This window comes from Streptomyces sp. NPDC101225, from assembly GCF_044767585.1.
Taxonomy (GTDB): Bacteria; Actinomycetota; Actinomycetes; order Streptomycetales; family Streptomycetaceae; genus Streptomyces.
In genome coordinates this window covers 57,011-114,681 of the sequence record NZ_JBIWOE010000017.1, presented here as the reverse complement: position 1 = coordinate 114,681, position 57,671 = coordinate 57,011, and the positions used below count along the sequence as shown (strand labels likewise).

Here is a 57,671-nt window from a genome sequence, read left to right as displayed (position 1 = left end):
GACGAGCCCCTCTGAGCAGATGGAAGCGCATCGGGCACGGCTCGCCGATTACCAACGCCTGCAACTCCGGCTGCTCGACAAGGCCATGGACGATCCTCAACTGGCGGCCGTGATGGGCACCGTCGAGACGGAGTCGCCTGCACAACGGCGGCAGTACCTCTTCGCGAACGCGCTTTACGCCAACGCCCTCTTCGGCTATCGCATCGGCGTTGCGAGCCTGGAAGAGATGAGGGGGCACCTGCGCGTACTGGTCCGGAACCACGTCTTTCGTGCGTACTGGGAAGCGACACGCCACCATCGGGCCAGTCTGCAGGACGACTCGGAGGAAGGACGCATGGGCAGGATGGTGGACGCCCTGATCCACGATCTGGACGAGAGCGACACGGACGAATGGTGGGTAGTGGGTGAACCTCCTACCGACTGAGAAGACCGCAAACAAAGGGCAACAAGCTACCTCACAAGTCCAGTTGGCCTAAGCCTTCTGCCATCTGAGTGATAGGGTCTGCGCTATTGTCCGTTCTCTTGAGTCACAACCGACGCATGAGGACCGGATCCCCTTGAAAATCGTGCGCCGTATCGGCGCCTCTCCACGCGAGCGCGGCAGCATGTCCGGCGAGACCTGCCCGGACATCTTCGAACTCAGTGATGGCAACTTCGCGGTCATCGGAACTGAAGCCACCGCAGAGCTCGACCAGCTGCTCCCTTCCGACGCAGCTCGCGCAGACTACGAGCGGATCGTCATCGTGAGCCGAGAAACTCTGGTTCGCGCCAAAACTGACATCCCCGACGCCTGACATCCGCTTAGGGAACGAGTCACCCCTTCGTTCTCCGCCCCATCACCCGCCCCGCTGCGCCCATGAAGGAGCAGTAAGGCTCGTCCCGAGCAGCCCAACCCCGTCACTGCTCGTCTGTCATCGTCGGCCCGGCGCCAGAAGCACCGGGCCACACGTGCGTCTCAGCTCGCTACCGGCACCGCCACCGGCGCCCCCGGCCCCACATATCGGGCCACCGGTCGGATGATCTTCCGGTCCTCCGCCTGTTCCTGGATGTTCGCGCTCCAGCCCACCACCCGCGCCGCGGCGAAGGTCGGGGTGAACATCTCGCGGGGCAGACCGCAGAGTTCCATGACCACGCCCGCGTAGAACTCGACGTTCGTGTGGAGTTCCCGGCCCGGCTTCAGCTCGGCCAGGATCGCCTCCACATGGCGTTCGACCTCCACGGCGAAGTCCACCCGCGGACCCCCGAAGCGCTGCGCCACCTCACGGAGCATGCGGGAGCGCGGGTCCTCGGTGAGGTAGACGGCGTGGCCGAAGCCCATGATGCGGTCACCGGCGAGAACGCGTTCGCGGATCCAGGCGTCGATGCGGTCCGGCGCACCGATCGCGTCCAGCGTGTCCAGCGCACGGCTGGGCGCACCACCGTGCAACGGCCCGGACAGCGCCCCCACGGCCCCCACCAGACACGCGGCCACATCCGCCCCCGTCGACGCGATCACCCGCGCCGTGAAGGTTGACGCATTGAAGCCGTGATCAATGGTTGAGATCAAGTACTGCTCGATCGCCCGCGCCCGCGCGGCATCCGGCTCCGAACCGGTCAGCATGTAGAGGTAGTTGGCCGCGAAGGACAGATCCTCACGCGGCTCCACCGGATCGAGCCCGCGCCCCAGCCGGTACAGCGCCGTGAGCAACGTCGGTACGGCCGCGGCCGCCACCAGCGTGTCCCCGCGCCGCGCACCCGCGTCGATGTCGTACACCGGCCGGAACCCCCGCGCCGCACCGAGCAGCGACAGCGCCGTCCGCATCCCCGCCAGCGGCCCGGCCCCGGCACTCGCCGCCGCGATCGCCGGCAGTGCCGCCCCCACCTCGTCCGGCAGCCTCCGCAGAGCCGCCGTCTCTGCGACGAACCCCGCGCGCCGCCCCGCGTCCGGCAGTTCGCCGTGGACCAGGAGATGCCAGACGTCCTCGAAACAGCGGGTCTGCGCGAGCTCGACGGCCGAGTACTGCCGGTAGTGGTAGAAGCCCTCAAGTCCCCTGACGTCCCCGACCTCGGTGTCGGTGACGACGACACCGGCGAGCCCGCGCGGCACGTCGATCGTGATGGCTTCTGACCTGTTGACGGACATGATTCCTCCCTGGACTTGATTCGACTGTCCATGCTTGACTATTTCTCTGTCAATATTGATTGAATCAATCTCGTCAACAGAACCGATCCACTCATCGTCATGCCGATACGGTGACCCCCATGCGCGATCCAGAGCCCTCCCCCGGTCACGCCGAACGGCGGCTGACCACCAAGGAAGCCGCCGAACTGCTGGGCGTGAAGCCCGAGACCGTGTACGCGTACGTGAGCCGCGGCCAGCTCAGCAGCCGCAGGGTTCCCGGCGGCCGGGGCAGCACCTTCGACGCCGAGGAGGTGGAGAGGCTCGCGAAGCGCAACAGACGTGAGAGCAGCGGCAGTTCACCCTCGGGAGGCGAACTGTCCGTCCGGACCCGGATCACCCTCATCGAGCCGAACGCGTACTACTTCCGAGGCGTCGACGCCACCGAGCTGGCCACGCACCACACCTACGAAGAGGTCGCCGAGTGGCTGTGGACCGGCCGCCTGCGCCCCGGCCGCACGTTCGCCGCACCGGAGGCGTCCGTCACCGTGGCCCGCCGGGCCGTCGACGCACTGCCCGAACACACGGGCCCCACCGACCGGTTGCGGGTCGCGGCGATCGCCGCCGCGGTCGCCGACCCCCTGCGCTTCGACCTCTCCGAGGAAGCCGTACTCGGCACGGCGCGCACCCTCATCCCCACCCTGGTCGCCGCCCTGCCCCCGGCGTCCCGGCGCCGCCGCCTCGACGAGGGTCCGCTGGCCCGCCGCCTGTGGACATGCCTGAGCGGAAAGGAGGCCGACGCGGCCTCGCTGCGCGTGCTCGACACCGCGCTCGCCCTCCTCGTCGACCACGACCTCGCCGCCTCGACCCTCGCGGTGCGCGTCGCCGCCTCGGCCCGGGCGCACGCCTACGCCGCCGTCTCCGCCGGACTCGGCGTGCTCGAAGGGCCGCTCCACGGGGCGGCCAGCGGGCTCGCCCACCGCCTGCTGCTGGACGTGCTCGACGAGGGCGACGCGGCCCCGGTGATCGCGGACGAGCTGCGCGCGGGCCGCCGCATCCCAGGACTCGGCCACCGGCTCTACCCGGGCGAAGACCCGCGCGCGCGTGTGCTGTTCGAGCTCCTGGAGGAGCTCCCCCACGCCGCACCCGCCCTCGCCGCGGCCCGCGACATCGTGGCCACGACCGCCCGCCACACTCCGCTGCACGCCAACGTCGACCTGGCCCTGGCCGTGTTCACCGCGTCCAGCGGCATGCCGGCCACGGCGGGCGAGACGATCTTCGCCGTGGCACGAACGGCGGGCTGGATCGCCCACGCGCTGGAGGAGTACGGCGAACGTCCCCTGCGCATGCGGCCCAGCGGTCACTACGTCGGCCCGACGCCGCCTCAGCCCCTGCCCCGGTCGCTGCCGGAACCGGACACGGAGACCGCCGAAAAGCCGCTGAGCAACAACTCAGGTTAGGCTCACCTCCGTGAGTACGTGCTCAACCGTCTCCCGGGAGCTCGACGAGCCGATCGCGGGCACCGCGGCCACCGCGAGGACCTGGCTGCTGCTGGAGCAGCCGGGCCCCTGGGGCGCCAAGGCGCTCACCTCGAGCCATCTCGATCCGGCACTCGGCCGCGCGCTGGAGGCGGCCTCGGAGGGCACGGGTGTGCGCATCGCCCTGATCCGGCGCCCCGGCCGCCACGCCGACTGCGGCACGCCCGCCGCCCGGCAGGTCTACGCGGCCCACACCGCCCCTGGCAACGCGTGGCTGCGCTCCGCCGTGACCGACGATCCGCGCGCGCTGCTCGACCTCGACCTCGCCGCGCTCGGCAGGGGCGAGCACCGGTCCTTCGACACGGCGCTCGGGGCGCGTCCCCACACGGGTGACCCGCTCGCCCTCGTCTGCACCAACGGCAAGCGCGACCGCTGCTGTGCCCTGCTGGGCCGACCCCTCGCCTCCGAGCTCACCGCCTCCGGTGTGGAGGGCGTCTGGGAGGTCACTCATCTGGGTGGCCATCGCTTCTCGCCCACGCTGCTCGTGCTGCCGTACGGCTACGCCTACGGCCGCGCCCGGGCGCACGCCGTCAAGGAAGTCCTGAGCTGTGCCCGGGAGGGGCGAATCGTGGTGGAGGGGTGCCGCGGCAGCAGCGCCTGGGAGCGGCCCGCTCAGGCGGCCGAGCTCGCTGTGCGCTCGGCCGCGCACGAGTACGGCGCGGACGCCCTGCGGGTCGCGGCGACGAGCGGAACCGCACCGCGCTGGCGGGTGGTCGTCGCGCACGTGGACGGACGCCGGTGGTCCGTCGAGGTGGTCCAGGGCACGTCCCTCCCACCCCGCCCGGAGAGCTGCGGTACGGCGATCCTGGGATCGCCCGCCCGCATGGAGGTCGTGGCGGTGCATGAGCTGAGGACCCCCGCACTCGCCGGCTGAGGACCGCCGCACCGACCGTTTGACACGTTTGCCCTCGTCGATCAATGCGAATCGACGCCGATCAACGCTCCGACCCTGCGGCGCTCAGCATTGATCAAGAGATACATGCCACACCCTCTACGGCAGTTCCGGCCGCTCCACGTACCGTCGTGGCCATGAGCCCCTCTGCCCCCGCACGCCGGCTGCGTCTCGGTCTGCCCAAACGGGTGTTCTCGCAGGTACTGCTGATGCAGTTGGTGATCGCCGCGGGGGTCGCGGTGCTCGTGACGGGGCTGTTCCTCGCCCCGCTGAGCAAGCAGCTGGACCAGGAGGCGATGCGCCGCGCCCTGGCCATCGCGGAGACCACGGCCCAGAACCCGCAGATCGCCAAGGGCGTGCAGACCACCTCGCCGACGCGGAACGGCCCCGTGCAGAAGGAGGCCGAGCGGATCCGGCGAGCCACGCACGCCGAGTACATCGTGGTGCTGAACCGGAATTGGATCCGCTGGTCGCATCCCACCCTGAACGAGATCGGCCACCAGGTCTCCACCAGCCCCCGCGAGGCCCTGGACGGCAAGGAGGTCATGGAGATCGACCGGGGCACCCTGGGCCGCTCGGCCCGCGGCAAGGTGCCCCTCAGGGACTCCCACGGCCAGATCATCGGAGCGGTCTCGGTCGGGATCAAGTACGACAGCGTACGGGCCGAGTTCGTCGGCGCGATCCCGGAACTGCTCGCCTACGCCGGCGGCGCCCTGGCCGTCGGCGCACTGGCCGCCTGGCTGATCTCGCGACGGGTCCAGCGCCAGACACGTGACCTGGCCTTCTCGGACATATCGGCGCTGCTCGCGGAGCGCGAGGCGATGCTGCACGGCATCCGGGAGGGCGTCGTCGCCCTGGACCGCTCAGGCCGCGTCCGCCTCCTCAACGACGAGGCGCACCGCCTGCTGGGCATCGACGACGAGGCCGTCGGCCGATCCCCCGAGGAGGCACTCGGCGAGGGGAGGACGGCCGACATCCTGGGCGGCCGGGTGACGGGCACCGACCTGCTGACCGTCCGCGGTCAGCGCGTGCTCGTCGCCAACCGCATGCCCACGGACGACGGCGGCGCGGTGGCCACCCTGCGCGACCGCACCGAACTGGAGCAGCTGGGCCGGGAACTCGACTCCACGCGCGGCCTGATCGACGCCCTGCGCGCCCAGGACCACGAGCACGCCAACCGCATGCACACACTCCTCGGGCTGCTCGAACTTGAGATGTACGACGACGCCGTGGAGTTCGTCGGCGAGGTGGTCGGCGACCGCCGGACCACCGCGGAGCAGGTCACGGAGAAGATCCACGACCCGCTGCTCGCCGCCCTGTTGGTGGGCAAGGCGACGGTCGCGGCCGAACGGGGGGTCGCCCTGTGGGTGTCCGACCGGACCTGGCTCCCGAACCGGCTGATCGATCCCCGCGGGCTCGTCACCGTCGTCGGGAACCTGGTCGACAACGCGCTGGACGCCGTCGCGGGCACCCTCCACGCGCGCGTGGAGATCGAGTTGCGCGCCGAAGGGCATACGGCCGTCCTCAGGGTGCGCGACACCGGGCCCGGGATCCCGGCGGAACAACGCGAACTGGTCTTCACCGACGGATGGTCCACGAAGGAGCAGCCGGCCCACCGCAAGCGCGGCATCGGGCTCTCCCTGGTGCGCAGGCTCGCGGAGCGGCAGGGCGGCAGTGCCTCGGTCGGCGAGGCGAACGGCGGCGGAGCGGAGTTCACGGTGGTCCTGCCGGAGGCGCTCACCGACCGCGCGCCCGAACCGGCCCTGACCGCGCCTTTGGAGGCTTCCGCCGAGGAGGAGTCGCGATGATCGAGGTCCTGGTCGTGGACGACGACACGCGAGTCGCGGCCGTCAACGCCGCCTATGTCGAGAAGGTGGCGGGCTTCCACGTCGCCGGCGAGGCGCACAGCGCCGCCGAGGCGCTGCGTCAGCTGGAGACGCTGCCCCGTCTCGACCTGGTCCTCATGGACCACTACCTGCCGGACGAGACGGGACTGGCGGTGGTCCGGGAGATGCGCCGCCGCGGTCACCAGAACGATGTGATCATGGTGACGGCGGCCCGGGACATGGCGACCGTGCAGGCCGCGATGCGGCACGGCGCGCTCCAGTACCTGGTCAAGCCGTTCGGCTTCGGCGGGCTGCGCACCAAACTGGAGGCGTACGCGAAGCTGCGGCGCACGCTCGACGGCGGGGGTGAGGCCGAGCAGGCCGAGGTGGACCGCATCTTCGGCGCCCTGTCGGCCGCTTCGGAGCCGGGACTGCCCAAGGGCCACTCCCCCACCACCGCGGAGCTGGTGCGCCAGTCGCTGATGAGCGCCGACGGCCCGCTGTCGGCGCAGGACATCGCCGAGCGGACCGGGGTGAGCCGCCAGACCGCCCAGCGCTATCTGAAGCTCCTGGAGCGCACCGGACGGGCCCTGCTGACCCTGAAATACGGCGACGCGGGCCGCCCTGAACACCGTTACGTGTGGGCGGCCCGCGCCTGAGGGCACGGCCTGTGGGGGCGGGGGAAGGGGCCGTACCCCTTGGTGGATACGGATTCAGCCCTTGGTCTTCTCCACGAACTCGGTGGTGAACGTCTTGCTCAGGTCCACCTTGGCGTTCTTGATGTTGGGGTTGAACGCCTTGAGCACCTTCTCGACCGTCTCGGGGCCGTCCTCGGGCATGACGCCGTCCTTGGTGAACATCGGCAGGGTGCTCTCGATGGCGGCGGCGTAGAGGAGCTTGTTGCCCTGGGAGTAGTCGGCGGGCATCTTGGCCGCGATCTGCGACGAGCTGTGGGTGGACATCCACTTGAGCGTCTTGACGAATGCATTGGCCAACTTCTGGACGGTGTCCTTGTGGCTGTTGACCCAGTCCGTCTGCATGTACAGGCTTGACGACGGGTAGGGACCGCCGAGCGCCTCCTGGGAGCCCTCCGGGGTCCGCATGTCGAGCAGGACCTTGCCCGCCTTCTTGTCCAGGATCGTGGCGACGGTCGGGTCGGTCGTCATGCCGCCGTCGATGGAGCCCTTCTGGAGCGCCGAGATGAAGGTCGGGCCCGCTCCGACGGCGACCGGTGTGAACTCGTTGACGTTCACGCCGTTCTTGACGGCGAGGTACTTGGTGAGGAAGTCGGTCGACGACCCGAGACCGGTGATGCCGAGCTTCTTGCCCTTGAAGTCCTTGGGTGACGTGATGTCACCCTTCGCCTTGTCGGAGACGATCTCCACCTCGCCGGGCGCGTGCGAGAACTGCACCACGGACTCGACGGACTTGCCCTTGGTCTGCAGGTCCAGGGTGTGGTCGTAGAAGCCGACGGCCCCCTGGACCTGTCCGGAGACGAGCGCGGTCTCGGCCTGGACACCGGCCGGCTCGCTCAGCAGTTCCACGTCGAGGCCCTCGGCGTCGAAGTAGCCGAGTCGCTGGGTGAGCATCGCCGGCAGGTAGATGACCTTGTCCAGGCCGCCGACCATGATCTTGACCTTCGTGCCCTTGCCGTCCCCCTTGCTGCCGGAGCCGGCGGAGGCGGTGCTGGCCGCGTCGTTGGCACAGGCGGTGAGGGAGGAGACGGCGAGCAGGCCGGCGGCGGCCAGGGTGGCGTATCTGACGGACTTGCGCATGGCGGTTCACGTCCTTGTGAGAGGGCGGTGCGGAGAGAGAAGTGGGGGGGAATCGGGGGCCTGGGGGGCCGGTTCAGCTGTCGGAACTGGCCGGCTTCCAGCGGAAGATGCGGCGCTCGGCGAAGGTCAGCAGCCCCTCGGCGGCGAGTGCCACGACGGCGAGGATGACCATCGCCGCGTACACGCCGGCCGTGTTGAAGGTGCCCTGCGACTGCGCGATGAGCAGGCCGACACCCTTGGTCGCGCCGATGTACTCGCCGACGATGGCGCCGATCAGGGCGAAGCCGAAGCTGACGTGGAGGCTGGTGAAGATCCACGAGGTGGCGGAGGGGATGACCACCTGGAGCGTCACCCGCCGGTTGCTCGCGCCGAGGATCCGGGCGTTGGCGACAAGGTTGCGGTCGACCTCGCGGGCGCCCTGGAAGGCGTTGAAGAAGACCGGGAAGAAGACCAGGACGACGGCCGACGCGACCTTGGAGGCCGGGCCGAGCCCGAACCAGATCACGAAGATCGGCGCGAGGACGATCCTGGGTATCGAGTTGAGCACCTTGATGTATGGACCAAGGACATCGGCGAGGAAGGTGATCCGCCCGAGAACGATGCCGAACACGACACCGGCGATCACACCGAGCACCCAGCCGAGCAGCGCCTCGTAGAGCGTGTACCAGATCTGCTCGCCGAGGGAGCCGATGGCCGTCCCGTGCGTCAGCCAGGTCCAGATCTGGTCCCAGATCTTCGACGGCATCGAGAAGTTGAACGGGTCGATGACCTTGGCCCGGGAGAGGAGTTCCCACAGCCCGAGGACGGCGATCAGGAGCAGGACGCGGGCGGCCGTGACGACGATCTTGCGTTTACGGGCGGCACGCGCGCGTGTCTGTGAGCGGTCGGGTGCCTTGGCCGTGTCGACGACCGGCGTGCTGAGAACCTCAGGCGACATGGGCGGCACCCCTCTCACGGGTGATCCGGACCTCTTCGCCCAGGGACTCCCAGATCTCGCGGTAGATCTCGATGAAACGCGGTTCGAGGCGCACGGACTCGACCTTGCGCGGCCGCGGGAGGTCGATGTCGAAGACCTGCTTGACGGTGGCGGGACCGGCCGTCATCACGACGACCTTGTCGGCCAGCGCGATCGACTCCTCCAGGTCGTGCGTGACGAAGACGACGGAGGCGCCCGTGCCCGACCACAGTTCCAGCAGCTCGTCCGACATCAGGGCCCGGGTCTGCACGTCGAGCGCCGAGAACGGCTCGTCCATCAGCAGGATCTCGGGGTCGTTGACGAAGGTCGCGGCGAGCGCCACACGCTTGCGCTGGCCGCCGGAGAGCTGGTGCGGGTAGCGGTCCTCGAAGGCCGCGAGCCCGACCCGGGCCAGCCACTCGCGCGCCTTCTGCTTCGCCTCCGCCTTGGGCACACCGCGAAAACGCGGGCCCGCCATGACGTTGGACAGCACCGTGCGCCACGGGAAGGTGGCGTCCTGCTGGAAGACGAAACCGACCTTGTCGCCCACGCCCTCGACCGGCTGCCCGGCGACCAGCACGTCGCCCTCGGTCGGCTCCTCCAACCCGCTGACGAGGGTCAGCGTGGTCGACTTGCCGCATCCCGTGGGGCCGACGACCGCCACGAACTCGCCGCGCCCGACCGTGAGGTCCAGCTCCCTGACGGCCGTGTGCAGACCCCCCGACGGGGTCTTGAAGATCTTGCTCGCGCCCCGTAGCTGGATGGCGGGGCTGGTGTCTGCGCTCATGGCCGTGGACGGTAGATGTGGCCCGCACCACAGCAGCAGTCTTGTGGGCGCATGCAGTTCTTTTGCTTGCAACAGACTGTTGTGCTCATTTTGCTCGCGCTAGAACTGCGGAGCCGAAACACGGGCGAAACGTTCGCCAGGCCTTGACGGAAAGAGGCCCGATGATTGACGTCCTGGTCGTGGACGACGACTTCCGCGTCGCTGAGATAAACGCCAAGTACGTGGGAAAGGTTCCCGGCTTCCGGGTGGCCGACCGCGCACACAATGCTGGTCAGGCGCTTGCGAGCGTGCAGCGCGGAGGCATCGACCTGGTTCTGCTCGACCACTACCTGCCCGACCGGACGGGGCTCGAACTCGTCCACCGCATGCGGGAGCAGGGGCACGGCACGGACGTCATCATGATCACGGCGGCCAGCGACGTGGGCACCGTGCAGGCCGCGATGCGCCTCGGCGCCCTGCACTATCTGGTCAAGCCGTTCACCTTCGCCGCCCTGCGCACCCGTCTCGACTCCTACGCCGCCCTGCGCCGCACGGTCGACCGGGTCGGCGGGCGCGGTATCGCCGGCCAGGACCAGGTGGACCGGATCTTCGGCGCGCTGCGCACCGCTCCGGCCACGTCGTCACCGAGCCTGCCCAGCGGCCACACCGAACCGACAAGCGACCTGATCTGCCACGTCCTGCACCACGCCGACCACCCGCTCTCGGCGCACGAGGTGGCCGCGGAGACAGGGCTGAGCCGCTCCACGGCCCAGCGTTATCTCCGCCACCTCGAACAGGCCGGCCGCCTGCGCCTCTCCCTCAAGTACGGCGACACCGGCAGACCGGAGCACCTCTACGCCTGGGTGGCGCCGTAGCCCGGACGCCGCACGGCGCGCCGTACGAGGCCGAGGCATGCGCCGCGTACGGCGACGAGCCATGTCGTACGGCGACGAGCCGCGCCGTACGACGGCGACCCGTACCGCACGGCGGCGCCGAACAGTCCTTCCTACGCGGCCCCCGCCCCGGTCAGCGACCGCACCTCGGTCTCCGCGTGCTTGGCCTCGTCCGGGGTCTCGGAGGAGGTGACCGTTCCGAGCCAGCCCGCGAGGAAACCCGCCGGGATCGACACGAGGCCGGGGTTCTGGAGCGGGAAGTACTGGAAGTCGACGCCGGGGAACAGCGATGCGGGACTGCCGGAGACCACCGGCGACAGCACGACGAGGACCAGTGCGGGGATCAGCCCGCCGTAGACGGCCCACACCGCGCCGCGCGTGGTGAACCCGCGCCAGAACAGCGAGTAGAGCAGTGCGGGGAGGTTCGCCGACGCGGCGACCGCGAAGGCGAGGCCGACCAGGAAGGCGACGTTGAGGTCACGGGCCAGCAGGCTGAGGGCGATGGAGACCACGCCGATGCCCACCGAGGCGACGCGGGCGACGGCCACCTCGCTGCGCTGCTTCGCTCGGCGGCGCCGCAGGGACGCGTACAGGTCGTGGGCCACGGATGCCGAGGAGGCGAGCGTGATGCCGGCGACCACCGCGAGGATCGTGGCGAAGGCGACGGCGGCGACGACGGCGAACAGAACCGTTCCACCGGTGGAGTCGGCTCCGCCGCCCAGATCGAGCGCGAGGAGCGGGATGGCCGTGTTCCCCGCCGCGTTCGCCCCGCGGATCGCCTCGGGGCCGACGACCGCCGCCGCTCCGAAGCCGAGGACGAACGTCATCAGGTAGAAACCGCCGATGAGCCCGATCGCCCAGAGCACCGAACGCCGTGCCGCCCGGGCGGTGGGCACGGTGTAGAAGCGGGACAGGATGTGCGGCAGCCCGGCCGTGCCCAGCACCAGGGCGAGGCCGAGGCTGATGAAGTCGAAGCGGGAGGTCCAGTCACCGCCGTACCTCAGCCCCGGCGCGAGGAACGCGTCGCCATGGCCGCTGCGTTCGGCTGCCGTCAGCAGCAGCCGGTCGAGGTCGCCGTGGAACCGCAGCAGGACGAGCACGGTCAGCGCGACCGTACCGGCCAGCAGCAGGACCGCCTTGACGATCTGGATCCAGGTGGTGGCCCGCATCCCGCCCAGCGACACATAGATCACCATGAGCGCGCCGACTCCGATCACGGTCCAGGCCCGCGCCACCGGACTCGTCCCTCCGAGCAGGAGCGCGACCAGGCTCCCCGCCCCGACCATCTGCGCCACCAGGTAGAGAACGGAGACGGTGACCGAGGACGTTCCCGTCGCGATCCGCACGGGCCGCTCGCTCATCCGGGCCGCGACCACGTCCGCCAGGGTGAACCGGCCGCAGTTGCGCACCAGTTCGGCGACGAGGAAGAGCACGACGAGCCAGGCGACCTGGAATCCGACCGCGTACAGCAGACCGTCGTAACCGAACAGCGCGATGAGTCCCGTCAGGCCGAGGAAGGAGGCCGCCGACATGTAGTCACCCGCAATGGCAAAACCATTCTCCATGGGCGAGAAGAGACGCCCGCCCGCGTAGAACTCCTCCGCGGAACCCTGCCGGTTGCGACCGACCCAGGTGGTGATCGCCAACGTGACGGCGATGAAGGCGCTGAACAGGAACAATGCCAGTGTCTGATGATGGCCCGTCACGACATCCCGCCCTGCGTGCCGCGCGTCAGCTCCTGTGTGTCCCACCGCAGTTCGAGTGCGGCCCGGTCCCTGCGCAGGCGCGCGTGCCGGGCGTATGCCCAGGCGAACAGGAACGTAGTGAGGAACTGCCCGAGCCCCGCGAGCATCGCCACGTTCACGGAGCCGGCCACGGGGCGCGCCATCAGCCCGGGGGCGCTCGTGGCCGTCACGACGTACCCCACGTACCAGACGAAGAACACGGCGACGCCCGGCACCACGAACCTGCGGTAGGCGCCGCGCACCTCCTGGAACGCCGCGCTGCGCTGCACCTCGAGGTAGATGCCGGCCGCGGTCTCGCCCTCGCTCGGGCGGGACGCGGGAACGTCCTTCGGCCCCGGGGCCGGCCCGCCGGAGGCGTCCGACTCACCCCATCCGGAGGCGAGTGCGTCGTACCAGGGGTCGTCGTACCTCACGCCCCCGGACGCCTCGGCGGGCGAAGGGCCGGACCTCTCGTGGTGCTCGGCCGAACCATGGGTGCCACCCCCGCCTGCGCGGGGACGGCTGTTGCTTGACTGCATGCCCAAGGATGGACAGAACGGGAAGATCCCCGACTCTTCTCCCCATGCTCTTCACCCCATCAGGTGACTCACCTCGCCGGCGGTCTCGCCAGCCCTTTCGCATACGCGTAACGCACGGCCTGCGCACGGTCCTTGAGCCCCGTCTTCGCGAAGAGGTTGTTGATGTGGGTCTTGACCGTCGCGGTCGAGACGTGCAGCTTGCGGGCGATCTCCTGGTTGCTGAGGCCCTCGGCGATCAGCAGCAGCACCTCGGTCTCGCGCGCGGTGAGCCCGTCCGGCGGCTCGGTCGCGGTCACCGGCCGGACCTCCGCCTCCGGGGCCGACAACCGCTCCAGCAGGCGCCGTTGGATGCTCGGCGACAGCCCCGCGTCCCCGGACAGCACGCTGTGCACGGCCCGTACGATCTCGTCGCCGCCCGCGTCCTTGGTGAGATAGCCCCGGGCACCCGCCCGCAACGCCGGGAACAAGGAGTCGTCGTCCGCGTACGTCGTGAGCACCACGACCTGCGTGCCGGGGTGCTCGGCGCGGATCCGCCGGGTCGCCTGCACGCCGTCGCAGCGGGGCATCCGCAGGTCCATCAGCACCACGTCCGGCGCGAGTTCGGCGACGAGCCGCACCGCCTCGTCCCCGTCCCCCGCCGCGCCGACCACCTCGATCCCGGGCAGCAGGCCTAGCAGCATCACGATCCCCTCACGCACGACCGTCTGGTCGTCCGCGACCACCACCCGCGCAGGCCGCTTCCCGGCCTCTTCCGTCATGCGGGCACCTTCAACGTCACCACGAACCCCTCCTCGTCCGGCCCGGCCTCCAGCGAGCCGCCCAGCAGCTCGGCGCGCTCCCGCATGCCGAGCAGACCGTATCCGGCACCCGCACCGGTGAGTTCGCCCGGCGAGCCGCCGGAGTCCCGTACGTCCAGCGTGATGTGCCCGTCGCTGTAGTCGAGCCGCACCTGCACCTTGGCCCCCGGCGCATGCTTGCGGACGTTCGTCAGGGCTTCCTGCGCGACCCTGCGCACGGCCTGCGACGCCTCGGCGGGCAGCTGTCTGCGCTCACCCGTAATGGTGACCTCGGCACCCGACGTCGTACCGGCGAGCTGCGAGAGGAACTCCTCCAGCGGGGTCAGCTCGCCGCGCAGCGCGGACAGCGCCTGCCGTGTCTCGTCCAGTCCGTCGCGCGCCATGCCCCGTGCCGCCACCACCCGCTCCAGGATCTGCTCCCGGCCGACACCCCGCTCGATCAGGAGGCGGGCCGCCTCCAGGTGCACCAGCTGGGCGGAGAGGCTGTGCGCCAGCACGTCGTGGATCTCCCGTGCGATCCGGGCCCGCTCGGCCAGCGCCGCCGACTCCTTCTCGGCCGCCCGCGCGGCCCGCTCCTGGGCGAGCAGCCTCTGGGCGCTGCCGCGCGCCTCGGCGTCGAGCCGCAGCACGTACCCGGCGAGGGCGAGGCCTCCTGCGGTGGCCGCCGTGGTCAGCCATACGTCGTTGCTCACCGCGGCGTACGAGGACAGCGCGACGGAGGCCGTCGGCAGGGCGGCCGCCAGCGGCAGCCGCTCGAGCGCGGTGACGGCACAGCCGCACCACAGGACGAGGGCGGGCCCCTGGAACCCCCCGGCCTGGGCCGCCACGGCCAGCCCCAGCAGCAGGAGCATGCAGGCCAGGGACGGCCACAGCCTGTGCTGCAGGGTGGTGCGGTAGAAGGCCCAGGCGAGGAGCGCCGCGACGACCACGCCCACCCCGCCGGCGACCAGTACCCAGCCGTGCACCCTGCCGCTGTGGAACGCGGCCCACAGCAAGAAGCCGAGGGCGGCCAGCCGCACGGCCCAGGCGATCAGGCGCCGGGGCCGTGAGGTGCCCGCTCGCCCCAGTGCCTCCCGTGAGGGCCAGCGTGTCCAAACGTTCTCCGTCACACACGCTCCTTCCGTGCGGAGCGGACCGTGGGGTCACCGTACGCCGCGGTGGAACCCGCGGCCGGGGCGACGGCCTGGGCCCGCCACATGAGGATTCCCGAGCGGACCAGGAGGGTGGCCGCGAGGGCGACGAGCAGAGCGGCGCTGTCCTGGTGCACGCCCACGGCGGCACCGAGTGCGTAGAGACCGACGCGCAGGGCGATGCCGATGATCCAGACGGTCACGCTCGCCTTGGTGCTCCTGCTCCATACCGAGCCGTCGGGCCGCGTCCATATCCGGGTGGTCCAGGCCCAGCCGGCTCCGGTGGCGAGGCCGATGAGCAGCTCGGCGCCGAGCAGGACGGCCGAGGCGGTGCGGTGATGGGCGTCCAGGATGCCGGGCTCGCGCAGCGCGACGACGCCGAGGATCAGGGGCACGAGCCACCAGCGCCTCCCGGCGCCTATCTGCTGCGCGCGGAACTGCCGGACGATCACCAGGACGACCACGCCCACGATCATCAGCGCGTTGACGAGCCCGGACATCGATGCCTCCGTGAGCGATGAAGGATGCGCGGCAGCGAGTGCTGCCGACGCCTTCGACGCTACGGAGATCCGCAGGTCAGCACATCGGAGCCAGGGTGGATCGCGGGTGGAACCGGCAGGTGGCGTCGGCTCCACCCACGGGTGGAGCCGACGTACGGCACCGCTGGTACCGGCAGGGCCCGATCCGTCCGCGCCGACCCGTGCGAAGCCGACCCCGACCGGACGGACCAGGACCGATCCCGACCGGACAAACCCGGACCGGACCGCCCCGGACCGGACGGACCTGGACGGGGCCGAGCCGGACCGGCGGAACCCGCTCGTGCCGAGCGCGGCGGCTACGCGTCGATGCGCGACCGGTCCAGCGTCGCCGCCGAGCTGGAGATGAACTCCTTGCGCGGCGCCACGTCATTGCCCATCAGCAGATCGAAGACGGACTCGGCCGAGTCCAGATCGGAGAGGTTGATCCGGCGCAGGGTCCGGTGGCGGGGGTCCATCGTCGTCTCGGCCAGCTGGTCGGCGTCCATCTCGCCGAGGCCCTTGTAGCGCTGGATGGAGTCCTTGTAGCGGACGCCCTTGTTCTGGAACTCCAGCAGCTTGTCGCGCAGTTCCCGGTCCGAGTACGTGTAGACGTACTTGTCCTGGCCCTTCTTCGGCTGGACGATCTCGACGCGGTGCAGCGGCGGCACCGCGGCGAAGACCCGGCCCGCCTCGACCATGGGCCGCATGTAGCGGTGGAACAGCGTCAGCAGCAGGGTGCGGATGTGCGAGCCGTCGACGTCCGCGTCGGTCATCATGATGATCTTGCCGTAGCGGGCGGCGTCGATGTCGAAGGTCCGGCCCGAGCCGGCTCCTATGACCTGGATGATCGCGCCGCACTCCGCGTTCTTGAGCATGTCCGTCACGGACGACTTCTGGACGTTGAGGATCTTGCCGCGGATCGGCAGCAGCGCCTGGAACTCGGAGTTCCGGGCGAGCTTGGCCGTGCCGAGCGCGGAGTCTCCCTCGACGATGAACAGCTCGCTGCGGTCCACGTCGTCGCTGCGGCAGTCCGCGAGCTTCGCCGGCAGCGACGAGGACTCCAGGGCCGTCTTGCGGCGCTGGGCGTCCTTGTGCTGGCGGGCGGCGATGCGCGTGCGCGCGGCGGCGACCGCCTTCTCCAGGACGACACGCGCCTGTGCGGCGGCGTCCCGCTTGGTGGAGGTCAGGAACGCCTTGAGCTCCTTGGAGATCACGGTGTTCACGATGCGCCGCGCCGCCGAGGTGCCGAGGACCTCCTTGGTCTGGCCCTCGAACTGCGGCTCGGCCAGGCGCACGGTGACGACCGCGGTCAGGCCCTCCAGGGCGTCGTCCTTGACGATGTCGTCCTCGGCCACGCGCAGCATCTTCTTGGCCCGCAGGACCTCGTTGACCGTGCTGGTCACGGCCGTCTCGAAGCCCGCGACGTGCGTGCCGCCCTTCGGGGTGGCGATGATGTTCACGAACGACCTGAGGGTCGTGTCGTACCCCGTGCCCCAGCGCAGCGCGACGTCGACGTCGAGTTCGCGGGTGACCTGGGTGGGCGTCATCTGCCCGTGCTCGTCCAGGACGGGGACCGTCTCCCTGAAGGTGCCCTGTCCGGACAGCCGCAGGACGTCGCAGACCGGCTTGTCGCTCGCCAGGTACTCGCAGAACTCGCTGATGCCGCCGTCGAAGCGGAAGGACTCCTCGCCCTTGCTGCCGCCCTCGCCGAGGCCGAGCTCGTCGCGGACCACGATCGTCAGACCGGGCACGAGGAACGCCGTCTGGCGGGCGCGCTGGTGCAGCGTCTGCAGGGAGAGCTTGGCGTCCTTGAGGAAGATCTGGCGGTCGGCCCAGTAACGCGTGCGCGTGCCGGAGCGCGTCTTGGGGATCTTCTTGACCTTGCGCAGGCCGCTCTTCGCCTCGAACTTGGCGTTGGCGCCGTGAGCGGCGAAGGCACCGGGGACACCACGCCGGAAGCTGACCGCGTGGGTGTGCCCGTCCCGGTCGACCTCCATGTCCAGGCGGGCCGACAGGGCGTTCACCACGGAGGCGCCGACGCCGTGCAGACCGCCGGAGGCGGCGTACGAGCCGCCGCCGAACTTGCCGCCGGCGTGCAGCTTGGTCATGACGACCTCGACGCCGGACAGGCCGGTCTTGGGCTCGACGTCGACCGGGATGCCCCGGCCGTTGTCGCGCACCTCCACCGAGCCGTCGTCGTGGAGGATCACGTCGATGTGGTCGCAGTGGCCCCCCAGGGCCTCGTCCACGGAGTTGTCGATGATCTCCCAGAGGCAGTGCATCAGGCCACGGCTGTCGGTGGACCCGATGTACATACCTGGGCGCTTCCGCACGGCCTCGAGCCCCTCGAGGACGAGCAGGTGCCGCGCGGTGTAGTTGGAACCGTCCCGGTCTGCTCCTGCCAGCAGCGCTGTGGACGGCACGGACGTCTCGGCGGTCACGCGGTTCGCTCCTCGCTGAATTTCAGGTGGGGCCCTCGTGGGTAAGGGCGCGGCCTCGGTAGCCGTCAAGAGGGTACCGAGGCCTGGTAGAGCCGTTGTAACGCCACCCTCGGGCTGACGTTAAGAGTAGACCAGTGTCGCATACGTGTTCGATCCCTCGATGGGGTGAAGTACATATCACGTTCCCTTCCAGGCATGAACCATTTAGGCTCCGGGCACGTCCTCATGAACAACCGGCAAGCCAGCCGGGAGGACGAGACCATGGCAGACCGCGCGAAACCGTAAGACACGACTGACACGCAATACGGCACATTCGCCGCCAACCGCCAGCAGACAGCCGTCCTCGAAGATTTTTTTTCGAGGAGAAGCCCGGGGCGGGAACGTTTTGGGGCTGGTTGGATGTTGACCCTGGTACGACAGCTCGTCGAGCTAGAGAAGAGGCGACGTGACTACTGTTCTGACCCCCGCGAGCCCGCTGACGGCCGCTGACCGGTGCGACCGCTGCGGCGCGCAGGCCTACGTGCGCGTTGTCCTGCTCAGCGGTGGAGAGCTGCTCTTCTGCGCCCACCACGGTCGCAAGTTCGAGCCGGAACTCAAGAAGATCGCCGCTGAGATACAGGACGAGACGGAGCGGCTCACGACCGTTCCGGCATCCGCTTCCGACGAAGAGCGCTGACACCTCGCATCCACGACGAGCCAGCTCCGGCACAGGCCGGCACACGGGCGGCGCGGCCCCTGCTTCCAGGGACCGCGCCGCCCGCGTTCTTGCCGCCCGAACGCCGCTGCGGCTCCCTCAGCGGCCCCCTCGGGGCCCGCTCGCCCCGACAGCCCCGGATACCAGCCCCCGCGCCCGTACGACCTCGGAGACGCGCGTGTAGACGCCTGGATTCCTCGCACGGCCGCAGCCGCTCCCCCAGGACACGAGCCCGATCAGCTTCCCCTGGGCGACCAGGGGACCGCCGCTGTCCCCCTGGCAGGCGTCATGGCCGCCTCCCGTCTCCCCGGCACACAGCATGCTCTTCGCCAGGTAGGCGCCTTCGGCAGTGCCCGGATAGGCCTGCCGGCAGCGGGTGTCGGACAGCACGTGCACGCGTGTCGCCCGCAGACTGCGCGCGTAGTCGCCGCCGCCGGTGAGATCCCCCCATCCGGAGACCATGGCGCCCGTGCCCGGCCTGTAGGCGGGATCGCCGGGGGCCGCCATCTCGATCACCGAGCTCTGCGGCAACGGTTCGGCGAGGGTGAGCAGGGCGAAGTCCTCGGCGTTGGTGCCGCTGTCGTAGTCCGGATTCACCCGGACCGTGCGCACCGGGATCTCCTGGCCGTCCTGGGAGAGCAGGTCCGTACGGTTCGCGATGACCTTGAGGTCGCCGACGTTCCTCGGCGACGCTCCCAGGACGTCCTCACCCATGCAGTGGGCGGCCGTGAGGACGGTCGTACGGCCGATGGCCACGCCGCCGCAGAACTGCCCGGCACGCGTACCCCCGAACCGGTCACGGCTGGCCAGCGCCACCGTCCACGGGCTCTCGGACACGTCGATGGGGAAGCTCCCTATGACGACGCCGCCGGCGGCCACAGGGGCGGCGGACAGCAAAGGTATTGCGGCCGCCACGGCCGCAAGAGCCAGCGGCCTGGCGAGCACCCGGACAAAGAGTCGACGCATACGGGATCCTCACTCTGGGTTGATCCTGGGAGACCCAGAGTCATCCAGCCCGCCGCGCCCCGCACCCGCGCGACAACGCGAAAGGCCCGGCCCTCCACGAGAGGACCGAGCCTTCGGTGTCGTGGGACCGGGCCTTCGGCCAGGTCTCAGTCGAGGTAGTCGCGCAGCACCTGCGAGCGCGACGGGTGGCGCAGCTTCGACATGGTCTTGGACTCGATCTGACGGATGCGCTCGCGCGTCACGCCGTAGACCTTGCCGATCTCGTCGAGGGTCTTCGGCTGACCGTCGGTGAGACCGAACCGCATGGAGACGACGCCGGCCTCACGCTCGGACAGGGTGTCCAGAACGGAGTGCAGCTGCTCCTGCAGGAGCGTGAAGCTGACGGCGTCGGCCGGGACGACGGCCTCGGAGTCCTCGATGAGGTCTCCGAACTCGCTGTCGCCGTCCTCACCCAGCGGGGTGTGCAGGGAGATGGGCTCGCGGCCGTACTTCTGGACCTCGATGACCTTCTCGGGGGTCATGTCGAGTTCCTTGGCCAGCTCCTCCGGGGTGGGCTCGCGGCCCAGGTCCTGGAGCATCTGGCGCTGCACGCGCGCGAGCTTGTTGATGACCTCGACCATGTGCACCGGGATGCGGATGGTGCGGGCCTGGTCGGCCATGGCGCGGGTGATCGCCTGACGGATCCACCAGGTGGCGTACGTGGAGAACTTGTAGCCCTTGGTGTAGTCGAACTTCTCGACCGCGCGGATCAGACCGAGGTTGCCCTCCTGGATGAGGTCCAGGAAGAGCATGCCGCGGCCGGTGTAGCGCTTGGCCAGGGAGACCACCAGACGGAGGTTGGCCTCCAGGAGGTGGTTCTTGGCGCGGCGGCCGTCCTCGGCGATGATCTCCAGCTCGCGCTTGAGCTTCGGCGCCAGCTTGTCGGCGTTGGCGAGCTTGTCCTCGGCGAACAGGCCCGCCTCGATGCGCTTGGCGAGTTCGACCTCCTGCTCGGCGTTGAGCAGGGGGACCTTGCCGATCTGCTTGAGGTAGTCCTTGACCGGGTCGGCCGTGGCGCCCGCGGCGGCGACCTGCTGGGCCGGCGCGTCGTCCTCGTCCTCGTCGGAGAGCACGAAGCCGGCGCTCTCGGCACCCTCGGGCTCGTCGCCGGCCTTGGGGGTCTCCTCGATCGTCTCTTCCTCGGCGCCCTCGGCGTCGTCCTTCTTCGCGCTGGTCTTCTTGGCCGCCGTCTTCTTGGCGACCGTCTTCTTCGCGGCCGCCGGCTTCTTGGCGGCGACCGCCTTCTTCGCAGCGACCTTCTTGGTGTCGTCCTCGACCGGCGCGTCGGGGGCGGTCGGCGTCTCCGGGGCGGCGGCGGTGGCGGCCTTCTTGGCCGGCGCCGTCTTCGCCGGGACCGTCTTGGTGGCGGTCCGCTTGGCCGGACTCTTCGCTGCGACGCTCTTTCGGGTGCGCTTGGGCTCCGCGGCACTGACCATCAGCGTCACACCCTCTTCCTCGAGGATCTGGTTGAGGCTGCGCAGTACGTTCTTCCACTGAGTGGCCGGAATCTGGTCAGCTTCGAAGGCCCGACGCACATCGTCGCCGGCGATCTGCCCCTCAGCCTTTCCCCGCTCAATAAGAGCCATGACAGAGACGGACTCGGCGATCTCCGGCGGGAGCGTACGGGATGTGCTGGCCGACACGAACAACCTCTCGGAACGTTGGAAAACGGCTTCCGGCCCCGTCCACGGCGGACAGGAGCCGACCGCCGGCTTGGGGGATTGGGCCGACGGCGCGGGCGGGGGCCGGGGAGATGCACAGCGCCGCAGACGGCGTCCGTATTCCCTCCTCGGCTGTCACCTCTTAGGTCATCGCGCTGTTTCCACGAGTGTTACGCCCAATCTACGTGGCCCGAGTCACAGCCCGTAAGCACTCAAAAGCGAGCAGATAAGGGCATAAGAGGTCATCCTGGGGCCGGATCACTGCATGGCCGTACTGTCTCGCTGCCCGTCACGCCGTCGGACCCCGCAGGGTCTCCCGGATCCTGCGGGGTCCGACGGAGGCGGTTCGGCGGCCGTGCGATGCCACAGGAGGAAGAAGACATCTCCCGGCCGCGCCGCCCGCGGGGTGCGATCAGTGTTCGCGCGGGGCGGGGACGACGCGCTCCACCTCGGGGTGGACGGTGAGCAGTTGCCGCATGGCCGACTCGGCCCCCGCGCCGTCGCCGGTGGCGAGGGCGTCGACGATCCGGCCGTGGTGCCCGAGCGACGTCTCGTTCGGCCGGTCACAGCCGGTGACCGGACCGCCGGACACCTGGAGGGCGGCGGTCACGATCCCGGAGAGGTGATCCAGCATCCGGTTGCCCGCGACCTGGATCAGCAGGGAGTGGAATTCGCTGTCGGCCCGGGAGAAGGTGATCGCGTCGCCCTGGCCCATGGCGTGCCCCATGATCTCCACCATGTCGGCGAGCCGCTGCTGGACGTCGTCGCGCCCGTGCCCCGCGGCGAGGCGGGCGGCGAGCGGTTCGATCGTCCAGCGCAGCTCGCTCAGCTCGCGGCGCTGGTCGTCGCGCTGGGGCCCGAAGGCGCGCCACTCGATGATGTCCGGGTCCAGGAGGTTCCAGTCGCTGACGGGCCGCACGCGCGTGCCCACGTTCGGGCGGGCACTCACCAGGCCCTTGGCCTCGAGAACCCGCAGCGACTCGCGCACGACGGTGCGGGAGACCTCGAAACGCTGGCCGATCTCCTCGGGCACCAGCGGGCGGTCGGCGCCCAGGTCACCGGAGACGATCATCTGGCCAAGCTGCTGCACAAGTTGGCCGTGGAGCCCGCGTCCACGGCTGCCTGCGGCACGTCGGCCCACGCGGCCCAGCTCGGGTTCCGCGCCCTCCCAGGCAGGAGCTGAGACGCGGTCGACCATGGGGGTCTCCGCGTAGGGATAGCGGTCGAGTTCACCCGGGCCGGCGATACCGGAGTCGGCGGAGCGGGCGGCGGTCATCATGGTGTGCGCAAGGGTACTCACGGACCTTTTGTCGGCGCTCTCCCCAACTCCCTTGAGGGCTTTGGTGAAAAGCACACGAAAGGGTGATCGCTCACTTCGCCTCAATTGACGCCTTTATCGGAAAGAAATGGGCTTACCTCCGGGAGTTGCGCACAGGGTGGGCGGGAAAGCGGAAGGACGGCCGTCATCGGACCCGGGCGCGCACGGTGGTGAGCAGATATGCGCAGAGCAGAGCGGTGAGCGACAACGTCATGGCACCTCCCACGGGTTGGGCGATCACCCGCGCCGCGGCGGACAGATAGCGCTCACCCCCGAAAGGCCACTGCACCATGAGCACCTCGCGAAGCCTCAGCGGAAATCCGGCCGCCGTACGAACGGACGATCCCACCAAGACCTTTTGTACGAGCGGAACGACGGCGACCGGTACGGCGAGCACCGCCGCGAGTCCCGCGGTTGTGGAACGGAAGACGCCCGCGGCCAATACACCGGCCCACGCGCATCCGACGACCAGCCCGAGCCAACTCGCGCTGAGCGAGAGCCAGTCCGCGGGAACTCGCGTGAGCTCCCGTCCGTAGACGATGTAGAGCACCTCGGCGTCGCAGCCAAGCGTGGTGAAGGCCAGCATCAGCGCGGTGGCGGTGGCGACGAAGAGTTTCGCCGCGAGCAGCCCCAGCCGGCGGGGCACGGTCCCGCGGTCCGCCGCCAGCGCGGGGTGGCGGAACTCGTCCCCGAAGGCCAGCGCCCCGAGCAGCCCAGCGCCGAGCGCGGCGGGCGGCAGCGGCAGTTGGCGCGGCCACGCGGCCAGCAACCGCGCCTGCGGGGTGTGCCCGGTACGGGCCAGGAGGACGGCGGTGAGGGCGGACACGACAAGCACGGCTGCCGCGGTGAGGAACCCGGTACCGATACCGGTGGCGCGACGAATCTCGTAGCGCAGGGGGCGGAGGGGGGAGCGGGCGGGGCGGGGGGAGATGGGCGGGGGCAGGGAGGACCCGTCGTCGGTCTGCGCCACGGCAGGCCCTTCGGCGCGTCCCTGAAGGGACGGGACGGCCGGATGCGCAGAGGGCGTTTCCACGCTTGCGCGACGGGGCTCCCCGACCGGGACCGGGCCGTGGGGCGCCGCGTCGGCGCCCCGGTCCGCGTCCGCCCGCGGCGCCTCCGGCCGCGCCTGCGGCTCGTCGAGAGCGACCGGTGGCCGGACGAGGGTGTCCGTCGCCCCGGGTCCCATGTCCCCCACCTCGTCGGCGAGTTGGTGCACGAGGACGCCGTGCCGGAAGGCCGTCTCGCCGACGTCCGCGCAGCTGCTGCCGTACACCGAGAGACGGTTGCCGCCCTCGCGCACGACCTCGACGGAGCGCTGCGCGCCGCGAGCCTCCTTGCTGAGCAGGGCGGCGAGGCGCGGGGCGTGCGGGCTGCGGACGGCGACGCGGGGGCGCAGCCGGGTGCGGGCGAAGTCGTCGGCGGCCTGGTCGGCGACGAGTCTGCCCTGCTCCAGCGTGACGACCCGGTGGGCGCCACGGGCCGCTTCCTTGGGGTCGGACGTGGTGAGCAGGATCGTGCCGCCCTGGTCCGCGTGCGCGTGCAGCATGCCGTAGAGCCAGCGGGTCTCACGGGCGGAGAGCCCGTCGGCCGGTTCGTCGAGTACGAGGGTGTGCGGATCGGGCAGCAGGGCGCAGGCCAGCCCGAGGCGGCGGTCCATGCCGCGAGACAGGGTGCCGAGGCGCTCGTCGCGCAGGGCGGCGAGGCCCACCGCCTCGATGACCTCGTCGGCACGGCGGACGCCGACTCCGGCGGCGGCGCAGAGCAGGCGGAGATGGCCGCGGACGGTGCGGGCCGGGTGTCCCGGCACGTCGCCCAGAAGCACGCCCACTTCGCGCGCCGGATGCGCGACGCGGTGCAGGGGGCGACCTCTGAAGTAGGTGATGCCGCGGCCCTGTTGGAGTTCGAGCATGAGTCTGAGGGCCGTCGTCTTACCCGCCCCCGGCGCACCGAGCAACGCGGTCACGCGGCCCGAGTGTGCGTCGAAGGAGACGTCGACGACGGCGCACGGAGACCCCTTGCGGGGAATGCTGGTCAACCCGAAGACCTGGATCACGGCAGCAAGATAGCGCGCTATGTCCTGTTTTATCGTGATCGCGCGCCCACACGGCCGTCCATGACGGGACTGCTCGGACGCGCGTCGCCGTCCTCCACCGAACCCGCGGCGCCGAGTTCGGACTCCGCCGTCACACCTCGGGGCGCAGCATCGGGGGGTTGAGCAGCGTGGCGCCGCCCGCCCGGAACAGCTGCGCCGGGCGTCCGCCCTGCCGGGTCGTCGTCCCTCCGGTGGGAACGAGGAAGCCCGGTGTACCCGTCACCTTGCGGTGGAAGTTGCGCGGATCGAGGGCCACACCCCACACCGCCTCGTAGACCCGGCGCAGCTCGCCGACGGTGAACTCGGTGGGGCAGAACGCCGTGGCGAGCGAGGAGTACTCGATCTTGGAACGGGCGCGCTCCACACCGTCGGACAGGATCTGGGCGTGGTCGAAGGCGAGTGGTGCCACCGGTTCGCCGTCACGGCCGTAGCCGCCCTGCTGCAGCAGTTCCTCGACCGGCGCCCAGCGTGCGTTGCTGGCGTCTCCGCCCGCCCGGGGCGCGGGCAGGTCCGGAGCGAGCGCCAGGTGGGCGACGCTGACGACACGCATGCGCGGGTCCCGTTTGGGGTCGCCGTACGTGGCGAGCTGCTCCAGGTGAGCGCCGTTGTCCTGGGCCGGCACGGACGACTCCTGGGCACGCAGCCCGGTCTCCTCGGCCAGCTCGCGGGCCGCGGCCTGCGACAGATCTTCGTCGGCCCGTACGAAGCCGCCGGGGAGCGCCCAGCGCCCCTGGAACGGTGGTTCGCCCCTGCGAACCGCCAACGCGCACAGCGCATGGCGGCGCACGGTCAGCACGACCAGGTCCACGGTGACGGCGAAGGGCGGAAATGCTGACGGGTCGTAGGGCATGCGGCGATCATAGTCGTCTGCTTGACGATAAACACTCCCTTCGCCGGTCGCTTCGTTGGCTGATCCACATCGGTCCGATATGCGTCTCACCATGCGGTCCGGGCCGTTGTGCGGTGGGGCGCAGGCCGTGGTCACACCCCCAGTTGCAGCCCGTCGGCGGCCTCCTCGACCATGGCGAGGCCGAGCCGGCCGACCCGTACGGAGAAGGGGGCGCCGGCGACCCGAAGTCCTGTCAGGACGACCTCCCCCAGGGGGGCGCTGTGCACGGGGCGCAACGTCACCGTCCGGGCGGGGGCGTCGGGACGGATGCCCGCGAGCGTGACCGGCAGCAGGACGCCGGCGGCCGCGGCGGTGGCGGCGGGACGGCAGGCCGCCGGGTGCGGCAGGGGAGCGCTCCCGTCGGTGCGCTGCTCGCCCGCGTACATCTCGGGCAGGCGGTACCCGAACGACTCGGCCGCGGCCAGGGCGCCCCTCAGCAGTGAGCTCGCCTCCTTCTCGTAGCCGGCTGCGGCCAGGCCCGCGACGGCGACGGCGGTCTCGTGGACCCGGACGGCTCCGGTGCGGTGGCCGAACGGGTTGTATCCGGCTTCCTTCACCGCCAGCCCGCGCAGACCCCAGCCCGAGTCCATGGCCGGGCCGCCGAGCAGCCGCGCCAGCTGTCCGGTCTGCACCTTGCCGAGCAGCCCGGGTGCCCGTTCTCCCCCGCCGAGCAGGCCGGTGTCGAGGAGATGGACGGCAGCCGCGCCCAGATGCGGAACGCGGGTGCCGTCGGGGGCGCGTGCGGCCGCGGGTCTGCCGCCGCCCGGGTCGTCGATCCAGAAGTCCTCCCGGAACGCCGTCCGCAGTGCCCGGGCCCACTGCCGCAGCGCGGCGACGCCGGGTCTGCCGCAGGCCTCGAGCAGATCGGCACCCAGCAGCGCGGCGCGGTGGGCGTGGGCCTGGGTCTCGCAGCGGACGGGCCCGCCGGTGTGCGGGTCGCGCAGATAGGTGCCGTCGCCGACGGTCGTCCGCAGCCAGGTGAGGCAGCGCTCGGCCGTCGGCAGCAGCTCCTCCGTCTCGGAATCGGGCAGGCCCCAGCGGCGGGCCTCGGCGAGAAGCACCGGGAAGAGCAGGCCGGCTTCGGTGCCGGTGCAGGCCGGTGGCAGGTGGGTTCCCGCGTCCCGTCTCGGGCCGGGGAACATGCCCGACTGCGGCCCTGTGCCACGGAGTTGGGTGCGGGCGAGGGCACGCAGCGTGCCTGCGGCGAGCCGGGTGCCGAGGGGCAGTGCCATCCGGGCCGCGGCGAGTGCGTCGGCCGGAGCGGAGCCGCAGCGCCAGGGGGCTCCTCCGGCGAGATGCATGTCGGTCGGGTGCGTGGGATCGCGTAGCAGCAGGGCGTTCAGATCTTCGATGCTTGTCCGCAGCAGCGGCTGGAGCCGGGGGTCGTCGCCGGATGCCTGCGCGGCGGCGAGGGGGCCGGCGGCCGTGCGGCCCAGGGCCCGGACGGGGCCCGCTCCGTCCCGGCGCACCCGCAGCTCCAGGCTTCTGCTGCCGCCCGGGGGCAGTTCGAATTCCCAGCGCAGCAAACCTGCGGAAGCCAGCGCGTCCATGGGCGGCGGATCCGCCGTGACCGAGGAGGTCCCGGAGGGGCTTGACCAGCGTAGGCCCGAGTCGTAGACGCTGGCGGGCAGTTCGGGCCCCGCCGCGCCGGCCGCGATGGCGCCCAGCTCGGCCAGGTCCGTGCCGAGGGCGACCTCGACCGGCACGCGCAGGGGGCGAAGGGCGGCACTGCGCAGCGTGATCCGCTCCGTGCCGTCCGCGTGGCGGATGCGCTCGACGACGAGGTCAGGGTCGGGGCCCGAGTGGGGCGAGGCGCGCAGCGCGCCCACGAAGCGGGCGCTGCCGGCCGTGGTCAGGCGGGCCTGCACGGCCAGCGGTTCGCGTCCGGACACGCGGAGCCGGCAACGGGAGAGCAGGCGTCGGCCCGAACGGTAGAACCCGTCGAGCCCTTGTCCCGTCATCTGCCCCTGGTCCGTGGAGATGGCGAGGGCGGGGAGGGCGACGCAGATCATGGTCGTGTGGGCGGGAGGCAGGTCGACAGGTCGGCGAGGAGGCGCCGCCGAGTTCGGGATCTGAATCGCGGGTGGGGCCAGGGCCCGGTTCTGGCTTGCCGACGGCGGCGAGGGATGTGACCGGTCCGGCCAGGGCTCGGTATGCCGGGTCGGGCCCGACGGCCCGGCCGCACGCCCCTCGGGGGGTGCGGACGTGGACCTGGACACGGCCGGGGGCCGCCCCGTCGTCACCGGCGCCTGCCCCTCCTGGCCGATGGGTGGAAAGGCGCGCGCTGCGTCGGTCGTGAGCCGGAACTCGGGCGGACCGACCCGGTCCGTGTGCGTCGGCGGATCGGCGCCCATCCCGGGAGTCGGGCCGAGCCGGTCGACCGGCCTGTCGTCGTCGGCCGCGGAAGGCGGAGTCAGCTGGTGCATGGCGTGGCTTCTTCTGCGCTCGGTGCGCCTCGGGCGTGTGCGGCGCCGGGTGGAGGTCCGGACGGACGTGGCTGGCTGGCGGCACGGGCATCCGGGTGCTCCGCCACACAGGTGAACGGATGCGGGGACCTTCGGGTCACGCTCACGCGGGCCGCGGCCGAACTCGATGCGGCCCCACCGACCAGCGCTTCCCCGGCGGACGCTCACAACTCGCCCGTCGTGCCGTCGGCTCCGGTGTGCCGGTCCCCAGGGCTGGTGTGTCGGTCCTCGTGGCCGGTGTGCAGTTCTCCGGGCCGGTCGCCGCGTCGGCGCACGGCGCTCTTTCCGGACGTACGCGGGCGCGCGTGCTCCGCACCCGCGGCACCGGGGCGAGTGCCGCCTGTCGCGAGCGTCCGCGGGCGGGGAACCCTCGTTCCACTCCCCCGCCGCTCTGATTTCGCCGAGCGCGAATGACCGCCCACCGGTCCGCGCTGACGGTGGCGGCGTCGCGAGCGAGAAACCGGCCCGTTCGTTTCCGTTAGGGGTTCCGCCTCGGCGGCCTCGCTCCCCGACGGCTCCGCGGCCGCCTCCTTGTCGCTCTCGTGGAGGTCCTGATCGCTGCACAGGTCTTCGTGCGTGCTCAGGTCCTCGTGCCTGCAGAGATCTTCGTCCTTGCCGGACATCGCGCCGTCGCCGAGCTCCTCGTCCGCGCCGAGCGGCTCCTGCGTCGTCGCCTGCCCACGGTCGCGGTCCTTCCGCTCCGTCCGCAGGCAGCGGCGGATCGACTCCGGGTCCAGTCCCTCGTTGCAGGCCTGGTGCAGCAGGCGAGCGAACAGGTACCCCGGATCGGCCCCCAGCGCCATGGCCAGCGCCTCGCGGGCCTCCAGGCCGTCGCCCGTCGACCAGGCGACCCAACCGGCCAGTGTCAGGGGCGCCGCCGCGTACTCCCCGTACGGCCCGACGCACCGGCGGGCCAGTGCTCGCCAGAGCCGGAGTGCCGCAGCGGCCTCATCGCCTTCCATCCATGCGGCCGCCCGGTCCCGGGTCACGCGGTCCTGCAGACCGAGAATGACGGTCGCGGCCTCGTCGTGTGCGAGCAGTGCGTCATCACGGAGGTCCGACATGAGCGCGCCGGGCACGGGTGTCGCTTCAGCCAGCCGGCGCATGATCCGCGCGGCCAGGTCCAGTGTCTCGTCGGCCACGCCCGCGCGGCTGACGTCGTCGAGAATCCTGGGAACCAGCGCCATGCTCGCGGCATCCAGGGCGCTCTCCTGATCCAGGGCTGCGGCGGTCTCCCAGGGTTGCAGCCTGGCCCGCAGCTCCCGCAGGGTCCCGCGCACCTGAAGGCCGGCGTAGGTGGCGGCGGCGGCCAGGACCGAGGTGCCGGGCAGTCCCATGGGGATTCCCCCGGGTGGGCAACAGGCCTCGTTCACGCAGCAGTACGACCAGAAGCGGCCGTCCGAGATGCACAGCGCCTCGATGACGGGCACGTCGAGGAGACCGCATTCGACGCGAAGTTTCTGGGCCAGTGGGCGCAAGCGCTCCATGACGTCCCGCCCCGACTCGCCCTTCCCCGGTTCCTGGATGAGGTAGGCGACCATCTGCTCGGGCCGGGCCCCCCTGCGCTCGCTTCCCTTCACCAGCCCCTGGGCCAGCTGCCGTGCCACGGAACCCCAGTCGTCCGCTCCGGCGGGAATGCCGAGCCGGGCACGGCCGCCGAACCGGCCGCGGACGTCCTGGTCGTGCAGCGCGACCAGGACGATGCTGTCCTCGGGGCGGTACCCGAGCAGATACGGCAGCGCGTCGGCCAGCTCGGCGGGGGTGCGGAGCGTCACCTGATGCTGCGCGCCGTGGCTGTCGTAGGCGGTGCAGTCGACGTGGCCCGGGCGTCCATCCGACGGCGCCGGGCCCGGGTCCGGGTGGCCCGATCCCTCGCCGCCCAAGCACGCCGACGGCTCGTCGCCGAAGCGGTCCGGGCCCTCGTCACCGAAGGACACCGGACCCTCCTCGCCGAAGTCGTGCCCGTCGCGCTCCGCAGCCTTGCCGTTTTCGGAGGATCCAGTGGTTTCGCCGTGATTCGTCATGCCTTGACGATCTCGCGGATCAGGAAACTCCGCTTTGCCCTGTGGATAAGTCGGGCCAGGGACACGTCAATTCGAGCGTCGCTCGGTCCTCCTCAGGCCGCCTCTCGGGGCCTGTCAGCCCGTCGCCGCAAGAACCAGCGGAAGCACCTGCCCGCTGCCCGCCCGGCGGAGCAGCCGCGCGGCAACCGCGAGGGTCCACCCGGAGTCCGTGTAGTCGTCCACCAGCAGAACGGGCCCGGGAGACCTGGCCAACGCGCCCCTCAGCTCCTCCGGCACGGTGAACGCACCAGACAACGCCCGCAGCCGCTGCGCGGAGTTGCTGCGCCGTACCGCGTGCGCGTCTCCCGGTCCGCCGTGCGTCAGGGTGCCGAGCAGGGGCAGACGGCCGACGTCGGCGATCCCCTGGGCGAGCGAACCCACCAACTGCGGGCGGGTCAGGGACGGTACGGCGACGATCCCCACCGGTCGGGCGATGGCGTCCGCGACGTCCGGTGCCCAACCGCCCGGCGAGCGCGCCCAGTCGGCGAGGACCGCCACCGCGGCCTGCAGCACGTCGGCGGGAACCGGACCGTCGGGCGCGTGCTCGGCCAGCAGGGGCCGCAGCCGGTTGCCCCAGCCGATGTCCGACAGCCGGCCCAGCGCACGCCCCGTGGAGCACTGCTCCCCGGCCGGGATGCGGCCCTTGAGTTCGACGCCCAGCGCGGGCATGCCCGTCGGCCACATCCGGCGTGGTTCGATCTCCACCCCAGGGCGGTCGAGTTCCTTCGTCGCCGCGGTCAGCGTCTCCGTCGAGACGGAGGAATCGGCCCAGGAGCCCGCGCAGTTGTCGCAGCGCCCGCAGGGGCGCGCCCCCTCGTCGTCCAGTTGCCGGCGCAGGAACTCCATCCGGCACTCCGTCGTGCTCACGTAGTCGCGCATAGCCTGCTGTTCGGCGCCCCGCTGCCGTGCCACCCAGGCGTAGCGCTCGGTGTCGTAGACCCACTCCGCGCCCGTGGTCGTCCAGCCGCCCTTCACGCGCCTGACCGCGCCGTCGACGTCGAGCACCTTCAGCATCGTCTCGAGCCGGCTGCGCCGGAGATCGACCGCTGCCTCCAGTGCGGGTACGGAGAGGGGGCGGCCGGCGTCGGCGAGGGTCGCGAGGGTCTGCCGTACCTGCGTCTCGGGCGGGAATGCCGTGTCGGCGAAGTAGCGCCAGATGGCCTCGTCCTCCTTGCCCGGCAGCAGCAGCACGTCCGCGTGCTCGACGCCGCGGCCCGCGCGGCCCACCTGCTGGTAGTAGGCGATCGGCGAGGACGGTGAGCCGAGGTGGAGCACGAAGCCCAGGTCGGGCTTGTCGAACCCCATGCCCAGCGCCGAGGTCGCGACCAGGGCCTTGACCCGGTTGGCGAGCAGGTCGTTCTCGGCCTGAAGCCGGTCGGCGTTCTCCGTGCGCCCCGTGTAGGAAGCCACCGGGAAGCCGCGCTGGCGCAGATACGCGCTGGTCTCCTCGGCCGCGGCCACCGTCAGCGTGTAGATGATCCCGGACCCGGGCAGTTCGTCGAGGTGCTCGGCGAGCCAGGCCAGGCGGTGCGCGGCGTCCGGCAGTTGCACCACGCCCAGCCGCAGGCTCTCCCGGTCCAGGGGGCCGCGCAGCACCAGGGCCTCGCCGGAGCCGGTACCCAGTTGCTCGGCCACGTCGGCCGTCACGCGCGCGTTGGCGGTCGCCGTCGTGGCCAGCACCGGCACGCCGGGGGCCAGGTCGGCGAGCATCGCCCTCAGCCTGCGGTAGTCCGGGCGGAAGTCATGGCCCCAGTCGGAGATGCAGTGCGCCTCGTCGACCACCAGGAGGCCGGTCGTGGCGGCGAGCTTGGGCAGCAGCTGGTCGCGGAAATCCACGGAGTTGAGGCGCTCCGGGCTGACGAGGAGGACGTCGGTCTCGCCGCGCTCCACCTCCTCGTGGATGGTGTCCCACTCCTCCGGGTTGGCCGAGTTGATGGTGCGCGCGCGGATGCCGGCCCGCTCCGCCGCCTCGACCTGGTTGCGCATGAGCGCCAGCAGCGGGGAGACGATCACCGTCGGGCCCGAGCCGCGTCGGCGCAGCAGGGCGGTGGCGACGAAGTACACGGCCGACTTGCCCCAGCCGGTGCGCTGCACCACCAGGGCACGCCGGTGATCACGCACCAGGGCCGCGACCGCCTGCCACTGGTCTTCCCGCAAACGCGCGGACCCGCCGGGATCACCCACCAGCTGAGCGAGGATGGTGTCGGCTTCGGTGCGGAGCTCTGGTTCGTCCATGCCCCCATGCAACCCGACGGCACCGACAATCAGCCACTTCACCCGGTGTGACGATCACGTGGCGAGCCGTCGACGAGACGCGCGGCCGAGGAAAGACGGACCGTACGGCCGAGGAGAGGCCGACCGGCTCGCCGGGCCACGCTCACCCCAACGATGTACGAACCTGAAGTGAACGGCGGCCTCATGGGTCGTGGCGCAACACTCTGGGTAGGGATATAAACCACACACCCCCCGATTCCGGTCAGTGGCCCCAATTGCTCGTTGCCGCATCCAAGTTCGACCGCAAGAATTGAAGTCCGCTCCCCGCACGGCTTCGTCCGTGGGCCCGGCAGGGCTCTGTTTGCGGTGCGCGCTCCCCCGTACCAGACCTCCGCCCGTAGTGCGGGCGTGTAGCCGAAGGGAGGACCGTGACCTTCGGATTCGCTCCGTCCTCGGCGGCCGCGTCGGTATCGGCCGACCTGTCCGCCGCGTCCGCCAACCCCCTCGCCCGCATGCTCGAACCCGCGGAGTGGGCCGCAGCCGGGATCCCTCTGCTGCGCAATCCCCGGGAAGTCGTCAGCGGGCTGCACGCCCGCCACCATCCCCGGCCGGCGACCGCCGTCGTGGCCGTGCTCGATCCGGACGAACGGCTGTGCGCCAGCGCCTCGTTCACCCGCCGCGCGGCCGCGGCCGACGGCTGGATGTTCCGCAACACACTGCTCGCCCAGCTGCGCAGGGTCATCCCGCACGATCTGCGCCGCCGCACACCGGTGCGCACCGCGGTGCTGCTCTACTGCCGCGAGGGCGACGCGCGCTGGACCGAGGAGGACGGCGCCTGGATGTGGAGCCTGCGTGATGCGTGCACACTGCACGGACTGCGCTGCGGTGCGTACATCACGCTGACACGCGACGGCTGGCAGGTGCTCGGCGAGGGCCGTGGCGGCCGCCGCCCCCACGCGGGGTCGACGCCGGAGCCGCTCGGCTCGTCCGAGGCACCGCCCCCACTGCCGCGAACCGGCGGTGCCGCCTCCGAGGTCCTGCGCCGCGCGGCGGCTCGCTGAGAGCACCGTCTGGGGCGGTCCCGGCGCTCCGCCGACGAGCGGGACGGCCGGCACGTCCGAGCAGCCCGGCGAGCGGGACGAGCCCGGTGAGCCGTACCGGCACCTTCGAGGACTCCGCGCGGCCGTCGGCGAACGCAGACGTCCACCGGGCGTGACGGGACGCTCAGGACGCCCCGACCTGCCGGCCCGGGGCATGCCGAAACGCCCGCTGTGCATGACCGCCGCTACGGCGTCCGAGCCGTTCCGGTGTCCTCGCGGACGGACCGGAAAAGGCTCAGACGCCCGCGCCCAGAACCGGGTTGATCTGCTGCGGGTCACCGCAGACGATCAGCAGGGTGCCGGCCCGGGAGAGGGCCAGCGGCAGCGCGGTGGCGGCGGCCGCGTCGGAACCGCCGTTGACGGCGACCACGACCACGGGACGGGAGGCGGCACGAGTGGCGACATCGGCGCCCATGTAGAAGACGTCGTCGCCCGCTTCGTGCTGCGCCCAGTAGGAGGCTTCACCGAAGGACAGCTCGTGGGCGGCCCACGGATGCTGTTCGCCGGTGGTGATCACCAGCACTTCGCCGGGGGCACGGCCCGAGTCCAGGAGCAGGTCCACGGCTTCGTCGGCGGCGTCGAGCGCACCGCCCACCGGAGCCGGGATCAGCTGGATCTGCGGGGTGGCCGAAGTGGCCGGGGCCGGGGCCGGAGGCCCGGGCTTCACCGGGGCCGTGTCGCGCGACGAGCGCTGCGCAGGCGGCGCGGGCCGCAGCGGCCCGGGACGACCGGGACGCGGCGGAGCCGCGGGACGCGGACCGGGTACGGGACGGGGGGTCGGCGCGGTGCGGCCGCTGGCTGGCGTGGCGCGGGGACCCTGGGCACTCTCGTGAATCTGAGGCTCCTCGGGAAGGAGAGGCATGGGCTGATATTTATCAAACGTTGGTGCGGCTCGCGTCGGCGGGTGGCACACGAGTGCGAGCGGAAGCGTCAGAAGTCGAAGCCGAGCTGACCCTCGATCTCCGGAACGCTTCCGTCCGCCAGACTGCGGACCTTCTTGAGGTGCCGCCACTGGGGCAGCGCATCAAGATAAGCCCACGACAACCGGTGGTACGGGGTGGGTCCCCGCTCCGCCAGTGCGGCCTTGTGGACGGGCGACGGATACCCGGCGTTGTCCGCAAAACCGAAGTCTGCATGGTCGATACCCAGTTCGGCCATCATTTTGTCGCGCCGAACCTTGGCGATCACCGACGCCGCCGCGACCGCCACGCAGGACTGGTCGCCCTTGATCACCGTACGGACCCGCCAGGGCGAACCGAGATAGTCGTGCTTCCCGTCGAGGATCACCGCGTCGGGACGGACCGGCAGAGCGGCGAGCGCCCGCCCGGCCGCCAGACGCAGGGCGGCGGTCATACCCAGGTCGTCGATCTCCTCCGGAGAGGCGTGCCCCAGCGCGTAGGACGTCACCCACGTCTCCAGCTCCACGGCAAGTGCGGTACGCCGCTTGACGGTGAGCAGCTTGGAGTCGGTGAGACCTTCGAGGGGCCTGCGCAGACCCGTGACCGCCGCACACACGGTGACGGGACCGGCCCAGGCGCCGCGCCCCACCTCGTCGACACCGGCAATGATCTTCGCTCCGGTCGTGGCGCGGAGTGAGCGCTCGACGGTGTGAGTAGGAGGTTCGTACGGCATGGCGCCCCATAGCCTACGCCCCGTGGATCACCCGGCGACACCCCGGTTTCCGTCAGCCGGGCCCGGGTCGTTCGCGGTTCGCCCTCAGGCGCCGCCCGGCCGGAGCAGCGGAAGCATCAACTGGTCGACCATGTCTTCGAGATCGCGATCTTCCCATTCGCTCCCGCGCATCTTGTTGCGGTACATCATGATGGCCGGGATGGCGTCGAAGACGTAGTCGTTCGCTGCGTCGGGGCGTACCTCGTTCCGCTCTATTCCACGGGTGATGATCTCGCGGAGCAGCTTGAGCACGGGTTCCACGATGCCGTCGAAGATCACGGCGTGGAAACGTTCGGCCTGGACCGGATCGCACTCGTGAATCACGGAGCGAACCGCGAAACCAGGCCGGGAGAACATCGCGTCGCGGGCTCCGCGGCACAGGGCGAGCAGGTCCTCCCGGACGCTGCCCGTGTCCGGGGCTTGCTCAAGACGCGGCAGTCCGGCCTGGAGCGCGTCCGCGACAAGATCCTCCTTGGACGGCCAGCGGCGGTAGACCGCCGCTTTTCCGGTCTGGGCGCCGGCGGCGACGCCCTCCATGGTGAGGCCGTTCCAGCCGACCGTGCTGAGCTGTTCCAGGGCGGCTTCGAGGATCGCGCGTTCGAGCACGGCGCCGCGCCGACGGAGGGAGGCCGCCTGAGCGGGGGCGGCCGTCCAGCGCGAGGTAACCATCTGAGTGTCTCCAGCTGGCATGGGGAGCGGGGTTTTCCGGGGACGGGGTGGCGCCGCGGGGCGGCGTCGGGGGATACGCCACGCGACACATCAATTTAAGTGAACGCTTGCGTTCTCTATTGGGGACTCACTACCGTTGACGAGACAGTGAACGCGAGCGTTCACTACCGTATTCGTGGGGGACCCATAGTGACAACCTCTCAATTGATCAAGGAACAGAAGCCGGGCAGGGCCCGCCGGGAAGGGCACCCCGGCATCGCGCTCGCCGTCATCGCGGCCTGTCAACTCATGGTCGTACTCGACGCGACGATTGTGAACATCGCGCTCCCGCACATTCAAAATGCGCTGGATTTCACCACCACCGACCTCACCTGGGTCGTCAGCGCCTACACACTCACTTTCGGTGGCCTGCTGCTTCTGGGCGGCCGGGCAGGTGACATCCTCGGCCGCCGCCGGGTCTTCATGACCGGCATCCTGTTGTTCACCCTCGCCTCCCTGCTCGGCGGACTCGCCCAGGAGCCCTGGCAGTTGCTGGCCGCGCGAGTCCTGCAGGGCATGGGTGGCGCGATCGCGTCGCCCACATCCCTGGCACTCATCACCACGACGTTCCCCGAGGGACCCGAGAGGAACCGGGCTTTCGGCGTCTTCGCCGCCGTCTCCGCGGGCGGTGGCGCGATCGGTCTGCTCGCGGGCGGCATGCTCACCGAGTGGCTCGACTGGCGCTGGGTGCTCTTTGTCAACGTGCCGATCGGTGTACTGATCGCCGTGCTCGCGCCGATGTACATCAGCGAGTCGGAACGGCACAGAGGCCGCTTCGACATCGCCGGCGCCGCGACCTCGACGGTCGGCATGGCCTCCCTCGTCTACGGATTCATCCGCGCGGCGGACGAAGGCTGGCGGGACAGCCTGACCCTCGGCTCCTTCGCCGCCGCCGCGGTCCTGCTGGCGGCCTTCGCGGTCATCGAGTCCCGGGCCAAGGAGCCGATCACCCCGCTGCGGATGTTCGCCGACCGCAACCGCTCGGGCACGTACGTGATCATGCTGACCCTGGCCGCCGCGATGTTCGGCATGTTCTTCTACATCGTGCTCTTCGTGCAGAACGTGCTGGGGTACACGCCGATCCAGGCCGGGCTGGCCTTCCTGCCGGTGACGGTGGTGATCGCGATCGGCGCGGGTCTGTCGCAGCGGTTCCTGCCCGTGCTCGGACCCAAGCCGTTCATGGTCACCGGCTCGGCGCTGGCCGTCGTCGGCCTGGCCTGGCAGACCCTCATCAGCTCCGACAGCACGTATGTCGGCGGGGTGCTCGGCCCGATGCTGGTGTTCGGCTTCGGCATGGGGCTCAACTTCGTGACGCTCACCGTCACGGCGGTCTCCGGTGTCGCCCAGCACGAGGCCGGCGCGGCCTCCGGACTGCTCAACGCCATGCAGCAGGTGGGCGGTTCGCTCGGTCTGTCCATCCTGACCACGGTCTTCGGCTCGGCCAGCAAGAACGAGGCGGAGAAGCAGGTGCCGAAGTTCCTCACGGGCGGTTCGCCGGAGCAGAAGGCGGAGTTCGCCAAGACGCACAATCTGCCCGGCACGTGGGGACACGAGGTGCTCGCCCACGGCATCTCGATGGCCTTCGTCGCCGCCGCCGCCATGGCCGTCGTCGCCCTCGCCACGGCGTGGTTCGTGATCCGGGTCCGCAAGAGCGATCTGGAGGCACTCTCCGGCGCGGCGGCCGCGCCGGTCGGCTGATCGGGGCGACGCGCCCGCACCGAACCGCGGGTGGCCGGACCGGGTCCAGGAGACCGACGGCGAGGACGCCGGTCCGGCCACGCGCACCAGCACCAGCACCAGCACCAGCACCAGCACCAGCACCAGCACCAGCACCGACAGGCTGAACACGGCCCGAAGCAGAAGTGCCGCCGATGCGACCACGAACTGCATGAACACCCCCCTGAAGCCTCGTGCGACTCCCGCCCGCACCGACCCGTGACCCACACGGTCGATGCCAGGACAACGGACGGGCCGTCACGCAGAGTTCCCGGTGAACACAGAGAGTTCTCGGGCCGGAGTCAGGCGGCCGTCCAACCGGAGACTTCCGCCGCAGACAGGCGTCAGGCCGACGCCCGGACCCAGCCCGGCAGGTCCTCGGTCCGCTCCAGCCACTCGGCCGGCGGCGACCCGGCCTTCCGCGCACCGAGCACACCGCCCACGATGGCGCAGGTCGTGTCCACGTCGCCGCCGACGCGCGCGGTCGTCCAGAACGCCCGCTCGTAGTCGCCGAGGGATCGCGCGGCCGACCAGAGGGCGAACGGCACGGTGTCATGGGCCGACGTACGCCGCCCGCAGCCCAGCACGGCCGCGACGGTGCCCGCGTCGCCGTAGTCGAACATGTCCCGGGCACGCCGCAGGCCCGCGCCCACGGCGCTCTTCGGGATGAGCGCGACGACGCCGTCGAGGAGTGCCTCGGGGCTCGGCGGGCCGCCGGGGGCGGCCGCCAGCGCGGCGGCCGCGGCGACCGCCATGGAACCGACGACGGCCTCACGGTGCTGGTGCGTGGGATAGGCCGAGATCTCCGCCTGGTGGGTCGCCTGCTCCGGGTCGTCCGCGTACCAGGCGCCGAGGGGGGCGATCCGCATCGCCGCGCCGTTGCCCCACGATCCCTGCCCGTTGAAGAGCGCCGCGGCCAGCTCGCGCCAGTCGCCGCCCTCCCGGACCAGTCGCAGCAGGCGGTTGACGGCGGGGCCGTATCCCCGGTCGAAGTCGTGGCGCTCGGCGAAGGAGTGCGCCAGCGCGTCCTGGTCGATGCGGCGGTGGGCGGTCAGGATCGCGACCACGGAACAGGCCATCTCCGTGTCGTCCGTCCACTGCCAGGGGCCGGACGGCAGCTCGTGCCGCTTGAGCAGCGGGAGGTTCGCCGGAACGAAGAACTGCGAGCCCAGCGCGTCCCCCACCGCGAGTCCACGCAGGCTGGCCAGGGCGCGGTCCAGGCGCCCTTCGGGAGAGGAATCAGGGGTCATCGCTTCGCCACTCTATCCGGTGATCCCGTACGGTTCCGGATCCCGCCAGCGCTCGAAGGGCCGGTCGAGCGTGTACTTCCCGTCCTCCCCGAGAACGAGCATCCGCATCTCCGCGTTCCCGGGGTTCGACAGCGACTCGAATTCCGCGACCGTCCAGTGGAACCAGCGCATGCAGAACAGCCGCATGGCGAGACCATGGGTCACCAGCAGCACGTTCGCGGGATGGTCCTGGGCCTCGAAGCTGCGGAACAGGCTCTCCAGGAAGCCGCCCACCCGGTCGTACACGTCGGCTCCGGACTCCCCCTGGGCGAAGCGGTAGAAGAAGTGGCCGTACGCGTCCCGGTACGCCTTCTGAAGGCGTACGTCGTCGCGGTCCTGCCAGTTGCCCCAGTCCTGCTCGCGCAGCCTGGGCTCCTCGCGCACCCGTATCAGCTCGGGGTCGAGGTGGAAGGCGCGCAGGGTCTCGTGGGTACGGCGGTAGGGCGACACGTACACGCTGACGCGCTCGCGGCCGAAGACGTCCCGAAGCCTCTTGCCGGTCTCCTCGGCCTGTCGCCATCCGCGCTCGGTCAGTGCCAGCGCGTGATCGGGCTCGCGTTCGTAGACGGTGTCATCAACATTGCCCGTTGACTCTCCGTGCCGGACAAGGACGATGCGCCGTGGTCTTGCCATGCCGAAACCCTAGATCGGACAACGGCTGATCGAGCACTCGTACGGGCTCCATACGGCGTAGGTCACACATTTCCTGCACCTCAGGTCACATCGGAGCGCACGAACAACGGGCCGGCGGGTCCAGTTCTCAAACGGTCCAGGTCGGCTCGAGTTCGACGATGTCGCCGGCGAGTGCCGCGACGTCCGCCTCCGTCTGGGCCCGTAGCGCCAGCCGCTCCACACGCTCCACGCGGTACTTGCCGTGCTCGGCGGACGAGCGCCACATCGACAGGACGAGGAACTCATGTCCCGGTGCCTCGCCGAACAGTCCGCGGATCATGCCCGGCGAGCCCGCCATGGCGGGGTTCCACACCTTCTCCTGCATCAGCGTGAAGTGCTCGGCGCGGTGCTCGTGGACCCGGCAGTGGGCGACGCGCACCAGGTCGGCGTCGGTGAAGCGTGGTTCGAAGCCCGTCTTCACGTCGAAGCGGTAGTCGAAGAGCTTGACCTGCGCGTCCTTGAACGTGCCCACCTGGGCCGCCGCCAGCCGGTCGTGGGAGCGGGCCATGAAGGAGTCGTAGAAGGCGCGGCTCTCCCAGAAGGCGAAAACGTGCGCCACACCTGTCCGTCCCCGGCTCCAGCCACCGCCCTGCCCCCGAAACCCCGGCTCCCCCAGAAGCCCCGCCCACTTTCGCTGCCCCCGCTCGAAGCCGCGGCGGTCCACCACGGTGCAGCGAATCCACTTGACCAGCACCGCGCCATGGTAAGGCCACGGAGCGTGGCGTCGGTCACGCTCGGGCGGACCGTGCTGCGGCACAGGGTGGTGCATGCGTGGCACGATGGACAACCGGCCTTGTCCGCCCCGCAGTTCAGGGCGGATGCGGCGCATGGGGAACGGGGAAGGGGAAGTCTGGTGAACGGCCTCAACAAAGCGATCCGCAAGGCCGAAGTCGCACTGAAATGGGACCCGAGTCCGGCAGGAGAGCCGCCCACCGATCTCGACATCATCGCCGCCACCTATCTGGCGAGCGATCCGTACGGCGAGCCCGTCTACGCGGTGCACTTCGACAGCCGGTCCCCCGACGGCACCATCTATCTCAACCGGGACAGCAAGGACGGCAAGGGCTTCGGCTGGGACGAGGTCATGACCCTCGAACTCGACCGGCTGGACAGCCGGTACGCGCGCGTGGTGGTCGGTGTCGTCATCCAGCAGCGCGCGGCGGAGCGGACCTTCGTCGCGGTGCGCAATCCGGGTGTGCGCATCCGCGAGGGCTACACCGTCCTGGCCGAGGACGACTTCGGCGGTGTTCTCGGTGCGACCGCGGCCACGATCGGCGCATTCACACGCGAGGGCTCCGGCGGTTGGGCCTTCCGCGCCGGCGTGCACGGCTTCGCGGACGACCCGGCGACGTTCACCCAGGTCATGGGCCGGGCGCAACCGTCCTGACGAGCACGGCACGGAGGAACGGAGAGGAGGGGCGCCGGCGCTCGGCCGGCGCCCCTCCTCCGTCAGGGCCTACCTGTCGGGCGGGGTGTCACCCCGCCCCCGTCAGCTGCAGCCGCTCGTCGAGCCGCAGCCCTCGCAGATGTAGCAGGAACCGGCCCGCTGCATCTTTGTGCCGCAGGAGAAGCAGAGCGGGGCGTCGGCCTGGATGCCCAGCTGCATCTCCACCAGCTCGGCGCTGGTGTGCGCCTGCTGCGGGGCGGGCTTGGCCGCCTCGACCTCGGCACGCGGCGTGGCCACGGCCGTCAGCTCCTGGGCGCGCGGCGCCGACTGGGCCAGGCCCTCGACGTCGACCTCGTCCTCGGAGGGCTCGTAGGAGCCGGTCTCCAGGTGACGCTGACGCTCCTCGGCGGAGTGGATGCCGAGCGCGGAGCGCGTCTCGAAGGGCAGGAAGTCCAGCGCCAGGCGGCGGAAGATGTAGTCGACGATCGACTGCGCCATCCGCACGTCCGGGTCGTCCGTCATGCCGGCCGGCTCGAAGCGCATGTTGGTGAACTTCGAGACGTACGTCTCCAGGGGCACGCCGTACTGGAGGCCGACGGAGACCGCGATGGAGAAGGCGTCCATCATGCCCGCGAGGGTCGAGCCCTGCTTGGACATCTTCAGGAAGACCTCGCCGAGACCGTCGTCCGGGTAGGAGTTGGCGGTCATGTAGCCCTCTGCGCCACCGACCGTGAAGGACGTCGTGATGCCGGGACGGCCCTTCGGGAGGCGCTTGCGGACGGGGCGGTACTCGATGACCTTCTCGACCGTCTCGCGGATGGCCGCCTCGGCCTTCTCCGTGATCTCGGTCTTCTCCTTCTCCTTGGTCTTGGCGGAGAGGGGCTGGCCGACCTTGCAGTTGTCCCGGTAGATGGCGAGCGCCTTGACGCCGAGCTTCCAGGCCTCGAAGTAGATCTCCTCGACCTCCTCGACGGTCGCCGACTCCGGCATGTTGACCGTCTTGGAGATGGCGCCGGAGATCCACGGCTGGATCGCGGCCATCATGCGGACGTGGCCCATCGGGGAGATGGCGCGCTCGCCCATGGCGCAGTCGAAGACCTCGTAGTGCTCGGGCTTGAGGCCGGGGGCGTCGATCACATTGCCGTGGTCGGCGATGTGGGCGACGATCGCCTCGATCTGCTCCTCCTGGTAGCCGAGGCGGCGCAGGGCCTGCGGGACCGTGCCGTTGACGATCTGCATCGAGCCGCCGCCGACCAGCTTCTTGAACTTGACCAGGGCGAGGTCGGGCTCGACACCGGTGGTGTCGCAGGACATCGCGAGACCGATCGTGCCGGTCGGGGCGAGCACGGACGCCTGGGAGTTACGGAATCCGTTCTTCTCGCCGAGGCGCACCACGTCCTGCCAGGACTCGGTGGCCGCGGCCCACACCGGGGTGTCGAGGTCGTCCATGCGGACGGCCACGGCGTTGGCGTCGGCGTGCTGCTTCATGACGCGGTTGTGGGCGCTCGCGTTGCGCGCGTACCCGTCGTACGGGCCGACGACCGCGGCGAGTTCGGCGGAGCGCCTGTACGCGGTGCCGGTCATCAGGGAGGTGATGGCACCGGCGAGGGCGCGGCCGCCGTCGGAGTCGTAGGCGTGGCCGGTCGCCATCAGCAGGGCGCCGAGGTTGGCGTAGCCGATGCCGAGCTGGCGGAACGCGCGCGTGTTCTCGCCGATCTTCTGCGTCGGGAAGTCCGCGAAGCAGATCGAGATGTCCATCGCGGTGATGACGAGCTCGACGACCTTCGCGAAGCGCTCGACCTCGAAGGACTGGTTGCCCTTGCTGTCGTCCTTCAGGAACTTCATCAGGTTCAGCGAGGCGAGGTTGCAGGACGTGTTGTCCAGGTGCATGTACTCGCTGCAGGGGTTCGAGCCGTTGATACGGCCGGACTCCGGGCAGGTGTGCCAGTGATTGATGACGTTGTCGTACTGGATGCCGGGGTCGGCGCAGGCCCAGGCGGCCTCGGCCATCTTGCGGAACAGGGCCTTGGCGTCGACCTCGTCGATGACCTCGCCGGTCATCCGCGCACGGAGGGCGAACGTGCCGCTCTGCTCGACCGCGTTCATGAACTCGTCGTTCACGCGGACCGAGTTGTTGGCGTTCTGGTACTGGACGGACGTGATGTCGTCGCCGCCCAGGTCCATGTCGAAGCCCGCGTCGCGCAGGGCGCGGATCTTCTCCTCCTCCTTCACCTTGGTCTCGATGAAGCCCTCGACGTCCGGGTGATCGACGTCGAGGATGACCATCTTGGCGGCACGGCGGGTGGCACCACCGGACTTGATGGTGCCGGCGGAGGCGTCGGCGCCGCGCATGAAGGAGACCGGGCCGGAGGCGTTGCCGCCGGAGGAGAGCAGCTCCTTGGAGGAGCGGATGCGGGAGAGGTTCAGGCCCGCGCCGGAACCGCCCTTGAAGATCATGCCCTCTTCCTTGTACCAGTCGAGGATCGACTCCATGGAGTCGTCGACGGACAGGATGAAGCAGGCGGAGACCTGCTGGGGCTGCTTGGTGCCCACGTTGAACCAGACGGGGCTGTTGAAGCTGAAGATCTGGTGCAGGAGGGCGTACGCCAGCTCGTGCTCGAAGATCTCGGCATCGGCGGGCGAGGCGAAGTACTTGTTGTCCTCGCCGGACTTCCGGTACGTCTTCACGATGCGGTCGATCAGCTGCTTGAGGCTGGTCTCGCGCTGCGGGGTGCCGACGGCACCGCGGAAGTACTTGCTGGTGACGATGTTGACCGCGTTCACCGACCAGAAGTCGGGGAACTCGACGCCGCGCTGCTCGAAGTTGACCGAGCCGTCGCGCCAGTTGGTCATGACGACGTCACGGCTCTCCCAGGCCACCTCGTCGTACGGGTGCACGCCGGGGGTGGTGTGGATGCGCTCGATACGCAGTCCCTTGGCCGCCTTGCTGCCCTTGGCTCGGGAACTCCGTGCCGGACCGCTCGCCGTCTCTGTCATGCCGCCTCCCTGTAGGGGCTAAAACGCCCTGAAGTGCCCCGTTGTTCCCGTGGCACGGTGTTGTGACTGGTGTTGCGGGCAGCTCGCGCTGCCCTCCGCAACAGGTCTTCGGTCGCCGCCTCGCGGCCGGTTCCGGGTCTCGGCCCGGTTCCGGCAGCCCGTCAGTCGGCGGCGTGGGCGGGCTCGGGGACCTCGACGGTCCCTCCGCGCCCGCGATCGTCTTCCTGGCTCCCTGCGACGGCGTCCTCGCGGTCTTCGTCGTCCGCGGCGGCGGGTCGCGTCCCCTCCCTGAGCTCCGCGATGGCCGCCTCGAAGTCGTCGAGCGAGTCGAACGCCCGGTAGACGGAGGCGAATCGCAGATACGCGACGAGGTCGAGCTCCTGCAACGGGCCGAGTATGGCCAGCCCCACGTCGTGGGTGGTCAGCTCGGCGCTTCCCGTGGCCCGCACCGCCTCTTCGACCCGCTGGCCGAGCTGGGCGAGTGCGTCCTCGGTGACAGGCCGTCCCTGACATGCCTTGCGCACGCCGTTGATGACCTTGGTACGACTGAAAGGCTCGGTGACCCCGGACCGCTTGACCACCATGAGCGAACACGTCTCCACGGTCGTGAAACGACGGGAGCAGTCCGGACACTGGCGGCGCCTGCGGATCGACGTGCCGTCGTCGGTCGTACGACTGTCGACGACCCGGCTGTCGGGGTGCCTGCAGAAGGGGCAGTGCATAACTCCCAACCCTCCTCACAGCAGACTCAATAGCCTCGCCGGGCCTCACGAGCCCCTCGAAGCAGCCCTAAGCATAGGCGATCTCTCGGAGCCTGATGACCCGGGGGACCACAACTTCTGGGCTGCTGATGAAATCCAACCACTAGATGTGGTGTTCGGCCAGCCATACACGCCACGCGCGCGTGTCGCGCGAGGATTGGCATGTGCCACCCGCCCGCGGCGGCACGGCGGATCCGCTGGTGCACGGGCGTACCGTTACGGCACATGCGGAGATACCGTGGGCGCCGCAGGGAGAGGGCGTGGGGCTCCCGCAGAGATGGGAGTCCGCCTCCTGTTGACGGAATGCCGGATGGCAGACTGGGCAGGAACCCACGAGGCCAGCACCCCGGCGGTGAAGAGTACAACAATGGGCCCTTTTGCCCGCCAGGTGCCGCGTTAGCTATACACCCAGACACATGATCAAGTCAGGCTCTCCGCGGTTTTTCACTCGAACGTGTGTTTGGCGCAACCTTTCGAAACCAACTACCGTTGTCCAGCAGGGAGACCATCGAGAGGGGCCGACGTGACCACCACCGCAGACAGTGCCACCATCACTGCCCAGGACCGCTCCCAGGGCCGACTCGAGCCGGTGCATGCGATGAACGAAGCCGTGAACCCCGAGGGGCACAAGCGCTCCCTGCCGGGGCGACCTCCAGGCATCCGGGCGGACAGTTCCGGGCTCACCGACCGACAGCGCCGGGTGATCGAGGTCATCAGGGACTCCGTGCAGCGGCGCGGCTACCCGCCGTCGATGCGGGAGATCGGCCAGGCGGTCGGCCTGTCCAGCACCTCCTCGGTCGCGCACCAGCTGATGGCACTGGAGCGAAAGGGGTTCCTGCGGCGTGACCCGCACCGCCCGCGCGCGTACGAGGTCCGCGGTTCCGACCAGGGCACCTCGGCGCAGCCCACCGACACCGCCGGCAAGCCCGCCGCGTCCTACGTCCCGCTGGTCGGCCGCATCGCCGCCGGTGGCCCGATCCTCGCCGAGGAGTCGGTCGAGGACGTCTTCCCCCTCCCCCGCCAACTGGTCGGCGACGGCGAACTGTTCGTCCTGAAGGTCGTCGGTGACTCCATGATCGAGGCCGCGATCTGCGACGGCGACTGGGTCACGGTCCGCCGCCAGCCTGTCGCCGAGAACGGCGACATCGTCGCGGCGATGCTCGACGGCGAAGCCACCGTCAAGCGCTTCAAGCGCGAGGACGGCCATGTCTGGCTCCTCCCGCACAACGCCGCGTACGAGCCGATCCCCGGCGACGACGCGACCATCCTCGGCAAGGTGGTGGCAGTGCTGCGCCGTGTATGACGGCCGCGGCGGGCGATGCCTACGGGCCGCCCTCTGATCCGGGCCCCGGGACCCCTGCGCCGGTTCCGGGGCCCTGTGCTGTCCGGGGCCGCCCGGAATTCCATGGGCGTGTGAATGCCCCGGCACCCGCCGGACGGCCGTCGGCCTGCGGCCGGGTGGATGGCATGGGGCGACGCCAGGCCACCCCCGGCCACTGCTTCCTGGTCACTCCGCCTCTGCGTGCTCCTCCCCGTGTTCCTCGGTCTCCTCCTCCGCCTTCTTCGCCACCGCGTCGATCGCCGCCAGCGACCTGCGGACCTGGTTACGGTCCGTCGTGTACCAGAAGTCCGGCAGCGACGCCTTGAGATAGCTGCCGTACCGGGCCGTGGCCAGCCGCTGATCGAGTACGGCGACCACGCCGCGATCCCCCGACGCCCGTACGAGGCGACCGGCGCCCTGAGCCATGAGCAGCGCCGCGTGGGTGGCGGCGACCGCCATGAAGCCGTTGCCTCCCGCGTCCTCCACCGCCTTCTGGCGGGCACTCATCAACGGGTCGTCCGGACGCGGGAACGGGATCTTGTCCATGACGACCAACTGGCAGCTGGTGCCGGGGACGTCGACGCCCTGCCAGAGCGACAGCGTGCCGAAGAGACAGGTCTTCGGATCGGCGGCGAAATTCTTGATCAGCTCGCCCAGCGTCTCCTCCCCCTGGAGGAGGATCGGGAACTGCGGGATGCGCGAGCGCAGTTCCTCCGCGGCGAGTTGGGCGCCCCGCATGGAGGAGAACAGTCCGAGAGTGCGGCCGCCGGCTGCCTGGACCAGCTCCGACAGCTCGTCCAGCATGTCGGCGCGGTCGCCGTCGCGCGCGGGGCGGGACAGGTGCTTGGCCACGTAGAGGATGCCCTGCCGGGGGTAGTCGAAGGGCGAGCCGACGTCGACGCCCTTCCACTGCGGAAGGTCCTCGCCCTCCGTGCCCTCCGGCGAGAGCCCGAGCGAGGCCCCGACGCCATTGAAGTCGCCGCCCAGCTTCAGCGTCGCGGACGTCAGCACGACGGAGCGGTCCGCGAAGAGCTTCTCCCGCAGCAGTCCCGACACGGACATCGGGGCGACACGCAGGGAGGCACCGAAGCGGTCATGGCGCTCGTACCACACGACGTCCCACTCGGAGCCGTTCGTGATCCGCTCGGCCACGTCGTGCACCGACTCCACGGACGCCAGCGCCTGCTTGCGCACCGCGTCCTCGTCCTGGACGGACTTGTCGCGGGTCGCGCCGATCCCGGAGATCACCGTGCGGCAGGCGTCGCGCAGAGCCATGAGCGCGTACCCGAGGTCCTCCGGGATCTCCTCCAGGCGGCCTGGCAGGGCGAGCTCCATCAGCCGCTCGAAGCCCTCGGCGGCGGTCTGGAGCTGGTCGGCCGCCTTCTCGTTGACCAGCTTGGCCGCGCGGCGCACCGCGCGGTTGACCTGGCCAGGCGTGAGTTCGCCGGTGGCGACTCCCGTGACGCGCGAGACGAGTTCGTGCGCCTCGTCGACGATCAGCACCTCGTGCTGCGGGAGGACCGGGGCACCCTCGATGGCGTCGATCGCGAGCAGCGCGTGGTTGGTCACGACCACCTCGGCCAGCTTGGCGCGCTCGCGGGCCATCTCGGCGAAGCACTCGGCGCCGTACGCGCACTTCGTCGCCCCCAGGCACTCACGGGAGGAGACCGACACCTGCGCCCAGGCGCGGTCGGACACTCCGGGCGTGAGGTTGTCGCGGTCCCCGGTCTCCGTCTCGTCCGACCAGTCGCGCAGGCGCAGCAAGTCCTGGCCCAGCTTGCTGGTGGGTGCGGCCGCCTCGAACTGGTCGAAGAGCCCCTCCTCCTCGTCCTGCGGCACCCCCTCGTGCAAGCGGTGCAGACAGAGGTAGTTCGACCTGCCCTTCAGCATCGCGAACTCCGGGCGGCGGCGCAGCAGGGGGTGCAGCGCCTCGACGGTGCGCGGCAGGTCCCGTTCGACCAGCTGCCGCTGCAGCGCAAGGGTGGCTGTCGCCACGACGACGCGCTCCCCGTGCGCGAGCGCGGGCACGAGATAGCCGAGCGACTTTCCGGTGCCGGTGCCGGCCTGGACCAGCAGATGGGAGCCGTCGTCGATCGCCTCAGCGACGGCTTCGGCCATGGTCACCTGGCCGGGGCGCTCCGAACCGCCGACGGCAGTGACGGCAGCATGCAGGAGTTCGGGGAGTGAGGGCTTCGTCATAGCTCGACCACCCTACGGCCCGGCACTGACAACGGGGCGATCAAGGCGGGGAGGAGGGGCAGGATCAAGACCGGGGCTCCTTTGTGCGCGGTGGAGCGGATCGGTTGGATCGGCGGGATCGATTGGACCGGTTGGATCGATTGGATCGGCGGGATCGGTTGCCATCGCTTGCACCGGTTGGCATCGCTTGGGGCTGTGGCTGTCGATGCTCGGCGCGGCTGCCATCGCTTGGGAACGGCGGTTGCCGTCGCTCGGCGCGGCTCTTGCGGCTCGGTGCGGCTCCTGCGGCTCGTGCGGCTGCGGGCGAAGACGTTGGCGATGGGAACCCGATCGGCGTGAGCGGTGTACCAAAAGTGACGATGCCGGTGCACGGCGTCACAGCAGATTGCGCAGGGACCGGTCCCGGACCACGAGTGCGGCCCGCTTGGTGGGCAGGTCGACCTCGGCGGAGAACCGGAAACCGGCGCTCAGGAAGGCAGCGACGGAGGGGGTGTTGCGAAGGTCGGGTTCCGCGATGACGCGTGCACAGGCTGGGCGCTTGTTGAGCGCGAGGTCGGCGACGGCCCTGAGCAGGGTGCTGCCGAGCTTGCGTCCACGGTCGGCGACTTCACCGATGAGGAGGTGGATTCCGGTGTCATGAGGCCGAAGGGGAAAGTGGCGGGCCAAAGGGTCGAGGTCCGCCCGGTAGATCTCCCAGTAACTCATCGGCGTGCCCTCCAGCACACCAAGGCAGGGAACGCTGCGTCCGTCCCCGGAAAGCTGGGCCCGCAGGTGGCTCTCGATCACGGCCCGAGGTCCGGCCAGCTCCCAGAATTCCGCGACGGCTGGGTCGTTCATCCAGCGGTTGATGAGCGGTAGATCCCGCTCGACCTGCACGGGGACGAGCTGGAACACACCCGCGGGTGTGACCGTCGGTCCCCAGGCGGCGACATGGTCGAGGAGGTCCTCGTCGGCCGTGGCGAAGACGGCAGGCGCGGCGACGAGGGCAGGCCCGGTGACGAGGGTGGGTGCAGCCATGGGCGCCTCGCTGCGCGCCTCGCCGGTGTCTGCTTCCGCCGCGAAGAGCGCGATCAGCTCGTCGGGCAGCCGCAGATCCAGCGTGTCCTCGCTGTCCGTGCCCGCGGCGGCGCGGCTCTCGGCGGGATCGGGACTCGTATCGGCGCCGGTGTCGGTGGCGGCGGTGGCTGCGTGGGCGGTGGCGTCGGTGGGAGGCACGGCGACGCTCCTCTCAGAAGTCGGGGTGGGGCATGTTCCTCGGAGCGGAAGGGAGTTGGTGTCGGTCGGTGGCGGCCGGCGATGGTCGGCCACGGCCCGCGTCCCACGGGATTCGGCGTCGGTAAGAGATGGCTGTCAGGAGCCGCCGTCAGTCAAAGGCGATCGTCGGAGGCGCTCGTCAGAGGCGCTCGTCAGAGGCGGTCGTCGGAGGCGGCTGTCAGAGGAGGAGGGGATTGGAGATGGTGACGTAGACGGACTGGGTGTCGACCGGGCCGACCAGTTCGTCCAGCCCGTGCAGCCGGGTCAGCAGGTTGGCCTTGCAGCGCAGGACGGGTGAGTCGAGCAGGTGGGCCGGGAGCGAGGTGCGCAGTCGGGCAGGGCCGGAGGCGACGTCATCGAGGAAGCGGCGGAAGGCGGCGAGCAGCAGCCGCTCGTCGGCCAGGCGTTGCGAACCGAAGGCACCGATGAGGCCGAGCACATTGTTGATGGCGAGGTAGTAGACGAAGCGCTCGTCGGTGACCTCGTCGGAGACGAAGGTGTCGCTGCGCTCGCCGATACCGGGCAGCCGCGCGTCGAGTTCCGTACGGCGGGACTCACGGAAGTAGTAGCCCTGGTTGTCCCGGTAGCGGCCGCCTGCGGGCCAGCCCTCGGGGTCCAGTAGAAGCAGGGTGTTCTGCTGATGGGCCTCCAAGGCGATCCCCGCCTCCGCGTCCAGCCAGAGCACGGGGCGTACGACCTGTTCGAGGTAGCGCAGAAACCACTCGGCGGCCACGGCACCGCGAGGCCGGCCCGTGCGGTCCGCAAGACGGGTGATGACCACGGCCAGGCGGGATCGCAGGATCCGCGGCTCGTTGTGGGAGCGGGATGCCGGCTCGGGAAGGGCTGCCGATTCCGGGCGGGAGGCCAACTCCGGGCAGGGTGCCGGGCCTGCAAGAGCGCCCGCTCCTGGCTGCGGCCGGGGCGTGACGAGCCCGGCGACGCACGAAACATCGTCCGAGGGGCCGAAGGGGTTGTGCCGGATCATCACGTCGAGACCGGGGACGGGGGTGCCCTCCGGGACGTCGACCGCGAGCCAGGCCGGGTCGCGGACGATGTCGAACCCCGGGTGCGCGGCCCGCCACTGCCGGGACAGCCCGCTGCGCAGCAGGCGGTGCACCTCGACGCCGCGGTGCAGTTCCTTGCGGAGGTTCTCGCGGCGGGAGTTGGTGATCCGCAGGCCCAGCGACAGTTTGAGCATGGCGGGAGCACCGGTCCGGTGGACGGTGCGCACGGAGGAGGTGGGATACCAGGGAGCACCGGCTGGACCCAGGTCGCAAAGGAGCCCGGCGTCGATCAATGCCGCGACCTCGGGGCGTTGCCGGACCTCGCGGAACTGCCAGGGATGCATGGGGAGCGCCGCATAGCCGTCGGGCAGGGGCAGCTCGGTTTCGGCGAGCCGGGCGGTGAGCTGGGGCGCGTGGACGGCGCGGCCACGCTCGGTCCAGGCGGAGTCGGTGGCGAGAAGGGCGGGTGCGACAGCCAGCCAGTGAAGGGGGAAGGAGCCGCGCAACTCCGGTGAGTACAGATGCGCTTCGGCTTCGGAGAGGCCTTCCCGGCTCTTCGCCGTCGGGTGCAGCGGGTGTCCGAGCACGAGTGCTTGCTCGGCGGAGAGGAAGAGATCGGTCCCGTCGCACGGGTGTGCGCGGCGCTCACCGATGAAGGTGGCGGTACGACGGAAGGAGTCGACGACGCGAGAGACCAGGTCGGAGGCGGTCGTGGCCCGGGTGCCGGACGTCTCGCGGGCGAGCAGGGCGGCGACGGTGACCGCGTCGGCCGGTGACGAGGGGGCGGGGGTGCCCTCGAAGTACGGGCGTCCGAAGCGGTGCCACCCCGTCGCAGACCAGTGGTGCACCGGAGTCAGGAGCGTGGTGCCGCTGGCGGGGAGGGGGATGCGGAGCGTGCCGTCGGCGGGGGCCGGGAGGTCGGCTTCCCGTACCCAGCAGCGCAGCAGGTTCTCGATGGTCGCGGCGTCTGCTGCGGTGGTCGGGTCGGGGTGTTCGAGGGGGTCGGCGTGTTCGAGGAGGTCGGAAGCGGGGAGAGGGGAGGAGTCGGTGATCGGGGCTCGTCTCTGTCCGGGGACCCTGTCGGGGGCGTCGGTTTTCGGCGGGTGGGCGTCAGCGCCGGGTGTGCGGGTGGTGTTCAAAGCGATCCTCGTGGGTGGTTCCGGATCAGGCGCGGTGGCGAGCCGGGGGTACGGCGCGCGGACGACGGTGTCGAGCGGGGCGTACGACTGCGGGCAGGCTGCGGGCAGGCGTCAGCTGCCGCGCCGGACGGCCCTCTTGGCGCGGTCTTCCTGGCTCCGGAGTTCAACGTCGGCTTCCTGCGGCCGGTGCGGTCCGGCGGGGCTGCCGGCGTGGGCTCGCGCCACCGCCTGGACGGCGTCGGCCAGGCGGTCGAGTACCGCGGCCGCCTGTTCGTCGCTGATCGTCAGGGGTGGGAGCAGCCGTACGACGCTCGCGTGCGGGCCACCGAGATCGACGATCAGGCCGCGGCGCAGGCACTCCCGCTGGACGGCGGCCGCGATGCCGGGAGCGGGCAGGGGGAGGCAGGAGTCGACGGCCGGTGTCGACGCCCCCGTGCCGAGTCCGTCGTAGGCCGTGCTCTCCCTCCTGACCGCGAGATCCTCACCGGCCTCCGCTTCCACGAGCTCATCGACATCGGCCATGCCGGCCATGTCAGTGGAGCCGGCGAAGTCGGTGAAGTCGGTGGAGTCGGTGATGTCCACGAACTCGATACCGATCATCAGGCCCCTCCCGCGTACGTCCCCCACGCAGGCAAACTCCTTCTGCAGTGCGCGGAGTTGATCAAGCATGCGGGCGCCAAGGGCGGCGGCCCGGGCGGGGAGGTGGTTTTCGCGGACGTAGGTGAGGGTGGCCGTGCCCGCCGCCATGGCGAGTTGGTTGCCGAGGAACGTGTCCGAAAGGGCGCCGGGTTGCCCGACGTCGAGCTCGTCGCGGTAGACCAGCACGGCGAGCGGGAGGCTGCCGCCGATGGCCTTGGAGAGCACCATGACGTCGGGGGTGACACCGCTGTGCTCCACCGCCCAGAAGGCACCGGTGCGTCCGACGCCCGTCTGCACCTCGTCGGCGATCAGCGGAAGGGAGCGGTCGGCGGTGATCTCCCACATCCGCCGCATCCAGGCGTCCGGCACGGGGATCACGCCGTTCTCGCTCTGGACCGGGTCGAGGATCACGCCGGCGGGGCGGGGCATGCCCGGTTCGGGATCGTCGAGGGCGGACTCGGCCCAGCGAGCGGCGAGTTCGAAGTCCCGAGGCCCGCCGACGCCGGAAGCGCAGCGAGGGTGCGGGCCACCGACGCCGGAATCCCACCTGTAGTGAGGGCCACCGTTGCCGCAATCCCAGCGTTCGTCAGTTCCGCCGGCTCCGGAAGCCCGGCCGTCGTTCCGGGGACGGGGCAGCCGCTCGGCCGGGGTGTCGTCGGCTTCACCCGGCATCGCCACCGCTTCGGCGGTCACGCCGTGGCGGGCGCCCGAGAAGGTCAACATGCCGCTGCGGCCGGTCGCGGCCCGTACCAGCCGGAATGCGGCCTCCACCGCATCCGTCGCCCTCGGCCCGCAGAACCGCACGCGCGCGTGACCGGCGAGCCCGGGCGGCAGAGTGCGGAACAGTTCGGCGACGAAGGCGTCCTGGGTGGGGGTCCCGAGGTCGAACGCGTGCAGGGGCGCGCCCGAGTCCAGGACCCTGCGGATCGCCTGCAGCACGACCGGGTGGTTGTGGCCGAGGGCGAGCGCCCCGGCGCCGGAGAGACAGTCGAGGTAGCGGCGGCCGTCGGCGCCCTCGACGGTCATCCCTCGCGCTCGTACGGGCACGACCGGCACGGCCCGCGCATAGGTCCGCGCAGCCGATTCGCGCGCCGGCTGGCGCCGCGGTGGCCCTGCGCGCACGGCCCGGGCCGGTCCTGAAACGCCGCCGGCGTCCTCGCCCTCGGCGCTCACGCCGGTCGTACGGCCCGCGCGGGCCCCCGTTGACGCACTCCCCCGGCACGCAGGCTCGGCCACGGCTCTCAGTCCTCCCGCCCACACAGGAACAGGGGACCGCCTACGGACAGCAGACCCCCCACCGCTACCAACACCCCGTGACCGACCGGGTTACGGGCTGCTTCAAGATCCTTGGCGCACGACGCGCCTTCCCGACCCCCGCCTCACTCCCCGGCGCCTGCCCGCGCGCCTCCGTCTCGGCCTTCCCCCCCCACCCGCTCCGCGCACGCCCCGCGGAGCCGCTCCCCACCGCCCCCCACCACGCCCAGCGACTCCAACCAACCGCCATTCAGGACGAATTACCTGATCAGAGACTCCGTAGCGAAACCGTTGCCGTTCCGTCGGCGGCCACCCACAGCGAGCGCATAGTGTGTGGTGCCGTTGTCAGACAGACCTGACAGACCTGACAGGCCCGCGGGCCCGACAAGCCCAGTACGTTCATCTCAGGGGGAGTTCAGACCATGCGATCCATACGGCCGTCGTTCCACGTCCGGCGAGACAGGAGTACGCGCCGCAGGACCTCGCCCGTTCTCGCCGCCATGGTCCTCACGTCGGCGCTGACGCTGACCGCCACCGCATGCACCTCGGGTGACGACAAGGCCGACGGCCAGGCGGCAGCGTCCGCGGCCGGCACCTCGGGCTCCGGTGACGGCAAGATCAAGATCCCGGACGACATCAGGAACAAGCTCAAAGAGCACGGGATCGACATCGACAAGTGGAAAGACGGCGCCTGGAAGAACTGGAACAAGGACGACTGGCTGCGCGAGGCCAACGACTTCGTCAACCCGATCATCAAGGGTCTGTGGGACCCGGACCGGATGCGGGGTGCCAACGACCCGGACAAGAGTGTCGACGACAACGACCTCTCCGGTGACCAGGGGGTGACCGACCGGACACCGACGCCGGTGGACGCGAAGGCCGTGGCGCCTACGTACCACGCCAACGCGGCGACGGCCGGGAAGGTGTTCTTCGACTCCCCCGAAGGCACGATGGTCTGCTCGGCCACGGTCGTGGAGGACCCGGCCCACCCCGGCAAGTCGAACCTCGTCTGGACCGCGGGCCACTGCGTGCACGCCGGCAAGAAGGGCGGCTGGTACCGCAACATCGCCTTCGTGCCGTCGTACAACGACGCGGGCAGGAGCACGGCCCAGCTGCAGAACGCGAGCAGGGCGGAAGTGGCTCCCTACGGCGTCTACTGGGCCGACTGGGCGCAGACCTCGCAGCAGTGGATCGAGCAGGGCGGTGAGACGGGCGGCGACGGTGCGCCGTACGACTACGCCGTCATCCATGTGACGCCGGAGAAGGGCGGCAACGGCAAGTCACTGGAGGAGACGGTCGGTTCGGCGCTTCCTGTGGACTTCAACGCCCCGGCCGTGCCGAAGGTTCCCAGCATCACCGCGAACGGCTACCCCGCCGCCGCGCCGTACGACGGCCAGAAGCTGTACCGGTGCACGGACCGGCCGGGCCGGCTGTCGATCAGTGCCTCGGCCCCGACGATGTACCGCATCGGATGCACCATGACCGGCGGTTCGTCCGGCGGCGGCTGGGTCGCCGACGGCTCGGACGGCAAGCCCGCGCTGGTGTCGAACACCTCGATCGGCCCGGTGACCTCGGGCTGGCTGGCCGGTCCCCGACTGGGTGACGTGGCCAAGGGTGTGTACGACTCTGTGAGCAAGAAGTTCGCCGGGCAGTGACCGACCGGTAGGCACAGACGGGGGCGGGCCCCTCGGAGAAACCGTCACCGTCCCGTCCCCGTTCGCCCTCAACTCCACGGGCACAGTGGGGTGTCGCTTCCCAGAGACAGGCTCGACGCAGAACTGGCAAGCACATGACATACATACGTTCCGACGGGGGTCTCCGCACCATGCGTTCCACTCGTACGCCCGCAGCGTCGTCACACGGCCGGCGGACCAAGCGCACCGCACTCGCCACCACGGGTCTCGTCGCCGCGCTCGCGCTGACCGCGACCGCGTGCAACGGCTCGGGCGACGACTCGGCCGGCAAGCCCGACGCCACCGTCACCGCCTCGGCGAGCGGCGGCGACGGCAAGCTCAAGGTGCCGTCCGACATCGCGAGCAAGCTCAAGGACCACGGCATCGACGTCGACCAGTGGGCCAAGGGCGGCTGGAAGAACTGGGACAAGGACAAGTGGCTCAGCGCGGCCAAGGACTTCGTCAACCCGGTGATCGAGGGTCTGTGGAAGCCGGAGCGGATGCAGTCCGCGAAGGAGGCCAACAAGACGCTGTCGACCAAGGACGCGTCCGCCGACCAGGGCATCAGCGACCCTGAGCCGGCGCCGATCCAGGCCGTCGCCGAGCGCACGCCCTACCACCGGCACGCGGCCCCGGTCGGCAAGGTCTTCTTCGACGGTCCCGAGGGATCGATGGTCTGCTCGGGCACGGTGATCAAGGACGTCAACCATCCGGGCAGGTCGAACCTGGTGTGGACGGCCGGCCACTGCGTGCACGCCGGCAAGGGCGGCGGCTGGTACCGCAACATCGCCTTCGTGCCGGCCTACAACGACCTCGGCGAGTCGGCGTCGCGGCTCCGCAGTGCCGGCGCCGCTCAGGTCGCGCCGTACGGCCAGTGGTGGGCGGACTGGGCCTCCACCTCCAGCCAGTGGATCCAGGGCGGTTCGGAGACGGGCGGCGCGGGCGCCGCGTACGACTATGCCGTGCTGCACGTGAAGCCGGAGCAGGGTGCCAAGTCGCTGGAGGAGACGGTCGGCGCGGCTCTGCCCGTCGACTTCTCCGCCCCGGCGCCGCGGGCGGTGTCGAGCATGGGTGCCTGGGGCTACCCGGCGGCGCCGCCGTTCAACGGCCTGAAGATGTTCCGGTGCATCGACCGGCCCGGCCGGCTCTCGCTGAGCCCCTCGCTGCCGACGATGTACCGCATCGGCTGCACCATGACGGGCGGTTCGTCCGGCGGCGGCTGGTTCCGCGTGGTGAACGGCAGGACCGCCCTGGTCTCCAACACCTCCATCGGCCCGTCCGACAACACCTGGCTCGCGGGCCCGCAGCTCGGCAAGGGCGCCGAGACGCTCTACGAGAACATGAGCAGGACGTACGGCGGCCGGTGACGCCGGAACGGCGACGGCGGAATGCCGAAGGCCCGCCCCCTGTCGCAGGGGGCGGGCCTTCGTGCGGTGGGTCAGAGGGCCGGAACGGGCACGTACGGCTGCAGTTCCGCGGCCAGTTCCTCGTGGACCAGCGCCTTGAGCAGGGTGCCCTCCGGGGTGTGCTCCTCGGAGATCACCTCACCCTCGTCGTGGGCGCGTGCCACCAGCTTGCCGTGGGTGTACGGCACCAGGGCCTCGATGTCGACGGACGGCCTCGGCAGTGCGTCGTCGATCAGCGCGAGCAGTTCGGCGATGCCCCGGCCCGTGCGGGCCGAGACGGCGATGGAACGCTTCTCGATCCGCAGGAGCCGCTGGAGAGTCAGCGGGTCGGCCGCGTCCGCCTTGTTGATCACGACGATCTCCGGCACGTCGGTGGCGCCGACGTCCCTGACCACCTCGCGCACGGCGGCGAGCTGCTCCTCCGGGTCCGGGTGCGAGCCGTCCACCACGTGCAGGATCAGGTCGGACTCGCCGACCTCCTCCATGGTGGAGCGGAACGCCTCGACCAGGTGGTGCGGCAGGTGCCGGACGAAGCCGACCGTGTCCGCCAGCGTGTACAGGCGGCCACTGGGCGTCTCCGCGCGGCGGACGGTCGGGTCCAGCGTCGCGAACAGCGCGTTCTCGACCAGGACCCCGGCGCCCGTGAGGCGGTTGAGCAGCGAGGACTTGCCCGCGTTGGTGTAGCCCGCGATGGCGACCGAGGGCACCCGGTGGCGCTTGCGCTCCTGGCGCTTGATCTCGCGGCCGGTCTTCATGTCCGCGATCTCCCGGCGCATCTTCGCCATCTTCTCGCGGATCCGTCGCCGGTCGGTCTCGATCTTGGTCTCACCGGGACCACGGGTGGCGAGGCCGCCGCCCTTGCCGCCGCCCATCTGACGGGACAGCGACTGGCCCCAGCCGCGCAGCCTCGGCAGCATGTACTGCATCTGCGCGAGCGCGACCTGCGCCTTGCCCTCTCGGGACTTGGCGTGCTGGGCGAAGATGTCGAGGATCAGGGCCGTACGGTCGATGACCTTGACCTTGACGACGTCCTCGAGGTGGATGAGCTGGCCCGGGCTGAGCTCACCGTCGCAGATGACGGTGTCCGCGCCCGATTCGAGGACGATGTCGCGCAGCTCGCTCGCCTTGCCGGAACCGATGTACGTCGCGGCGTCCGGCTTGTCACGGCGCTGGATCACTCCGTCGAGC

45 protein-coding genes (2 of these 45 running past the window's edge) are annotated in these 57,671 nt (G+C 70.6%); 14 read left to right on the top strand and 31 right to left on the bottom strand.

Translation table 11 applies throughout. The annotated features are described in order from the left end of the window. Both ACIRPX_RS23760 and ACIRPX_RS23755 read left to right on the top strand, forming a co-directional pair. A protein-coding gene (locus ACIRPX_RS23760) for a DUF6082 family protein (RefSeq protein ID WP_404197954.1) crosses the window boundary here: on the top strand, window positions 1-424 show its 3' portion. It extends 125 nt beyond the left edge of the window; only the last 424 of its 549 coding nucleotides appear in the window; its start codon lies beyond the left edge, outside the window; its stop codon occupies window positions 422-424. A gap of 133 nt (window positions 425-557) precedes the next feature. Then, window positions 558-794 (top strand): hypothetical protein, encoded by a 237-nt coding sequence (locus ACIRPX_RS23755; RefSeq protein ID WP_404197951.1) that lies wholly within the window; start codon window positions 558-560, stop codon window positions 792-794. 161 nt (window positions 795-955) lie between these two features. Here ACIRPX_RS23755 and ACIRPX_RS23750 read toward each other — a convergent pair whose 3' ends face one another. Continuing rightward, window positions 956-2,122 carry a citrate synthase/methylcitrate synthase gene (locus ACIRPX_RS23750; protein WP_404197949.1) on the bottom strand — a complete coding sequence of 389 codons (1,167 nt, stop codon included), beginning with the start codon at window positions 2,120-2,122 and terminating at the stop codon, window positions 956-958. A gap of 119 nt (window positions 2,123-2,241) precedes the next feature. On the opposite strand from ACIRPX_RS23750, the gene ACIRPX_RS23745 reads away from it, so the two are divergent. The 4 genes from ACIRPX_RS23745 (at window position 2,242) to ACIRPX_RS23730 (ending at window position 7,013) form a co-directional block, all read left to right on the top strand. Further along, entirely contained in the window at window positions 2,242-3,558 is a 1,317-nt protein-coding gene (locus ACIRPX_RS23745; RefSeq protein WP_404197947.1) for a citrate synthase, read from the top strand. 10 nt (window positions 3,559-3,568) lie between these two features. Beyond that, a complete protein-coding gene (locus ACIRPX_RS23740) occupies window positions 3,569-4,510 on the top strand; it encodes a sucrase ferredoxin (RefSeq protein ID WP_404197944.1) in 942 nt (313 codons plus the stop codon). Between the two features lie 155 nt (window positions 4,511-4,665). Next, on the top strand, window positions 4,666-6,336 hold the full coding sequence (locus ACIRPX_RS23735) for an ATP-binding protein (protein WP_404197942.1): 1,671 nt from the start codon (window positions 4,666-4,668) through the stop codon (window positions 6,334-6,336). Continuing rightward, window positions 6,333-7,013: a response regulator gene (locus ACIRPX_RS23730; protein WP_404197939.1), complete on the top strand. Its 681-nt coding sequence runs from the start codon at window positions 6,333-6,335 to the stop codon at window positions 7,011-7,013. The genes ACIRPX_RS23735 and ACIRPX_RS23730 overlap by 4 nt, the downstream gene beginning before the upstream one ends. 54 nt (window positions 7,014-7,067) lie before the next feature. On the opposite strand, the gene ACIRPX_RS23725 is transcribed toward ACIRPX_RS23730, so the two are convergent. The 3 genes from ACIRPX_RS23725 to ACIRPX_RS23715 all read right to left on the bottom strand — a co-directional run bounded on the left by ACIRPX_RS23725 (window position 7,068) and on the right by ACIRPX_RS23715 (window position 9,871). After that, window positions 7,068-8,129, bottom strand: a complete 1,062-nt coding sequence (locus ACIRPX_RS23725; RefSeq protein WP_404197936.1) for an ABC transporter substrate-binding protein — start codon at window positions 8,127-8,129, stop codon at window positions 7,068-7,070. Between the two features lie 73 nt (window positions 8,130-8,202). Continuing rightward, window positions 8,203-9,066: an ABC transporter permease gene (locus tag ACIRPX_RS23720; RefSeq protein ID WP_404197933.1), complete on the bottom strand. Its 864-nt coding sequence runs from the start codon at window positions 9,064-9,066 to the stop codon at window positions 8,203-8,205. Continuing rightward, window positions 9,056-9,871: an ABC transporter ATP-binding protein gene (locus tag ACIRPX_RS23715; protein ID WP_404197930.1), complete on the bottom strand. Its 816-nt coding sequence runs from the start codon at window positions 9,869-9,871 to the stop codon at window positions 9,056-9,058. The genes ACIRPX_RS23720 and ACIRPX_RS23715 overlap by 11 nt, the downstream gene beginning before the upstream one ends. A 161-nt stretch (window positions 9,872-10,032) precedes the next feature. On the opposite strand from ACIRPX_RS23715, the gene ACIRPX_RS23710 reads away from it, so the two are divergent. After that, window positions 10,033-10,725 (top strand): response regulator, encoded by a 693-nt coding sequence (locus tag ACIRPX_RS23710; RefSeq protein ID WP_404197928.1) that lies wholly within the window; start codon window positions 10,033-10,035, stop codon window positions 10,723-10,725. Between the two features lie 131 nt (window positions 10,726-10,856). On the opposite strand, the gene ACIRPX_RS23705 is transcribed toward ACIRPX_RS23710, so the two are convergent. The 6 genes from ACIRPX_RS23705 to ACIRPX_RS23680 form a co-directional block, all read right to left on the bottom strand. Further along, entirely contained in the window at window positions 10,857-12,449 is a 1,593-nt protein-coding gene (locus ACIRPX_RS23705) for a cation acetate symporter (protein ID WP_404197926.1), read from the bottom strand. Then, window positions 12,446-13,006, bottom strand: a complete 561-nt coding sequence (locus tag ACIRPX_RS23700; RefSeq protein ID WP_404197923.1) for a DUF485 domain-containing protein — start codon at window positions 13,004-13,006, stop codon at window positions 12,446-12,448. Before ACIRPX_RS23700 ends, ACIRPX_RS23705 begins: the two co-directional genes overlap by 4 nt. A 68-nt stretch (window positions 13,007-13,074) precedes the next feature. Beyond that, entirely contained in the window at window positions 13,075-13,764 is a 690-nt protein-coding gene (locus ACIRPX_RS23695; protein WP_404197921.1) for a response regulator, read from the bottom strand. Then, complete coding sequence (locus tag ACIRPX_RS23690) at window positions 13,761-14,912, bottom strand: sensor histidine kinase (RefSeq protein ID WP_404197918.1); 1,152 nt, start codon at window positions 14,910-14,912, stop codon at window positions 13,761-13,763. Before ACIRPX_RS23690 ends, ACIRPX_RS23695 begins: the two co-directional genes overlap by 4 nt. Further along, a complete protein-coding gene (locus ACIRPX_RS23685) occupies window positions 14,909-15,433 on the bottom strand; it encodes a DUF1453 domain-containing protein (protein WP_404197916.1) in 525 nt (174 codons plus the stop codon). Before ACIRPX_RS23685 ends, ACIRPX_RS23690 begins: the two co-directional genes overlap by 4 nt. A 335-nt stretch (window positions 15,434-15,768) precedes the next feature. Continuing rightward, window positions 15,769-17,892, bottom strand: coding sequence for a type IIA DNA topoisomerase subunit B (locus tag ACIRPX_RS23680; RefSeq protein ID WP_404197913.1), 2,124 nt, complete (start codon window positions 17,890-17,892; stop codon window positions 15,769-15,771). A 445-nt stretch (window positions 17,893-18,337) separates the two neighbouring features. Here ACIRPX_RS23680 and ACIRPX_RS23675 point away from each other — a divergent pair, with 445 nt between their 5' ends. Beyond that, window positions 18,338-18,568, top strand: coding sequence for a hypothetical protein (locus tag ACIRPX_RS23675; RefSeq protein ID WP_067247462.1), 231 nt, complete (start codon window positions 18,338-18,340; stop codon window positions 18,566-18,568). Between the two features lie 117 nt (window positions 18,569-18,685). Here the strand turns inward: ACIRPX_RS23675 and ACIRPX_RS23670 are convergent, their stop codons facing one another. The 8 genes from ACIRPX_RS23670 to ACIRPX_RS23635 all read right to left on the bottom strand — a co-directional run bounded on the left by ACIRPX_RS23670 (window position 18,686) and on the right by ACIRPX_RS23635 (window position 32,314). Beyond that, entirely contained in the window at window positions 18,686-19,552 is an 867-nt protein-coding gene (locus ACIRPX_RS23670; RefSeq protein ID WP_404197910.1) for a serine protease, read from the bottom strand. 146 nt (window positions 19,553-19,698) lie between these two features. After that, a complete protein-coding gene (locus tag ACIRPX_RS23665) occupies window positions 19,699-21,234 on the bottom strand; it encodes an RNA polymerase sigma factor (protein WP_404197907.1) in 1,536 nt (511 codons plus the stop codon). Between the two features lie 430 nt (window positions 21,235-21,664). Beyond that, complete coding sequence (locus ACIRPX_RS23660; protein WP_404197905.1) at window positions 21,665-22,552, bottom strand: FadR/GntR family transcriptional regulator; 888 nt, start codon at window positions 22,550-22,552, stop codon at window positions 21,665-21,667. 163 nt (window positions 22,553-22,715) lie between these two features. Further along, window positions 22,716-24,623 (bottom strand): ATP-binding cassette domain-containing protein, encoded by a 1,908-nt coding sequence (locus tag ACIRPX_RS23655; RefSeq protein ID WP_404197902.1) that lies wholly within the window; start codon window positions 24,621-24,623, stop codon window positions 22,716-22,718. Window positions 24,624-24,753: 130 nt separating this feature from the next. After that, the gene (locus ACIRPX_RS23650; protein WP_404197899.1) at window positions 24,754-25,512 is read right to left on the bottom strand and encodes an NUDIX domain-containing protein; all 759 of its coding nucleotides are present in this window, start codon (window positions 25,510-25,512) and stop codon (window positions 24,754-24,756) included. A gap of 131 nt (window positions 25,513-25,643) precedes the next feature. After that, entirely contained in the window at window positions 25,644-27,563 is a 1,920-nt protein-coding gene (locus ACIRPX_RS23645; RefSeq protein ID WP_404197897.1) for a glycogen debranching N-terminal domain-containing protein, read from the bottom strand. Between the two features lie 617 nt (window positions 27,564-28,180). After that, window positions 28,181-30,040 carry a DUF4192 domain-containing protein gene (locus ACIRPX_RS23640; protein ID WP_404197895.1) on the bottom strand — a complete coding sequence of 620 codons (1,860 nt, stop codon included), beginning with the start codon at window positions 30,038-30,040 and terminating at the stop codon, window positions 28,181-28,183. Window positions 30,041-30,154: 114 nt separating this feature from the next. Further along, on the bottom strand, window positions 30,155-32,314 hold the full coding sequence (locus tag ACIRPX_RS23635; RefSeq protein ID WP_404197893.1) for a RecQ family ATP-dependent DNA helicase: 2,160 nt from the start codon (window positions 32,312-32,314) through the stop codon (window positions 30,155-30,157). 407 nt (window positions 32,315-32,721) lie between these two features. Between ACIRPX_RS23635 and ACIRPX_RS23630 the strand changes: the two genes are divergently transcribed. Then, a complete protein-coding gene (locus ACIRPX_RS23630) occupies window positions 32,722-33,354 on the top strand; it encodes a hypothetical protein (protein ID WP_404197890.1) in 633 nt (210 codons plus the stop codon). A 274-nt stretch (window positions 33,355-33,628) separates the two neighbouring features. Here ACIRPX_RS23630 and ACIRPX_RS23625 read toward each other — a convergent pair whose 3' ends face one another. From ACIRPX_RS23625 to ACIRPX_RS23615, 3 genes are all read right to left on the bottom strand, one after another. Beyond that, window positions 33,629-34,255 (bottom strand): hypothetical protein, encoded by a 627-nt coding sequence (locus ACIRPX_RS23625; RefSeq protein WP_404197888.1) that lies wholly within the window; start codon window positions 34,253-34,255, stop codon window positions 33,629-33,631. 68 nt (window positions 34,256-34,323) lie between these two features. After that, window positions 34,324-35,025 carry a ribonuclease HII gene (locus ACIRPX_RS23620; protein ID WP_404197886.1) on the bottom strand — a complete coding sequence of 234 codons (702 nt, stop codon included), beginning with the start codon at window positions 35,023-35,025 and terminating at the stop codon, window positions 34,324-34,326. Window positions 35,026-35,109: 84 nt separating this feature from the next. Next, window positions 35,110-35,733: a TetR/AcrR family transcriptional regulator gene (locus ACIRPX_RS23615; protein ID WP_404197883.1), complete on the bottom strand. Its 624-nt coding sequence runs from the start codon at window positions 35,731-35,733 to the stop codon at window positions 35,110-35,112. A gap of 189 nt (window positions 35,734-35,922) precedes the next feature. Here ACIRPX_RS23615 and ACIRPX_RS23610 point away from each other — a divergent pair, with 189 nt between their 5' ends. Then, window positions 35,923-37,470: an MFS transporter gene (locus ACIRPX_RS23610; RefSeq protein ID WP_404197880.1), complete on the top strand. Its 1,548-nt coding sequence runs from the start codon at window positions 35,923-35,925 to the stop codon at window positions 37,468-37,470. A 362-nt stretch (window positions 37,471-37,832) separates the two neighbouring features. Here the strand turns inward: ACIRPX_RS23610 and ACIRPX_RS23605 are convergent, their stop codons facing one another. The 3 genes from ACIRPX_RS23605 to ACIRPX_RS23595 all read right to left on the bottom strand — a co-directional run bounded on the left by ACIRPX_RS23605 (window position 37,833) and on the right by ACIRPX_RS23595 (window position 40,143). Then, the gene (locus ACIRPX_RS23605) at window positions 37,833-38,738 is read right to left on the bottom strand and encodes an ADP-ribosylglycohydrolase family protein (RefSeq protein ID WP_404197877.1); all 906 of its coding nucleotides are present in this window, start codon (window positions 38,736-38,738) and stop codon (window positions 37,833-37,835) included. 12 nt (window positions 38,739-38,750) lie between these two features. Then, window positions 38,751-39,410 (bottom strand): histidine phosphatase family protein, encoded by a 660-nt coding sequence (locus ACIRPX_RS23600; RefSeq protein ID WP_404197875.1) that lies wholly within the window; start codon window positions 39,408-39,410, stop codon window positions 38,751-38,753. A 127-nt stretch (window positions 39,411-39,537) separates the two neighbouring features. Then, entirely contained in the window at window positions 39,538-40,143 is a 606-nt protein-coding gene (locus ACIRPX_RS23595) for a YdbC family protein (protein ID WP_404197872.1), read from the bottom strand. A gap of 159 nt (window positions 40,144-40,302) precedes the next feature. Here ACIRPX_RS23595 and ACIRPX_RS23590 point away from each other — a divergent pair, with 159 nt between their 5' ends. Then, the gene (locus ACIRPX_RS23590) at window positions 40,303-40,836 is read left to right on the top strand and encodes a TerD family protein (protein WP_404197869.1); all 534 of its coding nucleotides are present in this window, start codon (window positions 40,303-40,305) and stop codon (window positions 40,834-40,836) included. Between the two features lie 102 nt (window positions 40,837-40,938). On the opposite strand, the gene ACIRPX_RS23585 is transcribed toward ACIRPX_RS23590, so the two are convergent. Continuing rightward, window positions 40,939-43,833, bottom strand: a complete 2,895-nt coding sequence (locus ACIRPX_RS23585) for a vitamin B12-dependent ribonucleotide reductase (RefSeq protein WP_404197867.1) — start codon at window positions 43,831-43,833, stop codon at window positions 40,939-40,941. A 161-nt stretch (window positions 43,834-43,994) separates the two neighbouring features. Then, on the bottom strand, window positions 43,995-44,555 hold the full coding sequence (gene nrdR, locus ACIRPX_RS23580; RefSeq protein WP_404197864.1) for a transcriptional regulator NrdR: 561 nt from the start codon (window positions 44,553-44,555) through the stop codon (window positions 43,995-43,997). 562 nt (window positions 44,556-45,117) lie between these two features. On the opposite strand from nrdR, the gene lexA reads away from it, so the two are divergent. Then, window positions 45,118-45,897, top strand: coding sequence for a transcriptional repressor LexA (gene lexA / locus ACIRPX_RS23575; protein ID WP_404197862.1), 780 nt, complete (start codon window positions 45,118-45,120; stop codon window positions 45,895-45,897). Between the two features lie 204 nt (window positions 45,898-46,101). On the opposite strand, the gene ACIRPX_RS23570 is transcribed toward lexA, so the two are convergent. The 4 genes from ACIRPX_RS23570 to ACIRPX_RS23555 all read right to left on the bottom strand — a co-directional run bounded on the left by ACIRPX_RS23570 (window position 46,102) and on the right by ACIRPX_RS23555 (window position 53,176). Further along, window positions 46,102-48,114, bottom strand: a complete 2,013-nt coding sequence (locus ACIRPX_RS23570; protein ID WP_404197860.1) for an ATP-dependent DNA helicase — start codon at window positions 48,112-48,114, stop codon at window positions 46,102-46,104. A gap of 375 nt (window positions 48,115-48,489) precedes the next feature. After that, window positions 48,490-49,329, bottom strand: coding sequence for a GNAT family N-acetyltransferase (locus tag ACIRPX_RS23565; protein WP_404197857.1), 840 nt, complete (start codon window positions 49,327-49,329; stop codon window positions 48,490-48,492). 217 nt (window positions 49,330-49,546) lie between these two features. Then, a complete protein-coding gene (locus ACIRPX_RS23560) occupies window positions 49,547-51,511 on the bottom strand; it encodes an IucA/IucC family protein (protein ID WP_404197854.1) in 1,965 nt (654 codons plus the stop codon). Between the two features lie 111 nt (window positions 51,512-51,622). After that, entirely contained in the window at window positions 51,623-53,176 is a 1,554-nt protein-coding gene (locus tag ACIRPX_RS23555) for an aminotransferase class III-fold pyridoxal phosphate-dependent enzyme (RefSeq protein ID WP_404197852.1), read from the bottom strand. A 650-nt stretch (window positions 53,177-53,826) separates the two neighbouring features. Between ACIRPX_RS23555 and ACIRPX_RS23550 the strand changes: the two genes are divergently transcribed. Next, window positions 53,827-55,059, top strand: a complete 1,233-nt coding sequence (locus tag ACIRPX_RS23550; RefSeq protein ID WP_404197849.1) for a trypsin-like serine peptidase — start codon at window positions 53,827-53,829, stop codon at window positions 55,057-55,059. 170 nt (window positions 55,060-55,229) lie between these two features. Then, on the top strand, window positions 55,230-56,444 hold the full coding sequence (locus ACIRPX_RS23545; RefSeq protein WP_404197847.1) for a trypsin-like serine peptidase: 1,215 nt from the start codon (window positions 55,230-55,232) through the stop codon (window positions 56,442-56,444). 71 nt (window positions 56,445-56,515) lie between these two features. Here ACIRPX_RS23545 and hflX read toward each other — a convergent pair whose 3' ends face one another. Further along, a protein-coding gene (gene hflX / locus ACIRPX_RS23540; protein ID WP_404197844.1) for a GTPase HflX crosses the window boundary here: on the bottom strand, window positions 56,516-57,671 show its 3' portion. Its footprint extends 338 nt past the window's final position; 1,156 of the gene's 1,494 nt are visible here — the last part of the coding sequence; its start codon lies beyond the right edge, outside the window; it ends in the stop codon at window positions 56,516-56,518.

Bases quoted from the DNA above. Each gene is read 5' to 3' on its own strand.
- ACIRPX_RS23750 (WP_404197949.1), bottom strand. From the start codon at position 2,122: ATGTCCGTCAACAGGTCAGAAGCCATCACGATCGACGTGCCGCGCGGG.
- ACIRPX_RS23745 (WP_404197947.1), top strand. From the start codon at position 2,242: ATGCGCGATCCAGAGCCCTCCCCCGGTCACGCCGAACGGCGGCTGACC.
- ACIRPX_RS23735 (WP_404197942.1), top strand. From the start codon at position 4,666: ATGAGCCCCTCTGCCCCCGCACGCCGGCTGCGTCTCGGTCTGCCCAAA.
- ACIRPX_RS23730 (WP_404197939.1), top strand. From the start codon at position 6,333: ATGATCGAGGTCCTGGTCGTGGACGACGACACGCGAGTCGCGGCCGTC.
- ACIRPX_RS23725 (WP_404197936.1), bottom strand. From the start codon at position 8,129: ATGCGCAAGTCCGTCAGATACGCCACCCTGGCCGCCGCCGGCCTGCTC.
- ACIRPX_RS23720 (WP_404197933.1), bottom strand. From the start codon at position 9,066: ATGTCGCCTGAGGTTCTCAGCACGCCGGTCGTCGACACGGCCAAGGCA.
- ACIRPX_RS23715 (WP_404197930.1), bottom strand. From the start codon at position 9,871: ATGAGCGCAGACACCAGCCCCGCCATCCAGCTACGGGGCGCGAGCAAG.
- ACIRPX_RS23710 (WP_404197928.1), top strand. From the start codon at position 10,033: ATGATTGACGTCCTGGTCGTGGACGACGACTTCCGCGTCGCTGAGATA.
- ACIRPX_RS23700 (WP_404197923.1), bottom strand. From the start codon at position 13,006: ATGCAGTCAAGCAACAGCCGTCCCCGCGCAGGCGGGGGTGGCACCCAT.
- ACIRPX_RS23695 (WP_404197921.1), bottom strand. From the start codon at position 13,764: ATGACGGAAGAGGCCGGGAAGCGGCCTGCGCGGGTGGTGGTCGCGGAC.
- ACIRPX_RS23685 (WP_404197916.1), bottom strand. From the start codon at position 15,433: ATGTCCGGGCTCGTCAACGCGCTGATGATCGTGGGCGTGGTCGTCCTG.
- ACIRPX_RS23670 (WP_404197910.1), bottom strand. From the start codon at position 19,552: ATGCGTCGACTCTTTGTCCGGGTGCTCGCCAGGCCGCTGGCTCTTGCG.
- ACIRPX_RS23650 (WP_404197899.1), bottom strand. From the start codon at position 25,512: ATGCCCTACGACCCGTCAGCATTTCCGCCCTTCGCCGTCACCGTGGAC.
- ACIRPX_RS23645 (WP_404197897.1), bottom strand. From the start codon at position 27,563: ATGATCTGCGTCGCCCTCCCCGCCCTCGCCATCTCCACGGACCAGGGG.
- ACIRPX_RS23640 (WP_404197895.1), bottom strand. From the start codon at position 30,040: ATGACGAATCACGGCGAAACCACTGGATCCTCCGAAAACGGCAAGGCT.
- ACIRPX_RS23635 (WP_404197893.1), bottom strand. From the start codon at position 32,314: ATGGACGAACCAGAGCTCCGCACCGAAGCCGACACCATCCTCGCTCAG.
- ACIRPX_RS23625 (WP_404197888.1), bottom strand. From the start codon at position 34,255: ATGCCTCTCCTTCCCGAGGAGCCTCAGATTCACGAGAGTGCCCAGGGT.
- ACIRPX_RS23620 (WP_404197886.1), bottom strand. From the start codon at position 35,025: ATGCCGTACGAACCTCCTACTCACACCGTCGAGCGCTCACTCCGCGCC.
- ACIRPX_RS23615 (WP_404197883.1), bottom strand. From the start codon at position 35,733: ATGGTTACCTCGCGCTGGACGGCCGCCCCCGCTCAGGCGGCCTCCCTC.
- ACIRPX_RS23605 (WP_404197877.1), bottom strand. From the start codon at position 38,738: ATGACCCCTGATTCCTCTCCCGAAGGGCGCCTGGACCGCGCCCTGGCC.
- ACIRPX_RS23600 (WP_404197875.1), bottom strand. From the start codon at position 39,410: ATGGCAAGACCACGGCGCATCGTCCTTGTCCGGCACGGAGAGTCAACG.
- ACIRPX_RS23585 (WP_404197867.1), bottom strand. From the start codon at position 43,833: ATGACAGAGACGGCGAGCGGTCCGGCACGGAGTTCCCGAGCCAAGGGC.
- nrdR (WP_404197864.1), bottom strand. From the start codon at position 44,555: ATGCACTGCCCCTTCTGCAGGCACCCCGACAGCCGGGTCGTCGACAGT.
- ACIRPX_RS23570 (WP_404197860.1), bottom strand. From the start codon at position 48,114: ATGACGAAGCCCTCACTCCCCGAACTCCTGCATGCTGCCGTCACTGCC.
- ACIRPX_RS23555 (WP_404197852.1), bottom strand. From the start codon at position 53,176: ATGACCGTCGAGGGCGCCGACGGCCGCCGCTACCTCGACTGTCTCTCC.
- ACIRPX_RS23550 (WP_404197849.1), top strand. From the start codon at position 53,827: ATGCGATCCATACGGCCGTCGTTCCACGTCCGGCGAGACAGGAGTACG.
- ACIRPX_RS23545 (WP_404197847.1), top strand. From the start codon at position 55,230: ATGCGTTCCACTCGTACGCCCGCAGCGTCGTCACACGGCCGGCGGACC.